Raw genomic sequence first — 57671 nt, 5'->3', positions numbered from 1 at the left:
TGATGTTTCTTCATTTGGTATATCATTAAACCCAACAATCATCGTCATAATGCATGAACCAAAAAAAGCAAAACCTATGCCTATTAAATAACATAAGAATGCTTTTGTACCTGCTTCGGCGTACACCGGTATTGTTAATACTCCTTGGTTAGCAAATGCGTTACCATAGGAGCCTCCCCAACCCATTAAGCCCCCTGCGATTGCGCCACAAATGACGGCGCAGATCATCGGTCTTTTTAATCTTAAATTGGCACCATAAATTGCTGGCTCAGTAATGCCAAACAGGGCTGTGACCGTTGCCGATGCTGCGACTGTTTTAAGATTTTTATTTTTGGTTTTGAAAAATACGCCAAACGCTGCACCAGCTTGGGCAAAATTAGCCGCACCAGCAAATGCCAAAAGATTTTGTCTGCCTGTTTGCGCTACATCATTGATGCCAATTGGCACAATTGCGCGGTGAGCACCAAATATAACTAAAATACACCATACACCACCAATAAAAGCACCTAATAAGATAGGACTGACCCCCATGATGAAGTAATAGACCCAGTTTATAAATTCGCCGATATAGATACCAATTGGGCCAAAAATAAGTAATGTAGCGGGGATCATGATAAGTAATGAAAAAGTAGGTACCATGATAATTTTTAAGACTTCTGGAATAATATTTTCTAGAAATCTTTGTACATAACTTAAAATAAACACCGCTAATATAATTGGAATAACACTCGAAGTATAACTGGCTTTGGTGAGTTCGATGGCAAACAGTGTGACTGCGGTTTTACTGGCCATTAAGTTGACGATTGATGGATAGCATAATGTTGCACCAATAATCATGGAGATAAATTCATGTGCTTTAAATACTTTAGCAGCGGTATAACCGAGTATTATTGGCATGAAGTAAAAAACTGCATCCGATGCGGCATGTAAAATCGTATAGGTGTTATAGGTTTTGATATCAGTTTGATAGTAATAATTACCTATCATAACGGCTATAGCTAAAATTCCCTTTAACATACCTGAAGCGGCAATAGCCGGGATTATTGGTGTAAAAATAGCGGCGAAGGCATTTAAAATTTTTACCCCTAAAGATACTTTGGGTTCAGATAGTTTGTTTTGCGTTAACTCACCGATTAAAGGCAGTAATTGATCATAAATTTTGGTGACTTTGTTGCCTAATACGACTTGGTATTGCCCACTACTTTCAACGACCGAAATCACGCCTTCTGTCTGTAATAATTTTTCGCGATCAGCCTTTTTACTGTCATTTAATTGAAATCGTAAGCGAGTAAAGCAGTGTGTTAAACTAATAACATTCTTTTTACCGCCGACTAATTCAAGTATTTGCCGTGCAATTTTTTGATAGTCCATTATTTTCTCCATTACTTAAAGAATGGTTTTACATTGATAAAAAAGGCTAAATACACTAACAATTATCATTATAATATTGATCATAACGTTGTGATTAGTATGACTTTAGTGAGATTAATTTTTATCACTTCATTTACCTGTTTCAAGCTAGCATAGTTTAAAAAATTAGACAAGTAAGCTTTAATTATTGCTAAATAATTTATTTAGATATATTTTTAGAAGCAATAATTATACCTATTAAAATTGTGGATAAATGAAATCGGCTAAAAAGAAGTCTTTTTTACTTTTGTGTATAGTGTTTTTTTTCTGGTATGCACAATATATCTATATTCCTTATCAAACCCCGTATCTAGCGGCGATAAATTTATCGACCAATGTAATCGGTATTGTGGTTAGTGCTTATGGTTTGTCACAATTATTTTTAAGATTACCAGTTGGATTATTAGCCAATGTAAAAGAAAAGCATAAAATTTTTATTATGCTAGGAGCCTTTTTTGCTGGAATAGCCTCTGTAATTCGTATTATTGAACCGAACGGCACTGGATTTTTGATTGGTAACATAATTTCTGGTTTCGCAAGTGCAATGTGGATATCTTTTATGGTACTTTTTTTAGGTTTTTATCCTAAATCTAAAAAAGGTTATGCAACCAGTTTAATTATAATGGTAAATAATCTAGGTGTATTTTTAGCTTTTCTAACCAGTACATTATTGTATGATTACATTCACATGGTGGGAATCTGTTTGCTTAGTTGCTTAAGTGGCTTAGTGGCGTTTATTTTAGCAATAAAACTTAAATATCCAGAAAAAATCCATCATGATTTTAATTATCATCTTCTATTTAGCGCTTTATGTAACCGAAAATTATTATTTTTTTCGTTTCTTGCTTTAATTCAGCAAGGCATTCAAATGTCTACCACAATGTCTTTTACCAATCAGATACTGAGTGATTTAGGGGGAAGTGCCTCTTTAATTGGGATCTCCTCAATGGTCTATATGTTATCTTCAGTTTTATTTGCTAAATTGGCAGCGAGCAAATGGATCAATTTATTGAGTATAACAGGTTGGGTAATTTTTTCTTTTTTATTATTAGCACTGTATTGTATTTTGGTACCTCAAGTATCTTATATTTATATCATTTTACTCTTACAAATTATTCCTGGTATAGGGACAGGTATTCTATTTTCATTTTTAAATTTTGAAGCGATGGTAGATGTGCCATCGTATGCGCGTTCAGCAGCAATGGGGTTGTTTCAAGCTATTTATGCATTAGGCATGACACTGTTTCCTATTATTGTTGGTGTGATCAGTTTGCAATGGTCGATGACTATGGCTTATTTTAGCTTAGCCGGCATAGCCATCATTGCTGCAATTTTATCAATAATCTATTGGATAAAATTTAAAAGCGACATTGGCTAAAATATTTATAAAAAATAGGCTAATTAGATAGATAAATTTTTTTAGTATTTGAAGGATAGATATTATTTTGAATAGTTAGCTAGGAACCAAGTAACGGCAATTAGATCCGCTGAACCGCCGGGGCTTAAATTACGTTTTATTAGTTCGTCATCTAATCTTAGCATTTTTTCCCTACCATTTTGTTGCATGATGCCACCTTGATTGATTAAATCCCTAGCCTCTTTATGCACAAAATTTAACCCTTCAAGTCCTCCTCGGGAAACTAAGTTGGTATCTTGATTGTAGGCTAATAAATATAACATCGCTTGTAATAAAGCAGATTCCTCACTGTAACCACTATTTAACATTTTTTGATAAACTGGTAATGATATCTGGTTAACCGTCTTATAACCTGATTCTGCTTCACCTCTTGCTCCAGTAAGATTATGTTGCTTAAAAAGTCGTTCTCCTACTGAATTACGGTGATTATTTTGTGATAATTCATTGTTGACCATACCTTGGCAAATATTGGCGACCTCATTACAGATTATAGGCACAGTCACTGATGATTTAAGTTGTGCTAATTTACCAATGGTACTGAGCAATAGACCAAAAGCAAATATTCCACCTTTATGGGTATTCACTTGGTTAGTTGCAGTAAACATCGCTTTTTCACATTCAAGACCTATTGGTCTGATATTGGTTAAAAAATCAGAAGTAGATATGTTGGCATTGCTTTTACCGTATTGATAAAAATCTTCAAACCAACTTGAAATGGCACTAATACTTTTTATGAATGTTTGAAAATTCATATCTTGATGTGCGCCATTATTATTCATATCAACCAATCCTGGTTTAGGCGATAAACAGATCTCTCGGATCAATGCTTTTAAAGCAAGTATCGGTGGTAAACTTAAAACATGAGGATTAAGTAATTCTGATTCTAAGCGACCAATTTGCGAAGAATAATTACTCATTAACTGGTTTACCTGCAAACTTTAGCCTAATAATCATTAGGTGTTGCTTGCGCAAGTACTTCTCGATTACCATTATGGCTAGGCGCACTTATAATACCCTCTACTTCCATTTGTTCTACAATACGTGCTGCACGATTATAACCAATTCTGAATTTACGTTGGACGCTTGATATCGATGCGCGACGAGTTTCAACCACAAATGCGACTACTTGATCGAAAAGTGGATCAAGATCCTCGTCGGCCATATCAAAGCCGCCACCTTCATTATCATTGCTCGAAACTGTTACATTTTCGATATATTTAGGTTTACCACGTGCTTGCCAATCTTGTACTACCGCATGAACTTCTTCATCTCGGACAAAGGCTCCATGAACGCGAATAGGTATTGAGCTATTTGGTGCCAAATAGAGCATGTCACCCATTCCAAGAAGTGATTCTGCTCCCATTTGATCTAAAATAGTCCGTGAATCAATCTTGCTAGAAACTGTGAACGCAATACGCGTTGGTATGTTGGCTTTAATTAAACCGGTTATAACATCAACAGAAGGTCGTTGGGTAGCCAGAACTAAATGGATCCCTGCCGCTCTTGCTTTCTGCGCCAGTCGTGCGATCAGTTCCTCGACTTTTTTACCGACAGCCATAATCAAATCGGCAAATTCATCGACCATAACTACAATATAAGGTAGTTTTTCTAATGTTGGCATTTCAAGATCCATACTATCAGTTGGTTTCCAAAGTGGATCCGGAATTGGTCTTTGCATTTCTTCGGCAAGTTTGATTTTTTCATTGAAGCCAGCAATGTTACGAACGCCCAAAGCTGACATTAATCGATAGCGGCGCTCCATTTCATTAACACACCAATTAAGCGCATTAGCCGCATCTTTCATATCAGTTACCACTTGGGTTAATAGATGAGGTATTCCTTCATAAATCGACAGTTCTAACATTTTCGGGTCGATCATTATAAATCTAACATCTTCAGGCTGTGATTTATATAAAATGCTTAATATCATGGCATTAACACCAACTGATTTACCTGAACCAGTTGTTCCTGCAACTAATAAATGTGGCATTTTAGCTAAATCGGCAACCACAGATTGCCCCGAGATATCTTTACCAAGAACAACAGTAAGTGGAGATTGTGCATTTTTAAATTGCGGGCTGTCTAGCACCTCTCTAAAATAAACGGTTTGGCGATTTTGATTTGGTAATTCAATACCGACATAAGGTTTACCCGGTATAACTTCGACAACACGTACTGAAGGCATGGATAATGAGCGAGCTAAATCTCGATCAAGTGTTGAAATTCTTGCGGCTTTAATTCCTGGTGCAAGTTCTATTTCAAAACGAGTAATCACTGGCCCCGGTAAATAATCGACCACTCGAGCTTTTACTCGGTAATCAGAAAGGCTTTTTTCGATTAGCTCTGCCATGGCGTTTAATGCCGCATGATCGATTTCAATCCGCGTGGTCGGTGGCGGTGTTAATAAATCCAACGAAGGTAAAGGTGTTGTTGGTTTTGGTAAAGGTTTGTCATTGCGTTTTAATAAAGGATGAATAAGACTTTCTTCCTCGTCTTCTTCATCTTCATCTTGGTTTAAAACTGCTTTTATTTCCGTATTGATAACAGTTGGTTGTTCATTTTGTTTAATATCAACTTGTTTTCGATAAATATCCTCTATTAATGGATTTTCTTCTTTAAGAAGTGCGATATCTACCTCTTCAGGTATCTCGACTTCATTAGAAGTATCATTATTATGATAACTATTATAATTATTATATTCAGGCATCACGCTTGGCGATACTTCATCCTCTAAAGGTTGCATTACAATTGGATTATCCAACTGTTGTGAACTATTTTGATTTGGATTTATTTCTGGTTGAGTGTCATCTAGAGTAAATAATGGTTTACTTGGTGCATCGGCAATGGTGTACTTATCTTCTTCAATAGGTTGGGTAATTTCACGATTGTTAGTTTGCCATTCTGATGTTGATGAACTAATGTCGCTTTTGGCACCCTCATTCATATTTTTTAAATAACTATTATACTCTGGCATCACGCTTGGCGATACTTCATCCTCTAAAGGTTGCATTACAATTGGCGCATCCAACTGTTGTGAACTACTTTGATTTGGATTTATTTCTGGCTGAGCATCATCTAGAGTAAATAATGGTTTACTTGGTGCATCGGCAATGGTGTACTTATCTTCTTCAACAGGTTGGGTAATTTCACGATTGTTAGTTTGCCATTCTGATTTTGATGAACTAATGTCGCTCTTGGCACCCTCATCCATATTTTTTAAATAACTATTATACTCTGGCATATCGCTTGGCGATACTTCATCCTCTAGAGGTTGCATAACAATTGAATTACCTAAGTGTTGTGAAGTATCTTGATTTATTTCTGGCTGAGCATCATCTAGAGTAAATAGTGGTTTACTTGGTGCATCGGCAATGGTGTACTTATCTTCTTCAACAGGTTGGGTAATTTCATGATTGTCAACTTGCCCTTCTGATTTTGTTGAACTAATGCCGCTCTTGGCACCTTCATTCATATTTTTTAAGATAGTTTCCATTCGCGCTAAAATGGCATCAGGATCAATATCTTTTTTAGATATGTTATCTGTTGATTGACTGGCTTGGTTAATTGTTGTATTCGCTTCAATGCTTTGCAATAACTGGGCGGCGGTTTTAATGAATTTCTCATCATCTGTTAATGAAATAGCGCTTGTTTCGGTTGTATCTATATCAGATTCAACCGCAGTTGTTACATGGTTTGCGGTTAAATTTGGCAGATCAATATCTTTATTATTACTGTTATCATCATTATCAGGTAGATGGAACTGTGGCTGTTTTTCAATTGGCGATATATGCTTATCTTGATTCGCATGTTCAGGTTTTGAGGCTTTATCAGACCTAAATAACCATTTTAGTGGTGATAGCATTAACATCACAAATGCACCCGTTTTTTCAAACAGGTAAAGCCAAGAGAAACCAGTCAATAATGTTATACAAGCTAAGGCTATTGCAAGTAAAGATAATGAGGTAACCAAGTTACTCATAATAGGTAGAAGGCTGTTAATAACTATCAAACCAAGATAACCGCCAGCTTGAAATTGTTCTGGATCACGAATATTGAGAGTGAAAAAGCCACAACAGCTAAAAACAAAAGCTAAAATACCGATAATTCTAAATGAAAGACTGAAATAGTTAATAGGATCGTTACTATGGCGGTAAAAATACCTCATTAATTGTAAACAGAAAAGGATAAAAATGACCGGTAGACTATAGGCGATTAAGCCAAAAAATTGCAATAAAATATCAGAAATATATGCGCCAAGATAACCGCCAAAATTACTAATAGGATAGTGCCAAGCAGTACGTGACCAACCGGGATCGGCGGGATTGTAAGTAAACAGTGATAAAAATAAACAAACAGATAATCCTATTAATGATAATAGAATTAATTGCATGACAATCTGTCTTCCGGTTATTTTAAATTTTTTCAAACACGTTCCTAGAAGCTATCTTAATTTAATTTTTGGGTATTTTATCATAATTTGAACCTACTCATAGCGTGAATGGTTGATAAAAATTAATTTATTAGACACTATTAAGTTAATGGAATTAAGGTTTGATTAAATCTTTTAGCATTTGATACATAATGTTGTGCATTTTTAATATTAGCTTGAATTTCTTCATCGGTAAGTTTGCGAATAATTTTAGCTGGTGCGCCCATAATCAAACAACCTTCTTGGTAAGGTAAGCTATGTGTAACTAGTGAATTAGCACCGACTAAACAGTTTTTGCCAATCCTCGCATTATTTAAAATAGTACTGCCCATACCAATTAAGGCATTATCCTCAATAGTACAACTATGTAAAACAACATTATGACCAACTGTGACATTTTCGCCAACAATACATGGAATATCGGTTTCTATATGAATGGTGCTGTTATCTTGTACATTGCTATTTTTACCAATATGAATGGTAGCGATATCACCACGTAAAACCGCATTAAACCAGATGGATACACCTTCTTCTAAAATAACATCACCGATAATCTCGGCTGATTTGGCAATAAAACAAGTAGAATTGATTTGTGGTTTTAAGTCACCTAATTGATAAATCATCATTATTTCCTTTTTATATTTTTGACACTCAAAAATAGTCCAGCAGCAAGAAAGTTGCAAATTATCATTGAACCCACCATTAACCATTCGGTTAAGTTGCTCGTTACTGTTGTTGTGGTATGTGTTGAAACGAGGGCGGAAAGCAATACCCCCATAGCCCCAGCAACAGCAAAGCGTAGAGTGCCAGCAAGTGAAGAGGCGGTACCTGCTATATGCGAATAACAATCGAGAATAACAGCCATACAATTACCGCCTATAGTTGAGATGCATCCGATATAACCGGCAATGCATGCTACTAAAAAAATAAAACCTAAGTCAAATAGACTTACTATTGCCATGCCGATGGCTGTGATGAACTGGAGGAGTATACCTAATTGTATCATTTTAATCGAACCAACTCGTTTCACTATCCGGCTATTAAGCGTGTTCATCGAGACCATAACGATAACATTAATTGCAAAATAATAACCGAAATTAGTTGCGGCTACACCGTGTAAGTTCATATAGACAAATGGTCCTAAACTTAAGAAGGAAAATAAACCAGCGCCAGAAAATGCGCCAATCATCATATAAGTAAATACTTGCCTATGTCTAAACAGTGCGATGAAATTACTCAAAATTCGAGTTAGGCTGAATTTATTTCGTTTGGTTTTAGCTAATGTTTCAGGAATATTGATTATCACCATGGCAAAACAGATGATAGCCATCAAGCAGAGAGCATAGAAGTTAGCTTGCCAGTCGAACCAAAATAGAATAAAACCACCTATAATCGGTGCGAGTAACGGGGCTACATTAGATATCAACATCACAAATGACATCATTTTAGAAAACTCATCACGATCGCGATAGATATCTTTCATTAAAGCATTAATGACAATTGTGGTTGCTGATGCTGCTATTCCATGAAAAAACCGTGCAGTGATTAATTGATTGATACTGGCAGCTAAACCACAACAAAATACGGCGATTATAAAGATAATTAAACCGCTAGTTAGAACTTTTCGTCGTCCATAACTATCAGTCAGTGGGCCAAATAATAATTGGCCTAACGAAAATCCTAATAAATAACAGCTGATTGTCAGTTGTACAGTGGAGTCAGCGACATTAAATTGCTTGGCAATAGTTGGCATGCTTGGTAAATACATATCGATTGATAATGGCATTAACATTGATATGAAACCAAGAATAAAAATCAGTGCTTGTTTAGAAACTTTAATGTTAACTTGTGGCTCTTGTGTTTGCACGTCGTCATTCCTATGGAGCTAAATATTTATTTTGCTAAGTCCATGACTGGAGCACTTATGAACACTTAGCAAAACGAATATTAATTATGGATTTTAATGAAAAATACTATTTAAACGAATTAATCTCATCTTGAGTAAGAGGGCGGTATTCACCTTCCGGTATATCAAGAATAATATTGCCAATCTGGTGGCGATGCAACTGTATAACATGATTATTTACTGCGGCGAACATACGTTTTACTTGATGATATCGCCCTTCACTTATTGTGAGTTCGGCATGATAATCATCAAGGATAACCAATTTAGCGGGTTCAGTCAGGGTCTTTTCACTTTTGAGCTGAATACCTTGTCTAAATATCTCAATAAGATTAGCATTAAGTGGTTGCTCAACCGTCACTTGATAAACTTTTTCACAATGATGTTTAGGGGAGGTGATCCGATGTGACCACTTACCATCATCGGTTAATAAAACTAGCCCGGTAGTATCAAGATCTAATCTACCCGCCGAATGCAGTTTTTCCGGCATAGGCTCATCAATAAAATAGAGGATAGTTGGATGCTCAGGATCATCAGTTGAACAAACATAACCTTGTGGTTTATTGAGCATAAAGTAGCGATTTTTAGTAATAGGGACAATTTCGAAGCCATCATATTCTACAATTTGGTCAGGTGAAATATGATAAGCCCCTGATTTTACAATATCCCCATTAACGGTAACTTTTTGGGCTTTGAGTTCTTTATTAACTATGGTTCGGCTTACACCCAGATGGTGAGCCAGAAATTTATCCAGTCGCATATTTAAATACTATTCCTATAGACAATCTGATGGTGTGTAGATATCAAAACGGTGATTTTTAGTTTTAATCTCAGCCGTTGGTTTTTGATTGGCTAAAAATGGCGCATAATCAGGTCGTTTAACCACAACTCGCTTTTTAGCTAATCGCCTTGCGGGCTCAAGCAACTCTTCAGCATCGAGATCACTACCGACTAATTGTTGAAAAATACGCATCTCTTTTTTGACTAATGCGCTTTTTTGTCGATGCGGAAACATCGGATCAAGATAAACAACGTCAGGTCTTTCCTGATAAGAATTGAGTCCAAGTAAACTTGAATTATAAATCAAATGTAAGTGCTTTTGTAATAATTGGCCAATAGTCGCATCTTGATAAGCACGATGTAGTCCATCGGCTAATAAGGCTGCGACCACCGGATGTCGCTCAAACATAGTAACCTGACAGCCAATCGAAGCTAATACAAATGCATCACGGCCTAATCCAGCGGTGGCATCAACCACTGTTGGTAAGTAATTACCTTTAACTCCAACAGCTTTGGCGATAGCTTCACCGCGACCGCCACCAAATTGACGTCGATGAGCCATGGTACCAGACACAAAATTAACCGCAATTGCACCTAATTTCGGTTCATCTGTTTTTTGTAGCTCAAGTTGATGGTTTCGAATAACGAGAGTAAATGGTTGTTCAGCATGATCGGATAACCACTGCTCAGCTAACTCTTTTAGCTGAGCAGTGTTAACATTAATGGATACCATAGTGACGAAGTAATGCCTCAAGTTGTGGTTCACGACCACGGAAATTTTTAAATAATGTCATTGGTTCATCGCTGCCACCTTGAGACAAGATATTATCCAAGAAAGCATTACCAGTATTTTCATTGAAAATACCTTCTTCCTCAAAGCGAGAAAATGCATCAGCAGATAAAACTTCCGCCCACAAATAGCTGTAGTAACCTGCGGCATAACCACCAGCAAAAATATGACTAAATGCATGAGGGAATCGCCCCCAATCAACAGTTGGTACCACTGCAACTTGTTGTCTAACTTGTTTTAAGGTTTCTAAAATATCTGGCGTTTTATCGCTATGTAATTTGAAATCAAATAATCCAAACTCTAGCTGACGCAAAATAAATAAAGCAGCTTGGAAGTTTTTGGCATCAAGCATTTTTTCTAACATTTGTTGTGGTAAAGGTTCACCGGTTTGGTAATGGCCAGAAATAAATTCTAACGCCTCAGGTTGCCAACACCAATTTTCTAAAAATTGACTTGGTAATTCAACTGCATCCCATGGCACGCCATTAATACCAGCCACTGATGATACATCAATTTCAGTTAACATATGATGCAACCCATGACCGAATTCATGGAATAATGTGGTGACTTCATTATGGGTAAATAATGCGGGTTTATCGCCAATTGGACGATTGAAATTACAGGTTAAATAGGCCACAGGTTTTTGGATATGACCGTCAGCAAAACGCATTCGACCAATGCAATCATCCATCCACGCACCACCTCGTTTATGTTCACGAGCATATAGATCAAGATAAAAACTACCTTTTAATTCACCTGTCGCGTCATAAAGATCATAAAATTTGACTTCTGGCGCCCAAACTTCAACATCATGACGCTGTTTGGCAGTAATACCAAAAATACGCTGAACCACTGCAAATAATCCGTTAACCACGCGTTGTTCTGGAAAGTAAGGACGAAGCTCTTCATCATTAATGGTGTAAAGATGTTGCTTTTGCTTTTCACTGTAATAAGCGATATCCCATGGTTTAATATCACTTGCACCAAAGTATTCATAAGCATATCTTTTGAGATCAGCTAGCTCTTTTTCGCCTTGTGGTTTAGCTTTGCTGGCTAAATCGGTGAGAAATTCAGTAACTTGAGTCGTTGTTTCCGCCATTTTGGTTGCTAATGACTTGTCAGCATAAGTGGTAAAACCAAGTAATTGTGCAAGTTCAGCACGCAGCGATAATATTTGCTTGATGATTTCTGTGTTATCCCATTTACCGGCATTAGGACCCTGATCTGATGCACGGGTATTATATGCTTGATAAAGTTCAAAGCGTAAATCTCGATTATCACAGTAGGTCATGATCGGTAAATAACTCGGAATATCAAGTGTTAATAACCAACCTTCTTGATCTTTTGCTTTCGCCTGTTCTTTAGCGGCAGCTAATGCACTTTCTGGCATTCCGGCTAAATCTTCAACATTAGTGATAAGTTTTGACCAACCCATAGTGGCATCCAACACATTATTACTATATTGCGAAGATAACTCTGAAAGTTTGGCAACGATTTCCCCATAACGTTTTTGCTTTTCTTCCGATAATCCAATACCCGATAATTCAAAATCACGCAAAGCGTTGTCGATCACTTTTTTTTGCGCTTTGCTTAAATTTTCGTAGTGTTTGCTATCTTTAAGTTGTTTATAGGCTTGGTATAAAGGTTTATGTTGTCCTACCCAAGTGCTATATTCAGAAAGTAACGGTAAACAAGCTTCATAGGCTTCACGTAATTCAGGGCTATTTTTTACTGAATTAAGATGACTAACCGGTGACCAAGCTCGGCTAAATTTTTCATCCATCTCATCAATGGGTTGAATTAAGTTATCCCAAGTGAATTCACTATGTTGTTCAAGCACTGTTTCAATTGTTTTGCGGCAGTTGTTTAACGTCTCTTTGATAGCGGGTAAAACATGTTCAGGTTTGATTTGTGAAAATCGGGGTAATGGTGAATTGCTTAATAGTGGGTTAGTCATGCTGCGATACCTTATGCAATGATTATGTTTTTAATAAAACAATATGTTGTGGCTTAAAAACTCAATTCAAGCCTCTAGGTTCATTGGGTTTAATTATAAACCCATTAATTTGCGTTCACGTTGCCATTCAGTTGGTGTGTAAGTTTTGATTGATAATGCATGTATTCGATTATCATTAATAAATTCGGCTAAAGGCGCATAAATAGCTTGTTGTTTTTTTACTCGACTTAATTCAGCAAACATTTCGCCAACAGCAATAACTTGAAAATGGCTGCCATCATCGGTCATAACATGAACATCGTCAAGGTTTAGTGAATTTTTTAATTTAGCTATAATTTCTTGCTTATCCATTATTAAACTCAGTATTTATTTACTATTTATAAAAAGTTACGGAACGGGGTTTTTGAACTAGTTAATTGCATAAATGGTTACTGATTGATAACGGTTTGCAAATCATAAAGTTCAATTAGTGTTTGTAATTGGGGGCTAATCCCTGTCAATTTTAGATCATATTGATTACAAAAATAGACAAGTGTCGCGAGTCCAGATGAGTCAACCCGAGTTACGTTAGCCACATCAATATGGGTTACATTACTTAATAGCGTATTTTGGGCCTTCCATAAATCATTTAATGAGTGAACATCAAGCTCACCCATTAAATTAAGTGAATTTTGTTGTTTTTCAGTTTGGATTCGCGACATAATGAACTAACCTTTTTGTTTTTCGTTTGGATCAATTTTGCGGTTGGATAGATCATTTAGTTGTTTGGTTAAGGCATCAATACCACTTTGGCGTAAAATAGTTGCCCATTCGTTTTGTTTAGTGGTAACCATGCTTACCCCTTCAGCTGTTAGATCATAAGCTTTCCATTCACCGGTTACTGTATTTTTACGCCATTGAAAATCGATACGTATAGGTTGTTGATTTTTATCTGGTTGATTTAAAAGAACGCGAATTGAAACAAGTGATTTATTGGTTAAATCTTTTGATTTTTCAACTTGGTAAGTTTGACCGTTGTACATTGAAAGCGCTTGAGCAAAAGCTTGAACTAAATAGTTTTCAAAAGCGGTGAAATAAGCTGCTTGTTGCTCTTTGGTTGCTGATTTATAGGCGTCACCTAAGATTAAGGCGCCAGCATATTTAACTTGTACATAAGGTAATAGATCTGCTCTTACAATATCTTTGAGTTTATTTGGATTTGACTTAATTGATGCAGATTGTTCCTTCATGGTGTTAAAAATTTTGTCGGCAGCAACTTGCATATCATTATATGGATCGTTAGCGAATGCCGACGTACTAATCACTAATGCGAGTACTAAAAAAAGGGTTTGTTTAAATTTGGTTAACATAGTTACTCCTTACTTTCATTGGTATCTTGTTTGTTATCTTTAGCTGACGAGCCACCAGCGCTATATAAAAACTGCCCAATTAAATCTTCAATCACCATGGCAGGTTTTGTATTGTTAATGACATAACCGTCTTCAAGATAAGCCGGTTTGTTATTACTATTATTAGTAGTTGTTGTGGTGTCGGAATCTAAAGAGTCAAGTTCATGTTCTATGCTTTGATCTAACCCAAAGTTGATATCGATAAATTGTTCACCTAATAGGCCAGAGGTTTTGATTGAAAGCGAACTGGAACTCGGAATTCTATCGTATTGCGCATCTAAATCCATCGTGACATAGGGTTTATAAGTATCACCATTTTCTGATTTAAGGCTAATATTGCTAACCCGTCCAATCACAACGCCGCCGATTTTAATCGGTGATCTTACTTTTAATCCACCAATATTATCAAATACCGCATAAACACGGTAGGAATTATGACTAGCGAAGGAAGTTGGATCGGTAACTCGAAAACATAAAAATAGTACTGAGCAGATAACCAGTACCATAAAAAATCCTACTGTAATTTCAACTTGACGACTCATGTTTAATGACCTCAATTACTAAACATTAATGCGGTTAAAATAAAATCTAACCCCAAAATAACTAATGATGAATAGACAACGGTATTCGTTGTTGCCCGACTAATTCCTTCTGATGTTGGCACGCAATCATAACCATTAAATAGTGCAATCCAAGTACTGGCGATAGCAAATGCAAAGCTCTTAATAAAACAGTTACCTAAATCGTGCCACCAATCGACATTGCTTTGAATGGAAGACCAGAAAAATCCAGCATCAATACCTTTCCAATCAACGCCGACCAAGACCCCACCTAAAATGCCAACAGCGACAAAAATCGCCGTCAAAAATGGCATACAAAAAAATCCAGCCCAAAATCTTGGTGCGATAATTCGTCTTAATGGATCGACTGCCATCATTTCCATACTAGATAGTTGCTCGGTAGCCTTCATCAAACCAATTTCAGCCGTTAATGCTGAACCGGCACGACCAGCAAAAAGTAATCCGGCAACAACAGGGCCAAGCTCGCGTAATAACGCAAGTGCAACTAACATACCTAAACTAGCCTCAGCACCAAAGGTGGTTAAAATAAAGTAACCTTGTAGTGCCAGTACCATGCCTATAAAAAGACCCGACACGATGATAATGGATAGTGATTGTACACCGACAAAGTAAAATTGTTTAACAAGTAATGGGAATTGTTTGCTAAATTGAGGCTTACCAATAAGTGCACCAAATAGCATTAGCCCAGAGCGACCTAACATAGCGATGATATTGATGATTGATCGCCCAAGTTTTGCAATTAAGTCTAACATTAGTTTACACCTCTACTTAGGTCTGATTTGTAATCAATTGCCGGATAATGAAATGGTACTGGACCATCGGCTAATCCTTCAAGGAATTGTCTTACACGTAAACCATTATTATTGCGTAATTCTTCAGAGGTGCCACCAGCAATAATATGTTGCTCTGCAACAATATAAGCATAATCGGCGATACTCAATACCTCATTAACATCATGGCTAACAACAATACAGGTTAGTCCAAGTGATTGGTTGATTTCAGATATCAGTTTAACTATTACGCCCATGGATATAGGATCTTGCCCGGCAAAAGGTTCGTCAAACATAATCAAGTCAGGATCAAGAGCTATTGCTCGTGCTAAAGCTGCTCGCCGTGCCATACCGCCAGATAATTCTGAAGGCATCATATTGGCTGCACCGCGAAGTCCTACAGATTGTAATTTCATCAATACTAAATTATGTAAAATTGGTTTCGGTAAATTAAAATGCTCTCGTAATGGGTAAGCAACATTATCAAACACCGATAAGTCAGTGAATAGTGCGCCTGATTGAAATAACATACTCATTCGTTTTCGGACTTCATATAGTCGCGAACGAGTCATGCTAGGTATATCTTCACCATCAAACAGAATTTGGCCAAATTGTGGTTTGAGTTGCCCTCCAATCAACCTTAATAGCGTAGTTTTACCTATCCCTGATGGCCCCATAATTGCGGTAATTTTTCCTTTAGGAACCGTCAAATTCATATTTTTATAAATCGGACGAGTCCCACGATAAAAAGACATATCGTGTATCTCGACTAGATTCTCGGGTATCTCGACCTGGTTATTTTGTAATATGTTGGTCACAATAAGTTCCTACACTACCATTATTAAATGTTGGTTATTTTACTTGATTATTGCAAATATACAAATCCATTAAACAAATTTGCTAATTTAGCGTTGTTAATCATAGAACAGACTAAATCATATTGTTCGTCATTTTATGCTAAAACTTTATTTTAAATTACTATTATTTGATGATAGTTGATTGCTATTTGTTAATTGTGTAATAAATAGTGGCGTATATTAAGTAAACACCACTATAAAAGTACCGCAATATGATTTAAAATTGGCTATTATTCGTGTCTCGCTTTGCGTGCTAAGTAATTTCCTGTACTTTGTACAATTTGAATTGCGATCACTAAAATCACCACACAGATATAGATAACGGTATCATCAAAGCGTTGGTAACCTTGTGAATAGGCAACATCACCAATACCGCCGGCGCCAATAGCTCCAGCCATTGCTGTTGCACCAATCAAACCAATTGTGGCGGTAGTGAAAGTTAAAATCAAAGAGCTAAATGCTTCTGGAAGCATAAAATGCCAAATAATTTGCACTGGGGTGGCACCCATAGATTCAGCGGCTTCAATAATACCACTCTTCACCTCTAATAATGAATTTTCAACTAACCTAGCAATATAGGGAGCAACATAAAACGTTAAAGGCACAATTGCTGCTGTCGTACCGATAGACGTGCGGACTATAAAATAAGTAAATGAATGAAGCGAAAAGAGTAAAATAATAAAAGGTAATGATCGAACAAAATTGATAATTGGATTGATAATCTGATAAACCCGCTTATTCTCAAGTAAACCAGAAGGTCGCGTGGTAACTAAGCAAATTCCTAATGGAATACCGATTAAGGCACCTAATATTAACGAAAAAACAACCATATATAATGTGTCTATCGAAGCTTGTGCATATTGTTCTACTGTTACTCTGCTTAAAAAATTAGCATTCACATAATTGATAAAATCACTTACTACTTCCATTAGTTATTCTCCCAATGTTGGATTTCTGTAACGTTAACCCCATTTTCGCGAAGAAATTGCACCGATTCTTCAATATTACTATCACTTCCTTTTAATTGAACAAACATACTGCCTAGTACGGTTTTTTCGATTTCGGACATATGGGCAAACAAGATATTCACTACCACTTTTTGTTGTATTATCAGGGCATTGATAATCGGCTCTGATGCTGAACGGCCTAAAAATTCGAGCTTGAACAATTTAATATTGTGTTTATCTCCCTCAATCTCTAAAAGATTCTCAACAACACCTTTAGGTATTTGATCATTAATGACTGAACTAACAAATTTTTGGGTCGTTTTATGTTTTGGGTGACCAAAAACATCCACTACATTGCCATGTTCAATTATTTTACCTTTTTCCATCACCGCCACTTTATGGCAGATTTGCTGTATTACATGCATTTCGTGGGTAATTAGGACGACAGTTATTCGATATTTATCATTAATTTTTTTAATCAATTCTAAAATAGATTGCGTGGTTTGCGGATCCAGTGCTGATGTAGCTTCATCACAAAGTAAAATATCGGGATCATTGGCTAAAGCACGGGCAATACCGATACGTTGTTTCTGCCCACCAGACAACTCTTTGGGGTAACTAGAGGCTTTGTCACTTAATCCAACAAATTCAAGCAGTTCAAAAACTTTCTTTTTAATAGCTTGTTTATCTTTTTTGATGAGAACCAAAGGTATCGCTACATTTTCATATACGGTTTTAGACTCTAGTAAATTGAAATGTTGAAATATCATACCGATTTTACGGCGTACTTGGCGTAATTGCGAATTTGATAATTGATTTAATGATTGATTTTGAATAATAACATTACCTTGAGTAGGTTTTTCAAGAAAATTAATTAGACGTACTAGGGTACTTTTTCCTGCACCACTATAACCAATGATGCCGTAAATATCGCCTTTTTGGATAGTTAAATTAATGTCTTGTAATGCTTGGGTGGTAACGCCATTGCGCTCATATTGTTTAGATACATTCTCAAATTTTATCATTATGTAATACCTATCGATGTTGGGCTAATTCAATTAATCCTTGCTCAGCGAGTTTGGCTAAATAATTGACTGCTGGCATTATCATGTCTCGATTAACTAAAAATTTTGGATGATGCAAGGCATAAGGACTTTGCGAGCCAAGATTGATAAATGCCCCGGGTAGGTGATGTAAATAGTGGGCAAAGTCTTCACCGCCAAGTTGTGGTTGAAAATCAATGACCTCATAACCTTCTTGTTCAGCAATTTTTTGACAAAAGTCGACCCATTTAGCCATATTGATGATAGATGGTGGACCATCAAACCATCTTAGCTCTGCATTAGCGCCCATACTAAGGGCGATATTTTCAACAATACTTTTTAATTGTTGTTTAACTTTTAGTCTTATTTCTGGCGTAAGTGTTCTAACCGTGCCCTCCATCTCAACAGTTTCAGGAATAACATTCCATGTGTTTCCGCCTAAAAATTTGGTAATACTGACAACAACTGCATCAAGCCCACTTACTGTGCGACTTGATATTGTCTGTATAGCACTAATGATTTGTGAACCTATAACAATTGGATCAATCCCTGCTTCAGGCCTTGCTGCATGAGCACCAACCCCTTTTATGGTAATTTCAATACGATCAACGTTAGCTGAGAACGGTCCTGCTCGTGAGGCCATTTGGGTAATGGATAAATTCGGATTATTATGCATACCCAAAATAGCGTCGACACCATTAAGTGCACCAATTTCAATAAAATGTAACGCACCACTAAAATTCTCTTCGGCAGGTTGAAAAAGTAAACGGACTGTTCCTTTTAAATGCGATTCTTTAGCTTTTAATAGATAAGCGGCTCCCATTAAAACGCAAGTATGCAGATCATGACCACAAGCATGCATAACCCCTTGTTTTGTTGAACGGTATTGGCAATCAGATTGCTCATCAATGGGTAGGGCGTCAATATCAGCTCTTAGGGCTAAAACTGGTTTGCCTGAGCCAATTTCAGCTATAACCCCGGTTTTTGCACCTAATTCTAAAATACGAATATTGGCTTTTTCTAAGTAAGATCTTAGCTTTTTAGTGGTTTCAAACTCTTGATTTGAAAGCTCTGGATTTCGATGTAAATCGAGAAAAAGCTGTTCGATAAGCGGAGCAACTGCGTTTGTCATGGCAAATCCAATAGATAACAAATTATTGATATTATTACATTATCACAGCTGTTTTCTTTGCTCTAATAACCGTTTTTTATAACTTATTCCCAAAAGTTATAAGATAGAATTACTTGGAATAAATGAATTGTTTTTTTTGTGTTAGAGTATTTGGAAAATTTACATTTCACTGAGGATAGTTCAAATGAAAATGGGTTTTATCAAACAAAAATTAGTTAACAATGTTGTGGTATTAACATTATTTAGTGCTATTTTTTTCATTACAGCGTGCGATAACTCATCATCGAAAGCTGATAATCAAACTAAAAAAGAGATCAGTATGGGAGTATCCCCAGGACCATATAATGATCTGTTTAATGATGCGGTCAAACCAATACTTGAATCAGAAGGGTATAAAGTGAAATTAGTGAATTTTCCACATTTATTAGAATCTGATGTGGCATTAAGTGAAGGTAGTATTGATTTAACCGTAGCTCAACATACCGCATATATGGATGTATTCAATAGTCAACGTAAAGCCAATTTAAAACCAGTCGTGCATGTACCTTCTGTTCCTGCAGCGATATTTTCAAATAAATTTACTTCAATAGAAAATGTCTTTCCTGGTGCTAAAATCGGTATACCACAGGATGCATCAAATGCAGCTCGTTCATATAACTTGTTAGAAAAAGCTGGTTGGATTAAGTTAAAACCAAATACTAATCCAATTATTGTTGGTAAAAATGATATTGCCGAAAATATTGCTGGTGTGAATATTGTTGAAATGGATTCAGCTAATATTCCAAGAGTGTTAAATGAGTTAGACTTCGCGGTTATTCCCGGTAGTATTGTCTATTCTGCAAATATTGACTCAAAAAAAGCCCTATTATCTGAAACAATTATTCCTGATTTAGAAATTATGGTTGTGGTTAATGAAGGTAATGAAAATAGTCAATGGGCAAAAGATATAAAACGTATTTACCAATCACAACAATTTAAAGATTACATGCAAACACACAATCAAAATGGCTATTGGGTTATGCCACAAGAATAGTGAGAGCTTAGCCCGTTTATATGCGGGCTTTTAATATTTAGCCATACTGGTATCGATGGTTTGTGCCCAAGCATCAATGCCACCAGTTAAATTGTAAAGAAAATTATTATCAAAGCCATTTTCTAGTAAATAATTTGCCACGTTACGGCTTCTTACACCACGATGACAATAAATCACAATATCAATTTCGTCAGGAATTTTATCCAAATAAAGTGGAATTAAGTTCATTGGAATATGATTGGCGCCTTCTAGCATACAAATGGCGATTTCGTTCGATTCTCTAACATCTAGCAGATAAAACGGTACGTTACTATCCATCTTTTGTTTTAATTGTAATGGGGTTATCTCTTTTATTACAGTCATGATTAAAACTCATTTTATTTAAAAAGGTTGAAGAATGGGCTTTTTTAAAGCCCAATTTAATGCAATCTAACTAAAAAAACATCTTGCTAAAAAATAACAACATGGGATTTTATTAGGCGGCTAACGCTTTAGTAATTTTTTCATAGAGATCTTTAGATAAATTATCCAGTTTTAATAAACTCTCTAAAGCGGTTGTCATTTTTTTCTGACGATTTGCATCATAACGTTTTAATCGTATGAGTGGATCAATTAGTCTTGATGCCACTTGTGGATTTTTCTGGTTTAATTCCGTCAATATTTCAACTAAGAAATGATAACCACTACCATCTTCAGCATGAAAAGCGACAGGGTTATTGTTAACAAAAGCACCAATTAGACTTCTTATTCGGTTTGGATTATTGAGTGAAAAAGAGCGATGATTAAGCAGTTTTTTCACAGTGGACAATACATTTTGCTCTGGACTTGTTGCATTTAAAGCTAACCATTTATCCATCACTAAACCATCTTGATGCCATCTATTATCAAAATCAGTCAATAGCTCATGACGGCAATCTAGCTGCGCTTTTACCGCTGCGGTAAGTGCAGCTAAACAATCGGTCATATTATTTGCTTGTTGATATTGTTGTTTGACCAAGGAGTCTACTACTAATTTATCGTTTGCATAAGCTAATAACGATATACAGCAATTTTTTAACATGCGTTTGCCAATATCTGCATGTTCAATCTGATATAGTGAAGTTTGATTATGGTGATATACCGCGGTTAGTTCATCATAGAGTTCATTAGCAAAAATGCCTAATAAGAATTGGCGAACTTGATAAATCGCTATTGGATCAACGATATCAAATAGATTTGCCAATTCATTTTCCGAAGGTAAAGTTAGTATTTGTGCGATAAGTGCCGGTTCAGCAGAATCGGATAATAATATTCCTCTAAAAGCATCTAATAGTGAATCAGGAATCGCCATTGGTCGATTTTGTTGATAATGGCTTACATTTAACCGCACATATTTTGCTAATAACATCTGCGCAGCATCGTAGCGACTAAAAGCGTTGCTAGCATGTTGCATTAAGAATATAAGATCCTGATCTTGATAATTGTAATTGAGTTTTACCGGTGCTGAAAAATCTCTTAATAGTGAAACAATTGGTTTTTCTGAAACATGATCAAAAACAAATTCTTGTTTGGATTGGGTTACATTTAGTACATGATGAATAGGTTTATTTTGATATTGCAATGCAATCACATCACCATTTTGCTGATAAAGTTCGATATCCAATGGAATATGTAGTGCCTGTTTTTCACTTTGATCTTGCGTTGCTGGCGTATGTTGCTCAACAGTTAAGGTATATTGTTGATTTTGTGGATTATAACTGTCAGTTACTGTTAATACTGGTGTGCCTGATTGACTGTACCATAATTTAAACTGAGTTAAATCAATACCTGATGCATCTTGCATAGCGGCAACAAAATCATCACAGGTTGCCGCACTACCATCATGACGTTTAAAATAGAGTTTCATACCCGCTTGGAAGTTTTCTTCACCTAATAATGTATGCATCATACGAATTACTTCAGCACCTTTTTCGTAGACAGTAACTGTATAGAAATTATTCATTTCAATCACTTGTTCAGGACGAATAGGGTGAGACATCGGGCTCGCATCTTCAGCAAATTGTACGGTACGCAGTAGTTTGACATCGGCAATGCGTTTAACTGCTCTAAGCCCTTGGTCTGAAGTAAATTCTTGATCCCTAAATACCGTTAATCCTTCTTTTAAACTAAGTTGGAACCAGTCGCGACAAGTAACACGATTACCGGTCCAATTATGAAAATATTCGTGCCCAATTACCGATTCAATGCCGATATAATCATCATCGGTCGCAGTCTCGGGTTTAGCAAGGACATATTTAGAATTGAAAATATTTAGCCCTTTGTTTTCCATTGCGCCCATATTGAAGAAATCAACCGCTACAATCATGAAAATATCGAGGTCATATTCTAAATCAAAACGGCTTTCATCCCAGCGCATAGCGTTTTTTAAGCTGGTCATTGCCCATTGTGAACGATCTAAATTGCCTTTATCGACATAAATTTCTAAATCAATTTTTCGATTACTACGGGTGATAAACTGATCTTTTAATATGTCAAAGTCACCAGCTACTAATGCAAATAAATAGGCAGGCTTAGGAAATGGATCTTGCCATTGCACCCAATGTCTACCATCGGCTAGTTCACCTTGTGCAATGCGATTGCCATTAGACAAAAGAAAAGGATAATGTTGTTTATTAGCGGTAATTCGAGTTGAAAAGCGGGCTAACACATCTGGTCTGTCAAGATAGTAGGTAATGTGGCGAAAACCCTCCGCTTCACATTGGGTACAAAGCGCATCACCTGAAACATATAATCCTTCAAGCGCGGTATTATCAATTGGTTTGATTTGGTTAACAATAGTTAAAGTAAATTCAGAAGGAACATTTTTAATTGTTAAACCCGTTTTGGTGATTTGATAATCAGCCCAAGGTTGTTCATCAACATTTACTGAAACCAATTTAAGTTCTTCACCGTCTAATACTAAATCGTTAGCTTGAGGATTTTTTTTAATAACATGACTACGAGCGATAACTGTGGTTGTTTCTGCCGCTAAATCGAAATCAAGGTCAATGTCAGTAATCATAAAGTCGGGGGTTTTATAGTCGTGACGATATTTTGCAGTTGGTTGGATATCAGATGTACTCATTTTTCTATGCCTTATTAAATGATGCGCTTTTCATGTATTTGAACCAATCTAAATTGGTGTTAATTACTCGTGTTATCATTGATTATTAAGATAAAAGTAAATAAATTATCTTTGTTAATCGTTTTGGAGTGAGTTTGGATTAATTTACCAAAATGCTTTTAGTTAGATATTATAGCCTATTAAAAATAATCTTATTAGATAATTAAGCTATATCTTAATAATTATTCTGCTATAATCTCTAGAATTTTCTTTAAAGAACTGATAATAGATAGATATGTTACCCGCAATAATTACATCAATATTAGATACTGATGCTTATAAGTTGCATATGCAGCAGGCCGTATTTCATCACTACCCTGATGCCACTGTAGTTGCTCAGTTTCGCTGTCGAAGTGATGATCTACTTGGTCAATATGCCGATCAAATCGCTCATCAAGTTAAATTAATGGAGTCTTTAGCTCTTACCGATGACGAGTTCGCCTATTTATCTGGTATTCCTTTTTTTAAATCAGATTATTTAAACTGGTTAAAAAATTGGCGTTTTAATAGCCAGTTATTAACAATAAAAAACGAAGATGGTTTGCTAGTTATTCAAATTGAAGGCAAATGGGTTGATGTTATTTTATGGGAAGTCCCATTGCTTGCTGTAATTAGTGAGATTGTTCATAAAGATCGCTCACCGAATATCGGCGTAGAACAAGCATTGGCAAGACTTAAAGATAAATTAGCCAAGTTTGATGAGCAGACTCATGATATCGATATGTCAGGTTTTAATTTGATGGATTTTGGTACTCGAAGACGCTACTCTTTTGCTGTACAAGAAGCCGTTGTCAGTTATTTACAAAAGCATTTTACCAATTTTAATAGTACCAGTAACTATCTATTGGCATACCGTTTAGGATTGACTCCAGTTGGTACACAAGCGCATGAATGGTTTCAAGCGCATCAACGCTTAAGTCCTAATTTGCATGATTGTCAAAAAACGGCATTGCAAGTATGGTTAGCTGAGTATCCGCATGATTTAGGTGTCGCTTTAACGGATTGTATTACAATGGATGCTTTTTTGCGGGATTTTGATTACTATTTTGCCTCTCATTATCAAGGATTACGTCATGATTCTGGTGATCCGTTACAGTGGGGCGAGAAAGCGATTAGTCATTATCAACAATTAGGCATTGATCCTAAAACCAAATTATTGGTTTTTTCTGACAGTCTAAACTTTGATAAAGCTCTGAAAATTTATCAACACTTTAATCATCGGGTAAAATTATCATTTGGTATAGGTGGTTTCTTAGCTTGTGATATTCCCTCTACCGAGGTAAATACTAAATCGCTTAACATTGTGATAAAACTAACCGAATGCAATAATCAATCGGTAGCTAAGTTATCGGATAGTCCTGGTAAAACCATTTCGCAAGATTTGGCCTTTATTAACGAATTGAAAAGAACGTTTAAAATCAATCATTAATCATATTAACGATTAATGTTAACAATTGAAAAAGTAATAGAGCCTTATAATAAATCTGTATTATCAATCGAAATGATCTTTAAACGGATATTAAAATTCAGCTAATATATTACTTTTAATATTACTTACTATATAAATAATAAATAGAGATGGATAATTAAAATGAATTCAGTTGCTCCTATTGTTGACGTGCTACAAGGTAAAATTGCTGTTGGTAGTACCATTTCAGTTCAAGGTTGGGTTAGAACCCGCCGCGATTCAAAAGCCGGTATCTCATTTTTAGCAGTGTATGATGGCTCTTGTTTTGATCCAATCCAAGCGGTAATTGAAAAAGATTTACCAAATTATGAGCAAGATATTTTACGTTTAACTGCTGGCTGTTCAGTAAAAGTGACAGGTAAAGTGGTTGAATCTCCGGGGCAAGGTCAAAAATATGAATTGCAAGCAACGCAAGTTGACGTTTATGGATTTGTTGATGATCCTGAAACTTACCCAATGGCGGCTAAACGTCACTCAATTGAATATCTGCGTGAAGTTGCTCATTTACGCGCAAGAACCAATATTGTTGGTGCAATTACCCGTGTCCGCCATACCTTAGCACAGGCTATTCACCAATTTTTTGATGAACGTGGATTCTTCTGGCTTTCAACACCAATTATTACTGCCTCTGATACTGAAGGAGCCGGTGAAATGTTTAGGGTCTCAACACTCGATATGTTAAATCTGCCTAAAACTGATAATGGTAAGGTTGACTTCGATAAGGATTTTTTTGGTAAAGAAGCATTTTTGACTGTTTCCGGACAACTTAATGCTGAAACTTATGCTTGTGCTCTTTCAAAAGTTTATACTTTTGGTCCAACCTTTAGAGCTGAGAACTCAAATACTACTCGTCATTTAGCTGAATTTTGGATGATGGAGCCCGAAGTTGCATTTGCTGATCTTAACGATAATGCCAAACTTGCCGAAGATATGTTGAAGTATGTCTTTAAGACAGTACTTGAAAAACGAGCTGATGATATGCAATTTTTCGCGCAGCACATTGATAAAGATGCCATTAATCGTCTGGAAAGTTTCATTAATGCTGATTTTGCCCAAGTTGACTATACTGATGCCATTACTATTTTACAAAATTGTGAAGCTAAATTTGAAAACCCAGTAAGTTGGGGAATAGATCTCGCTTCTGAACATGAGCGATATTTAGCTGAACAACATTTTAAAGCACCAGTTGTGGTTAAAAACTATCCAAAAGATATCAAAGCATTTTATATGCGTATGAATGATGACGGTAAAACTGTTGCCGCTATGGATGTATTAGCGCCAGGTATCGGTGAAATTATTGGTGGTTCACAACGTGAAGAACGTTTAGATATGTTAGATAAACGGATGGATGAGTTAGGTCTTAAAAAAGAAGACTATTGGTGGTATCGTGATTTGCGCCGTTATGGAACCGTGCCTCATTCTGGTTTTGGACTCGGTTTCGAGCGGCTAATTGTCTATGTCACAGGGGTGCAAAATGTGCGTGATGTGATTCCATTTCCAAGAACTCCTCGTAATGCAAATTTCTAAAATCAGCTCAAATTATCAACTGACTAACAGTCAGTTGATATCAAATTTGCTATCAAAAAAAAGCTAATATTAGCGCAAAAAATAATCAAACAAACCAAATTTTAACCTTAGACACCATTTTTTTCGAAAAGTTCACTTGATTTTAAAAAATTTTAATACATAATTTACATTGCTTTGAAAGGTAAGATAAAAATAATAATTGAATATATTATTTTTGGATGAACAATCATTGTAATGAAATTGACACAAACCAAAAGATGTGTCTTTTAGGAAAATAACCATGAGGGTAAGAAATGAAACGTAATCTATTAGCAATCGCTATCCCTGCTCTTTTAGTAGCAGCTGGCGCAAATGCTTCTATCGAAGTGTGGAACAAAGACGGTAATAAAGTTGACTTTTATGGTCGAGTAAAAGCAGCTAACAATATCACTGACCGTGCTCAAGAAAAAGAAGGTGATGATACTTCAGCTCGTTTTGGTATGACAGGTCAAACACAAATCACTGACACTATTACTGGTTATGGTCGTTGGGACTATGATGCAAAAGCTGGTAATGCTACAGGTAAAAACGAAGTTCGTTATGCATTTGCTGGTTTAAACTTTGGTGACTTTGGTTCATTTGACTATGGTCGTAATGATGGTGTGTTAAAAGTTATCACTGCTTATACTGACGTATTACCACAATTTGGTGGCGATGCAGCGGACAACGCATTAAATGTACTTTCAGCTCGAACTAAAGCTGTTGCAACTTACCGTAATAACAACCTATTTGGCATAACAGACGACATTAGTTTTGCATTACAATATGCAGATAATGGCGATAACTCAACCACTAGTGATGGTGTTAGAGAAGGTTCTAGAGAAGCATATGGTGCCGTTGCAGAATGGAGAATTTTTGATACAGGTTTAACTATTGGTGGTGGTTATGCACAAACTGCTGGATCAGCTAAATCTAAAGGTTCTGTTGTTGATAATGGTTTGGATAATGATGATGATGATGATGATGATGATGATTATAGCTATCGCTATGGTGATTCTGATTATCGTCCATATAAAAGTGCTGGAAAAGTTAAAACTTGGGCAGCAGGTATCCAATACGATAACTACAATCTTCATTTAGCTGCTAACTACTTCCATTCTAAACATAAAAGCTCTGTGAAAGGTGTTTATGATGATAAAACCAAAGGTTTTGAGTTAGTTGCTCAATATGGTATTGATTTAGAAGTAGGCCGTTTAACTCCATCTTTAGCTTATGTACAACATAAAGTTAGTGGTAAAAACTACTCACATCATGAGCATGATGATTCCTTACCAAGTGGTAAGAATTTAGTTAAATACGTATCTTTAGGTGCTGAATACGCATTAAATAAAAACTTCAGTGCGATTGTTGAGTACAAATTCAATCTTCTTAAAAAGAAAGATATTGGTGCGTTTGACAACACAGCAAACTTAGATCGTGATAGTAAACATCGGTCTAAACCAGGTACTAAAGATGTGTTAGGTGTTGGTTTAATTTACCAATTCTAATCTCTTGAGATCTAAACTATCTCTGAAAAAGGCACTTAGGTGCCTTTTTTTTCATCTATTGAACGCGATTTCGTCTAAAAAAACATTTTATGCTTAAAAAAAATTAATGTTACCCCATAAAATAATATCAATTCGCAGAATAATGCTTGGTGGCGTTATTAATCCATAATGTTTGCAATAAAAATCTAGTATTCATAATAATAGATATCCCAGTAATAATTTAGTTGCTATTAGCTAGCAGCTATTTATTAAACCGAGAACAAAATATTTTGTATCTTTAATAATAAAATACCTAAGAGGGTAATTAAATGAAACGTAATCTATTAGCAATCGCAATTCCTGCGCTATTAATTGCAGGTACTGCAAGTGCTTCTATCGAAGTATGGAACAAAGATGGTAATAAAGTTGACTTTTATGGTCGAGTTTATGCTTTAAACTATCTTACTGACCGTGATAATCAAACCGGTGAAGGTGACAAAACTACCGCTCGTTTAGGTATGTCAGGACAAACACAAATCTCTGATAGCTTAAGTGGTTATGGTCGTTGGGAATATGAAGCAAAAACCGGATCATATGCTGATAACGAAACTCGTTATGCATATGCTGGTCTGAATTTTGGTGATTTCGGCTCATTTGATTATGGTCGTAATGATGGTGTATTAAAAACGTTAACTTCATATACTGATGTTTTACCTGAATTTGGTGGTGATGCATCAAATAATGATATTTATGCATTAACCGCTAGAACCAAAGCTGTCGCGACTTACCGTAATTCAGATTTCTTTGGTTTAGTTGACGGTTTACGTTTTGCTGTTCAATATGCAGATAATGGGGACAATAGTTCAACTCAATATCTAAATCATCACGAGCGTACTGGTCATGACAGTGCTGAAGCATGGGGTTCGGTAATTGATTGGGATGTATTAGATACAGGTTTATCAATCGGTGCTGGTTATGCACAAACTGGTGGTCATAAAGATGCTAAAGCATGGTCAGCAGGTGTTAAATATGATAACGATAATCTTTATTTAGCAGCACTTTATATTCAAGGTAAACAAAAAGCAGGTTGGGACAATGCCTCAACTACCCGTAAGGCTGATGATTTAAAAACTAAAGGTTTTGAATTAGTTGCACAATACGGTATTGATTTTGATATTGGTCGATTAACACCATCTGTTGCTTATATTCAACACAAAGTTAAAAATGCATCTAGTTTAACTAATGATAGCGGTCTTAAAGGTAATGATTTAGCTAAATATGTTGATATTGGTTTAACTTATGACTTCAATAAAAACTTATCAGCAATTGTTGATTACAAAATCAACCTGCTAGATAAAAATGATATTGGTGCACGTCGTAGTTTATATGAAGATGGTACATTTACTAAATCTCAAATCAAAGCAACTGCTAAAGATACTGTAGCGTTAGGATTAATTTATCAATTCTAATCATTTTATCTGGCGATTTAATGAAAGGCACTTCGGTGCCTTTTTTATTGAATTTTTTTCATTAAATACTGCTTGCTCTTTGTTAAATAGTCTGATAAAAAAGAAAAATAATAACCTTTTAGGACTAATTCAATGCTATATATTACTCGAAAATTACCAGCAAAGAAAAATATTGCTTTAGTCGCGCATGATCACTTAAAAGAAGCATTATTAAATTGGTGCAAAAAAAATCGCGAAGAGCTCTCTCATCATAATTTATGTGGAACAGGTACGACAGGCACATTAATCAAAAAAGAGACCGGATTAGATATAACACCAATGCTAAGTGGGCCTATGGGGGGCGATCAGCAAATCGGTGCGTTAATCGCAGAAGGTAAAATTGATATTCTTATATTTTTCTGGGATCCACTAAATGCCGTTCCGCATGATCCAGATGTAAAAGCCTTATTACGTTTATCAACGGTTTGGAACATTCCGGTTGCGACTAATCAAGCTACGGCTAATGCACTGATACAATCCTCAATCTTCACAAAAGAAGTGGAAATTGAAATTCCTGATTATCAAGGTTATCTAATTAAAAGAATACAATAAATGCCAATTCCATCACAAGTTCGTAAAACGGGTAGATATATATTATTACTTGATAATTTGTTTATTGTGTTGGGATTTTATGTAGTCTTTCCATTAGTGTCTACACATTTTGTTAGTCAAGTTGGCTGGAGTGCCTTATTCGTTGGTTTTGCTTTAGGATTTCGTCAATTCGTTCAACAAGGATTTGGCTTAATTGGCGGGGCAATAGCCGATCGTTTTGGTGCAAAACCAATGATTATAACCGGTATGTTTTTACGATCGGTTGGTTTTATCTCAATGGCATTAGCCACTGAACACTGGTTACTACTTGTTTCATGTTTACTCTCTGCATTAGGAGGATTGTTATTTGATCCTCCCCGAATGGGATTAACCATTAAATTTACCAGACCGCATGAACGAGGTAAATTTATTTCGTTGCTAATGATACAAGATAATGCCGGTGCCGTTATCGGCGCACTGATTGGTGGTATCTTAATAGATTATGATTTCCAATTAGTTTGCTGGTGTGGTGCTTTTATCTTTTTTTTATGTGGAATTTTTAATCTACTGTTCTTACCCGCTTATCATATTGCCATTGGTAAAGCCCCGATTATTAATGGCATGAAAATGGTTTTGCAGGATAAAAAATTTACTCATTATGTATTAACTTTAACTGGTTATTATGTGCTTTGGGTACAAATCATGTTGATGCTACCTTTAACCATTACTGCAGTCTCAGGTAGCCCAAGCTATGTAAAATGGATGTACGCTATTCAAGCGACTATTTCATTGATTCTGCTATATCCACTGGCGCGATTTAGTGAAAAGTATTTTAGGTTGGATCAACGTCTTAAATTTGGCTTATTGTTGATGTCATTTGCTTTTATTATTATTGGTTTTACATCACAATTATCTATTCTATTATCTCTCATCGCACTTTTTTACTTTGGCGCTATTATTGCTGAGCCAGCTAGAGAGACCTTAGCCACTGTTTTAACCAACCCGAAAGCCAAAGGTAGTTATATGGGATTTAGTCGATTAGGGCTTGCTTTAGGCGGATTTATTGGCTATACGGGTGCTGGTTGGCTTTACGATATGGCTATTCAAATTGGTTTACCTCATTTACCATGGATTGTTTTAACTTTAGTAGGCTTATTGACTTTAGGTTATTTAGAATATTTATTTAAAAATGAACCGCCTATAACTAAAGTTAAGATGAGAAAGATTGGCTGATTTCACCATTTTTAAATAAAATAGCTTCTCCAACAGCTAATTTAGTCCATATTTCGTTTGATGTTAACGGCATGGTTGAAATAATGGTTACAATATCATTTGGGGTGGTATGTTTTTGAAAGTCTATTTCTACATCTTCATCAATTAATTTAGCTTTACCAAATGGCGCTTTTCGGGTGATCCAATGTAAATTAGTTGAACAATAGGCAAATACATATTCACCATCAGAAAGCAACATATTAAAAATACCTAGTTCGGTTAATTTAATTGCACACTCTCGAATATAATCAAATAGTTCAATATCATTGGTTGGTTTTTGTGAATATTTTTTATGTAATTGATTGATTAAATAACAAAAAGCATATTCACTATCGGTTAATCCTACAGGTTGAAAAATACCAGTATCTAATTTTTGGTAGTCTGTCAGTTGCCCATTGTGAGCAAATGTCCAATTTTTTCCCCATAATTCGCGAGTAAAAGGATGGGTATTTTCTAAGGCAACTCCGCCTCGATTAGCCTGACGAATATGAGCAACTACTGCTGTAGATTTTATTGGGTATTGTTGAACCAATTTGGCAATAGGGGAAAAACTACAAGGTTGAGGATCTTTAAACGTTCGACATCCTTTACCTTCATAAAATGTTATTCCCCAGCCATCTTTATGTGGACCTTTATCACCACCACGTTTAATTAAACTGGTAAAACTAAAACAGATATCAGTCGGCACATTGGCGCTCATACCCAATAATTCGCACATATTAAGCCATCTCTTTTTCAATGAGTAAAATTAGAATATGAATTACTTTAATATGGATTTCTTGAACACGATCAGCATAACCAAAATGAGGTACACGAATATCTACATCGGCCAATCCGTTCATCTTTCCACCATCTTTACCTGTAAGCGTGATGATTTTCATCCCTTTTTGCTTGGCTGCCTCAATTGCTTTAATGACATTGGTTGAGTTTCCTGAAGTTGAAATGCCTAATAACACATCACCTTTTTGACCAACACCTTCAACGTAACGAGAAAAAATAGCGTCAAAGCCATAATCATTGCCAACGCAAGAGATATGGCTCACATCAGATATTGCAATGGCTGGGTAGGATGGTCGGTTATCACGAAAACGACCAGTTAACTCTTCAGCAAAATGCATGGCATCACAATGAGAACCACCATTACCGCATGAAAGTACTTTGCCACCCTGTTTAAATGAGTCAGCAATTAAAGTGGCCGCTTGTTGGATTTTTTTAAGGTTTTCATCATTTGCAACAAAATTAGTCAATACATCAATTGCCTGATTTAATTCGTCGCGAATAGTGTTAATGTACATCAATATTACCTCTTTTGTAGAAAGCTCTCCTCTTACCATTGTAATTAGTTAATAATTGCTTGCAAGCAATAAAAATAAAATTTCTTATAACGGTTAAAAGTGTTAAAACAATGACTAAAAAAATCAATATTTTTTATCAAGAGGAATAGCAATTTATTAATTGATAAATTACATTTTTTAGACATAAAATTTTCAAACATTAACTTTCGAATAATCATGGTTACTTTGGTTGGTTATCAACATGTTAATTCGCCATTTTTGCTAATAGGATAACCTTTTAATTTGTGCTATCATTAACAGATAATTTATTCACAAAAAGTGAAAATAAAATTGCATTCAGAACCAATTGATTAAGGAATAAATATGCAAACAGTTAAAGGTAAAGTTGCTGCACCAAAAGCCAAAGTAGCCATTATCGTCGCGCGTTTTAACCAATTTATTAATGAAAGTTTAGTTAATGGGGCTGTAGACGCACTAACGCGTATTGGTCAAGTTGAAGATAAAAACATTACGGTTATTTGGGTACCTGGCGCTTATGAAATTCCCTTAACAGCTAAAGTTGCTGCACAATCAAAAAAATATGATGCCATTGTCGCATTAGGTACGGTTATTCGTGGAAGCACCGCACATTTTGATTTTGTTGCTGGCGAGTCAAGTTCAGGTTTATTGAATACTAGTTTAGAGTATTCGATACCAGTTGGCTTTGGTATTTTAACGACAGAGAGTATTGAACAGGCAATTGAACGTGCTGGAACCAAAGCGGGTAATAAAGGTGCAGAAGCTGCATTAACCGCACTTGAAATGTTAAATGTTATCCAAACAATTAAGGAGTAAATTAGTGGCGTTAGTTAATCCTCGTCGTCGAGCAAGAGAGTGTGCTGTTCAAGCTATTTATTCTTGGCAAGTCTCTAGAAATGATCTTGCTGATGTTGAGAGCAGCTTTATGGCTGAACAAGATATGAAGGGTGTTGATAGCAAATACTTTAGAGAGTTACTTCATGGTGTTGCGAAAAACACTATAGAGTTAGATGAAAAAATGGCACCTTACCTAACTGAAAGAAAAGTTGCTGAGTTAGGACAAGTTGAATTAGCGGTACTGCGAATTGCAATTTATGAATTAATGAAGAGACATGATGTCCCTTACAAAGTCGTTATTAATGAGGCTATTGACTTGGCGAAAACTTTTGGAGCAGAAGATAGTCATAAATTTATAAATGGTGTATTAGATAAAATTGCACCAACCATTCGTACACGATAACGGTCTTTAATTGGGAATAATATGAACGATATTAGCGAAAAAAGTAAGCCCACAGTCTTTTATGCCAAAAATAGTCAATCCAATGTGAAGACACGCTCGGCAAAAGATAAAGGCAGTGATCATCAATATAAGCGTAAAAATGATGGTTTTCAGTCAAGTTCCAAAGCAAAACATGATCGAATTGAAACATTTCGACCAAAAATAGCCGATAAAACTAAAAAATCATCCAAACCGCAATTTGATCTGTCTGATGAACATGAGTCCCCGTGGCAAAAGAAAGTTCGCGATAATGATCAAACACCAACATTTGGTTACGATGAGTATCGACAAAAAAAAGAAGAGACCTTAGTTTATACGGAAAACAGCTGTAAAGCGGTATTTAAACATCGACGCACGGCTATTGTTAAGTTGTTTATAACGCAAGATATGACTTACCAATTTAAGGATTTAATCAGTTGGTTAGTCAAACAACGACTGGGTTATGATGTAGTCTCAACAGAGCAAATCACTAGATTAACCCAAACTCCACACCATGGTGGCGTCTGTTTAATTGTCAAAAAACGGATACCGCTCAATTTACCTGATTATTTGAGTAAATACGATGATAAAGTTAATGATTGCATCATTGCCATTGACGATGTTAATAATCCTCATAATTTAGGTGGATTAATTCGCAGCGCTGCTTTTTTTGGCATTAATGGAGTTATTCTGCGTCAAACCAATTTACTTGATAGTGGTTCGGCAATGCGCGTCGCTGAAGGTGGTATTGAAGCAATTGAACCAATTAAGAGTGATGATTTTATTGCATCTATAGATATATTAAAACAGCATGGTTATCAAGTTGTTGCTCTATTACCATGCCAGTTAAAATCTATTACATCAACTGAATTATACCAACTCAAATTTAAAAAGAAGGTAGCATTAGTTATTTTCCAACAAATTAACACAAAATTAATTAATTGTGCTGATAACGTTGTATATTTGAAAGGTAATGATAATATGTCAGCGTTAAATATTTCAGTTGCGACTGGGATTGTTTTATCAACTATTAAATATCAATCTTAATTGATATGGTTTTAATTATTGGCGAATTTTTGAGGAAGTTAACATTTTTATCTTCTGATAATATTAAATAGCATCAATTGGTTAGAAAATGGTTTTTTTTTCTGTACATTGGTATCCAGTTTTTAAATGTATTGGTAATTATTATGTCATCTAAACATCGAGTTGGTTTAATTTTTGGTAAGTTCTATCCGTTACACAGTGGTCATGTTTATCTTATTGAAAAAGCGTTAACGCAAGTTGATGAATTACATGTAATGCTAGGTTGTGAAGCAAGTCGTGATAAACAACTGTTTGAGAAAAGTCATTTACCTAGACAGCCACAAGTCAGTGATCGTTTTTCATGGTTAAAAGAGACCTTTAAAGATAGACATAATATTCATATCCATATTTCTGATGAAGCCGGAATTAACTATTATCCTAATGGTTGGCAAGAGTGGAGCGATAGCATTAAACGGATTTTATCCGAACATAAAATTGAACCATCGGTGGTATTTACTAGTGAACCTCAAGATGTAAAAGAACATGAACGTTATTTTGGTTGCCCAGTGGTTATTGTCGATGCCGATCGTGAATTCTTCAATATTAGTGCGACCAAAATTCGTGAAAATCCTTATCAAAACTGGTCTTTTATTGCCCAAGCGGCTAAACCTTTTTTTGTCAAAAAAGTGGCGATTATTGGGCATGATAAATTTAATGAATTACCGGTACAATTAGCCAATATTTATAACACTCAATATGTCTCTAATGGTTATTTAAATTATATTCAACGAGAAATTTCAACACCAGAAAATAAACGTTACTTAAGTGAAAATGATTATCTAAGAATCGCAATGTTACAAGTAGAGAGAATGACTAAAGCAGTTGAAAATGCCAATAAACTCCTCTTTACCTCTATTGATTTTGAAACATTAGCCCAATACTATGAACAGATTTTTGGTAAAACTAACGAAGTCTTAAATGGACTAAAAAATAGTTATCAGTTTGATTTAATTATCCATGAAAGCCAATTACCTGCAAATTCTACCCCATTACAATATTTCGAAATTGTTTCTAAAATGGTTGACTCATTATTGATTTAGTCCATCACATTTAGGTTAGCTTATGTTAAAATAAGCTAACTCTTTGTGAAAGGTGCATTTTTATGTCTCAATCTTCTCAGCCGCAACATGATGAAAATCAAGATAAAATCGATTTTGGTTATACACAAGTTTTAAAACAGGATAAAGCAAAACGCGTCGCCGAAGTTTTTCATTCTGTTGCTGATAAATACGATATTATGAATGATCTAATGTCATTTGGTATTCACCGCATCTGGAAAAAAATCACTATTGAGTATAGTAGTGTTAGGAAAGGACAAAAAGTTCTTGATCTTGCTGGTGGAACAGGAGATTTAACGGCTAAATTTTCACAGATTGTTGGTGATGATGGCTTAGTAGTATTAGCCGATATCAATGAATCGATGCTTAAAGTAGGTAGAGACAAACTACGAGACAAAGGTTTATTTAAAAATATTGAATATGTACAAGCAAACGCAGAAGAATTGCCATTTGCTGATAACTATTTTGATTGTATTACTATCTCATTTGGTTTACGAAATGTGACTGATAAGCAAAAAGCGTTACAATCCATGTGGCGAGTATTAAAACCAGGTGGGCGCTTATTGATTCTAGAATTTTCTAAACCACAATATCAAATTTTAAATAAAGCCTATGATCTTTACTCATTTACCATGTTGCCGTTAATGGGCAAGATTGTGGCAAATGATTCCGAAAGCTATCGATATTTAGCCGAATCTATTCGTATGCACCCAGATCAAAAAACATTGAAAAAAATGATGGAAGATGCCGGATTTGCTGACGTTAAATATCACAATATGACAGGCGGTATTGTGGCTTTACATACTGGTTTTAAATTTTAATGTGATAAAAAATAATGACATTTTTTCGACTTTATAAAATATTAACCGTATTTCGGGCTTATCGATTAGATGAACTATTACCAAAGCACCGTTCCTCAAAATGGTTACGTGTATTATTGTTTAGCTTGTTTTGGGTTAGACCTAAAGCAAAGCAACAAGAAATCGGTGAAAGATTACGTCAGGCCTTACAAGAACTAGGACCGGTTTGGATAAAGTTTGGACAAATGGTCTCAACAAGACGGGATGTATTGCCAAAACATCTGGCTGATGCACTAGCTAAATTACAAGATCAAGTTACTCCTTTTGATGGCAAAATTGCTAAACAAATTATCGAAACGGCTTTAGAATGCCCAATTGACTATTATTTTTCAGATTTTAATGAGCAACCCTTAGCTTCCGCTTCTATTGCACAAGTGCATACTGCTACGTTAAAAAGTAGCCAAGCTCAAGTGGTAATCAAAGTTTTGCGGCCAAATATATTACCTATCATCAAATCAGACATTCGTTTGATGTATTGGGTTGCAAACCAATTTACCAAACGGATAAAATTTGGTGAAAAATTACGTGCTGTAGAGATTGTTAGTGATTATGAAAGTACTCTTTTAAAAGAGTTAGATCTACTTAAAGAAGCTTATAACACCGCGCGGTTGCGGGATAATTTTATTAATAGCGAAATTCTCTATATTCCTTATGTTTACCAAGATCTCTGCCGTAAAAATATCCTAGTTGAGGAACGAATTTATGGTACACCGATCGCTAATATCGACGAACTAAAAAGAAGTAACGTCAACATGAAATTACTAGCCGAACGAGGTGTTCAAGCTTTCTTTACACAAGTCTTTCGGGATAATTTTTTCCATGCGGATATGCACCCAGGTAATATCTTTGTGGATATAAGCGAACCTCAGAATCCGCGTTATATTGGTATCGATTGTGCTATTGTTGGTATTTTAACTGAAGATGATCAACGCTATCTAGCTGAAAACTTTCTCGCTTTTTTTAATCAAGATTATCGAAAAATTGCGCAAATTTATATCACATCAGGTTGGGTTCCTGAAACCACTGACGCCGTCGCGTTAGAAATGGCTATGCGTAATGTGTGCGAACCAGCATTCGCCAAACCATTAGGTGAGATCTCTTTTTCGCAAATTTTATTAGCGCTATTTCAAGTAGCTCGCCAATTTGAGATGGATATTCAACCTCAGTTAACCTTACTTGAAAAAACGTTATTTTATATAGAAGGACTAGGCCGTCAACTTTATCCAGCTCTCGACTTATGGCAAACCGCTAAACCATTTTTAGAAAAATGGTATGAAGAAAAATACAGTGCTAAAAAGTTATTACAACAAGTTTGGCAATCTTTACCTGAATGGAAAAATCTTGTCGTTGAACTACCGGTAAAATTAAATGATCAGGCTCGGATGACTAAACAGATGCATATTCAACTAAAGCAAATTAATCAAGAACTTCAACGTAGCAAAAGATGCCAACGAAGATTAATGTTTATGGTTGTTGTGCTTAGTCTTTTAGGCATTATTGCGCTTGTTGTGCATTAAGCGAGTTATTTTTGGGAATCTCAGTGTTTAAGTGTATAATTTGACTATTTTAAGCTTTTGGAGGTAGTTATCATATGCCAAGTTTGCCCAAGCTACTCATATTTGTAGCGGTTATCGCCCTATTATTTGGAACAAAAAAATTACGATCATTGGGCTCTGATCTTGGAGCCTCAATTAAAGGTTTTAAAAAAGCCATGAATGACGATGATGATCAAAAAGAAGGTGATGTCCAAAAAGTCGCCAATCTTGAATCATCTGAAGATAACCACACTAACAAAGAGTAACCTGTGTTTGATATTAGCTTTGGTCAGCTACTATTAGTTTTAATTATCGGGCTGGTGGTATTGGGGCCAGAACGTCTGCCTATTGCAATTAAAACTGTCGCTGGCTGGATAAAAGTACTTCGTCGTATGTCAGCAACAGTTCAGTTAGAATTGAATAAAGAACTTAAACTACAAGAGTTACAAGATAGCTTAAAAAAAGCAGAGCAAAGTGGTTTAAATACGCTTACACCCGAAATCCAAGAATCCATTGATGAATTAAAACGGGTAACTGAATCACTACAAAAAGAGATTGATTCAGTTAGCCAAACAGATACAACAATTCATTCAGATAAAGATAAATTATGACAGACGACGCAACGCAACCACTTATTGGTCATCTTGTAGAACTAAGAACACGACTTTTACGATGTATTATCTGTATATTATTCGTATTAGCGGGTCTACTCTTTTTTTCAAATGATATTTATCATATTGTTGCTAATCCGCTGATTAGCCAATTACCTAAAGGTAGCAGTATGATTGCAACTGACATTGCGGCACCTTTTTTTACCCCGATCAAATTGACCGCAGTTGTTTCAATATTTATTTCGATTCCTTATATTTTGTATCAAGTATGGGGATTTATTGCCCCGGCATTATATCAACATGAAAAACGGCTGATTATGCCGTTAATCATTTCCAGCACGGTACTTTTTTATATTGGTATTGCATTTGCCTATTTTGCAGTATTTCCTCTCGCTTTTTACTTTTTTATTCATACGGCACCAGTTGATGTTGCGATAAACACCGATATAACTAAATATCTTGATTTTGTTATGACGTTATTTATTGTTTTTGGTTTTGCATTTGAAGTCCCTGTTGCCATTATCTTACTGTGTTGGACTGGTGTAACTACCCCTAAAAATTTACGTAAAAAAAGGCCTTATATTATTGTCGGTGTTTTCGCCGTAGCAATGTTTGTTACACCTCCTGACGTATTTTCGCAAATTTTATTAGCTGTACCTATCTGTTTATTATTTGAAATTGGGACATTTTTTGCCCGTTTCTATCAACCAAGAAAAAAAGTCATCGCAGATGATGACGATGAGAGTGTTGATGATCAACAATAAATTGATATGTGATTTACTCAATACAAGTATAGGATAACTAAATGAAAACTTCTCTTCCTGAGTTTGATCTAGCAAATGTTCTAGTTGTTGGTGATATTATGTTAGATCGTTATTGGTATGGTGGCACCAACCGTATATCTCCAGAGGCGCCGGTACCAATTGTTAAAATTAATTCTCTTGAAGAACGTCCTGGCGGTGCAGCCAATGTAGCAATGAACATAACTTCTCTTGGTGGTAAAGCGCGGTTAATTGGTCTCACTGGAATCGATGAACCGGCTAAAGTGCTTGATGAGCAACTTACCAAACGTCATGTTCATTGTGATTTTGTATCGGTTTCAACACACCCAACTATTACTAAGTTAAGAGTCTTATCTAGAAATCAACAATTGATTAGAATTGATTTTGAGGAAGGTTTTGCTAATGTCGATCATACGCCTCTTCTAGAACGTATTAATATTGCGCTTTCGACTTCTAAAGTATTGGTATTATCAGATTATGCCAAAGGTGCATTAACAGCAGTACAAACAATGATTAAACAAGCTAAAAAAGCAAATGTGCCAATATTAGTTGATCCGAAAGGGACTGATTTTGAGCGTTATCGTGGTGTAACATTATTGACCCCAAATATGTCTGAATTCGAAGCTGTTGTTGGTGTTTGTAAAACAGAACAAGAGATCATTGAAAAAGGTTACCAGCTTATCAAACAATATGATCTTAAAGCCTTGCTTGTCACCCGTAGTGAAAAAGGGATGACATTAATTCAATTAGATAAACCCGTTTATCATCTACCAACGCAAGCTAAAGAGGTATTTGATGTTACCGGTGCGGGAGATACTGTAATAGCAACCTTAGCGGCTTCATTAGCTGCAGGACAATCGCTTGAAGAGAGCTGTTTTTTAGCTAATGCTGCTGCGGGTGTGGTTGTAGGTAAATTAGGCACATCAACGGTTTCCCAAGTAGAATTAAGTAATGCCATCCGTGCTCGTGCCGAGGATGGTTTTGGGGTGATGACTGAAGATGAGTTAAAAGAGGAGATTCGAAAAGCACGCTTGCGAGGCGAAAAAATTGTCATGACTAATGGCTGTTTTGACATCTTACATGCCGGACATGTTTCTTATCTTGCTAATGCTCGTAAGCTTGGAGATCGTTTAATTGTGGCGGTAAATAGTGATGCCTCTGTAAAACAATTGAAAGGACAATCCCGACCAATTAACCCATTAATGCAAAGAATGATAGTATTGGGGGCGTTAGATTCAGTGGATTGGGTGGTTCCTTTTGAAGAAGAGACACCACAACGATTAATTGCCAGTATATTACCTGATGTATTAGTAAAAGGTGGCGATTATAAACCTGAAGATATCGCCGGTGGAAAAGAAGTTATTGAGGCCGGTGGAGTAGTTAAAGTCCTCAATTTTGAAGATGGTTGTTCCACCACTAATATCATTGATAAAATTAAACAACAATAAATAATATCTGGTAGTAATTGGCTACTTATTTAAGTAGCCAATAATTTAACTAGATGATTACTGTTATTTAATTTTTTCCATTATTTTTATCTTTGTTTTATCTCAATTAAGATTTATTTTAGTATCAATAAAGATCATATATTTAATGACTAATAAGGAATAAAATAATGAAACTAAAAATTACAGTGTTGTTAATGATATTGATGAGTGTCGCTTGTCATCGAGTACCTATTCAAAAATATCTATATGAAGCAAATCTCCATGACCCAGAACTGATATTCACCACTGAAACTGATTATCCTACCTATTTTTCTTTAAACATTTATGATGGTAAAACTAGCAACTGCGCTAATTTTCAAAGTCTTGGCTATGTATTCCGACATAAAATTGTACCATTTAATATTTATCCTAAATATGTTCCCTCAATTGAAACTAAATCTCCAGCTAATAAACTTGTTACAGTTATTGGTAAATCACGAGATGATAAAATTTCTTGTACCACAAAATATCACCAATTTACCGCTGAATTGGGTAAAACATATAATATTTTATATAAACTTGAAGACAGAAAATGTTATCTTGAGATTACTGAAAAAATGAGTTCTAAACCTGTCAATTTTCAGGCATTGAATAAATGTGGGGAATAATCATATCAGTAGCAATATTATTATGTTAATGAATAAAATTATTCTCCGAAACTAATCAATAGTTAATAACTATCGTTAAATTTCATAATTAATACTTTTTTTATTGTCGGCTTTATGCAAAGCTATTAACCATCAATTGCTAATTTGTTTTAAGGATTTTTTATATGACTAAACACTATGACTATATTGCTATCGGTGGTGGTAGTGGTGGTATTGCCTCAATTAACCGAGCTGCATCGTATGGTAAAAAGTGTGCCATTATTGAGGCTAAATTATTGGGTGGAACTTGTGTAAATGTTGGATGTGTTCCTAAAAAGATTATGTGGTATGGTGCACAAATTGCCGAAGCGATTAATCACTATGGCCCTGATTATGGATTTGATACGACAATTAATCATTTTGATTGGGATAAACTCATTGCAAGCCGAACGGCTTATATTGATCGTGTTCATCAATCTTATGATCGAGTACTACACAATAATAATGTCGATGTGATCCATGGATATGCCAAATTTATTGATAGCAAAACGCTTGATGTCAATGGAGAGCACTTTACTGCCGATCATATTCTTATTGCGGTTGGTGGTAAGCCAACTATTCCCAATATTCCCGGTGCGCAATATGGAATAACTTCCGATGGATTCTTTGAATTAAAAGCCTTACCTAAACGAGTGGCGGTTGTCGGTGCCGGATATATAGCTTGTGAAATTGCCAGTGTTTTACATTCACTCGGTGCCCAGACTCATCAATTTGTTCGACAAGGTACTCCATTACGAGCTTTCGATCCGTTAATCGTAGAAACACTTATGGAAGTGATAACCAATGATGGCCAGCATCTGCATACCTTTGCCATTCCATCTTCTGTTAGTAAAAATAGTGACCAATCATTGACGTTAACATTAGAAAATGGCGAAAGTTATACGGTTGATTGTTTAATTTGGGCCATCGGTCGAGAGCCAGCAACCAAAGAGATGAACTTATCTGCGGCAGGTATTGAGGTTGATAGCAATGGATTTATAGTTGTTGATGAATATCAAAACACCAATGTACCGGGAATTTATTCGGTTGGTGATGATACCGGTGCGGCGGCATTAACCCCAGTTGCCGTGGCTGCCGGCCGGCGTTTATCCGAACGGCTTTTCAATAATAAACCTAATGAACATTTAGATTACAGCAATATTCCAACTGTAGTATTTACTCACCCACCGATTGGTACTGTTGGTTTAAGTGAACCACAGGCTATATTGCAATATGGGCCAGAAAACGTAAAAGTCTATAAGTCTACATTTACGGCTATGTATACTGCCGTAACTTCTCATCGTCAACCATGCAAAATGAAATTAGTTTGTATTGGCGAACAAGAAAAAATAGTCGGTATTCATGGTATTGGTTATGGTATGGATGAGATTTTACAAGGTTTTGCTGTAGCACTAAAAATGGGCGCAACTAAAAAAGACTTTGACAACACTATTGCCATACACCCAACAGCGGCGGAAGAGTTTGTTACAATGCGTTAATACATTCATATTAATACACCTATATTAATACATCTATATTAATACATTCTAGGTTCATTATATCCTCAATAAAAAACAGGGCAATCGCCCTGTTTTTTATTGCTCTTCTTTATGAATTAACTGATTTGTTATTTGCGTTATTCTGCCAACCTTTTTGCGCTAATGTTGAAAAACCAACTAACACGGCAAGTATCGCTACAGCTGAAATATAAATACCTGCACCAAGATAACTATATTCACCTAATATATGATCAGGGCTCAATAAATAGATAGTTAATGTAGGAGTAATTGCGCTAAATAACGCATAAGCTAAATTATAAGATAACGATAAACCAGAATAACGAATAGCCGGTGGAAATGTTCTGGTACCGATAATTGGCGTCATGGCGATCGATCCAATAAATAAGCCAAATAGTGCCCAAATCCAATAAAGTTTTGTTAATGACATATCTGGTGCTAATGAACTATAAAAATAGATACTTACTACAGCTAATCCGCCCCAAGTCAGGATTACTGTTTTAGCTGTACCTAATTTATCATCTAACCAACCAGAAATAACACAACCAATAGATAATGTTAAAGCGGCAATACAGCCACCAATACGCCAATCAAGATTAGCAAAATGATACATACCGCCGACAATACGACCCGGGGTAATTAAAATACCAACCATAATAGCGGTTGATAATGACCAAGTTAATAAAGCGACAATCAAACAAGCTGTTTTATGTTTTTTTATAACAGTCACAACGGGAATACTTTTTTCTAATGCTTTACGGGCGGCTAATTCCTTGAAGATCGGGGTTTCTGATAAAAATTTTCGTAGATAGACAGAAATAACCCCAAAAATACCACCAATAATAAAAGGAATACGCCATGCATAATCTAAAATATTTTGGCTAGTAAAATAGAGATCAACCATAATCGTGACGAAAAAGCCAAGTAAGATACCACCGGTAATGCCTGAAGTTAATGTACCGACGCCCAAGCCGTAACGCTGTTTTGGCGTGTGCTCGGCGATAAATACCCATGCTCCCGGCATTTCACCACCAATAGCGGCACCTTGTAACATACGCATCAGCAACAGTAATAGTGGCGCAACAATACCAATTGTTTCATAAGTAGGTAAAATACCGATAATAAAAGTAGGTAAGGCCATCATCGCCACACTTAAGGTAAACATCTGTTTACGACCAACTTTATCTCCAAAGTGCGCCATGATAATTCCGCCAACAGGGCGAACCAAATAACCCGCAGCGAATATACCCCAAGCAAATAAATCTAAAGTTAATGGCGACAAGGTAGGTGGTAAAAACAGTGGTTTGACGATGGTATCAATATATAGTGCGTAGATCACAAAGTCATAAAACTCAAGCGTTCCACCTAAAGATGACAATATTAATGTTTTAAAATCCTTACTATTCAATGGCCGTGCGACCGGCTGCCATTCAGCGTTAATTTCAGATTGACTCATGAAAAAACCTTATTCTTATTGTTAAGTAAATATAGTCAGTAAAGAAAATATCCATTTTTTGACTAAATGCTAAAATTGAAAGATCATTCTGCCATAAAATATACTCTTTTTTTTAATCATAAAAAAAATTAATCAACAGTAACTATATGCCTGTTTGATTTATAGTGTGTATAAAAATTGATATTAAATAATAATTCTATCTAGTTATCGTTTATAATGATTTGAAAATTTTAGGATGAAATAATTATGACAAAACGATGCAGTTGGGTCTCAAATGACCCGTTATATATTGATTATCATGATAACGAATGGGGTTATCCTCAATATGATAGCCTTAAACTATTTGAAAAAATTTGTCTTGAAGGACAACAAGCCGGATTATCTTGGGTCACTGTATTAAAAAAGCGAGACGAATATCGGCGATGTTTTTTCAATTTTCAACCGGAAAAAATTATCCAATTAACCGCAACTGATATAGAATTATTACTTGAAAATACAGGCTTAATTCGCAATCGTTTAAAGCTTAATAGCATCGTGAAAAATGCGCATGCCTACTTAGCTATGCAAAATAATAATGAGAGTTTCTCGCAATTTATTTGGTCATTCGTTGATGGTAAGCCAATCATCAATCATTTTAAAGATAAAAGTGAAGTCCCTGTTAGCACAGAAATATCCGATAAAATGTCAAAAGCACTAAAAAAGAGAGGATTTACATTTGTTGGCACAACAATTTGTTATGCATTTATGCAATCGATGGGGTTAGTTAACGACCATTTCGAAGATTGTTTTAAAAAATAAGGGGAAAATTAATGACAATTATCAATTTAATAAAATATTGTCTAATAGCACTATTAGTTTATTTTATCATTTGTAACGTTGTTATTTTTATCTTTGCTAAACAAAAACCAGCCGCCAATGCTGATACCTTAGTTGTTTTAGGATCGCAGGTGGTTGGTACACCTGCCCAAGCTCCACTTACTTTACAAATTAGATTAAACACCGCCATTAATTATTTGCAAAATAATCCCAATACCAAAGTGATAGTTTGTGGAGGTCAAGGTCCAGATGAATCAGCAACAGAAGCAAGTGTGATGGCTAAATATCTTATCGACAACGGCATCAATGCTGCTCGAGTTTATCAAGAGGACCAATCCAAACGTACTGCGGAGCAATTTATTTTTGCCAATCGAGTTTTACCTTTAGGTAGAACAGTAGTAGTAACTAATGATTTCCATATTTTACGTTCAATAATGCTGGCTAAACGTTCAGGAATTAATGATGTATCTGGCTTATCTGCTCCATTAAGCTTTAATAATGGTGATAGGTATGTTGCATTAATTCGCGAGCCACTTGCATTGGCAAATTCTTGGCTCTTTGACCACCCTAGTAATAATACCAAACCGGCGAATTAACGACGAAATAATGGATAAAATACGCTAAAATTAGCGAATAACGGCCAAAGCGGTAGTCACTACTGTTTTTGTCGAGCGTCCATGATATTATTAACTATCAAACTTTAAATTAGCTATAAACAAATATGAAATCAGATACAATTGTTGCGCAAGCAACGCCGCCCGGTCGTGGCGGTGTGGGCATATTGCGCATATCAGGTCCTAAAGCCCAAGAGGTAGCGCAGGCAGTATTAGGTAAATTACCTAAAGCAAGGTATGCCGAATATCTTCCATTTTTAGCAAACGATGGCTCGACACTTGATGAAGGTATTGCGCTATTTTTTCCTAATCCGCACTCGTTTACTGGTGAAGATGTGCTTGAATTGCAAGGTCACGGCGGCCCAGTTATTTTAGATTTACTTTTAAAGCGAATTTTAGAAATTTCTGGTGTGCGTATCGCAAGGCCGGGTGAGTTTTCGGAAAGGGCATTTTTAAATGATAAACTTGATTTAGCCCAAGCCGAAGCGATTGCTGACTTGATTGATGCCAGTTCAGAACAGGCGGCTAAATCTGCTATCTCGTCTTTACAAGGTGTATTTTCTAAAAAGGTTAATGCACTGGTTGAATCCTTGATTCATTTGCGTATTTTTACCGAAGCGGCTATCGATTTTCCGGAAGAGGAGATTGATTTTCTTTCTGACGGTAAAATAGAAGCAGAACTTAATCAAGTTATTCAACGATTAAACGAAGTCCGCCAAGAAGCTAAACAAGGCTCTCTATTACGCGAAGGGATGAAAGTGGTTATTGCTGGTCGTCCAAATGCTGGAAAATCCAGTTTGCTCAATGCATTGGCAGGTCGTGATGCTGCTATTGTTACCAATATTGCCGGCACTACTCGTGATGTACTGCGTGAACATATCCATATTGATGGTATGCCTTTACATATCATTGATACCGCTGGACTGCGTGAAGCAAGTGATGAAGTAGAGCGGATAGGTATTGAGCGTGCATGGCAAGAAATAGAACAAGCCGATCGGGTTTTATTTATGGTCGATAGCACAACAACGAATGAAACCGATCCCGAAAAACTTTGGCCAGAATTTATTGAGCGATTGCCAAAAAATATGCCGGTTACTGTGATTCGCAACAAAGCAGACTTAACCGGTGAGGCACTTGGTTATAGCGAAGAAGAGGGATATGCACTTATTCAATTATCCGCTCGAACAGGTGAAGGTGTGACGTTATTGCGTGAGCATCTAAAACAAGCTATGGGGTTTTCGAGTAGTACAGAAGGTGGTTTTTTAGCTCGACGTCGTCATTTGCAAGCACTTGAAAAAGCAGCTGAGCATTTAAATAATGGTCAATATCAACTTATTACATTCCATGCAGGTGAACTCTTAGCCGAAGAGTTAAGATTAGCTCAAGAAGCGCTAAGTGAAATTACTGGTGAATTTACTTCTGATGATCTATTAGGAAGAATATTCAGTTCATTCTGTATCGGCAAATAAGTTGAATTTGCCTATAAATTCATACTTTTAATGAATATTTCTCATAATTACCCCATATAGCTTTTTAAGCTTTATGGGTTTAATCCATCTATCTTAAAAAAAATAAGGATAGAAGCTAATTATAACATTCCATGCAGGTGAACTCTTAGCCGAAGAGTTAAGATTAGCTCAAGAAGCGCTGAGTGAAATTACTGGTGAATTTACTTCTGATGATCTATTAGGAAGAATATTCAGTTCATTCTGTATCGGCAAATAAGTTGAATTTGCCTATAAATTCATACTTTTAATGAATATTTCTCATAATTACCCCCATATTGCTTTTTAAGCTTTATGGGTTTAATTCATCTATCTTTAAAAAAATAGGGATAGAAGCTAATTATAACATTCCATGCAGGTGAACTCTTAGCCGAAGAGTTAAGATTAGCTCAAGAAGCGCTAAGTGAAATTACTGGTGAATTTACTTCTGATAATCTATTAGGAAGAATATTCAGTTCATTCTGTATTGGCAAATAAGTTGAATGTGCCTACAAATTCACACCATTAACCAATATTTCCCCTAACAAACCCCATATTGCTTTCTAAGCATTATGGGTTTAATTCATCTACCCATTTAAAAAATAGGGGTAGAAGTTAAAAGTTCTATCCCAAAGATAAGTTTTAATATGATAAAAAGTTAGGCTGATTTATGCTTGCCGGCACTACTTGGAACTAAAATTAAAATTGAAATAAAGCATAACAAACAAAAACCAACATTAATCCAGAGTCCTATTGCTGCTGCTGTCGCTATGCTTTGGCCATTAGCAATAATTGCAGCATAAGTTGATGCCGAAATCGCCACACCGAATGCACCACCTAATGAGCTCGCCATTTTATATATTCCTGATGCAACACCAACTTTATCTTCTGGAGCACTAGCTATTGCGGTATCAATTGATGGTGTGGCATAAAAGCCTAAGCCAAGACCCAATAAAATATAGCCGGCAAACACCGAAATAATATAAAACATATCCGGTAACAAAGTCAGCGTCATCAAGGCAATCCCCGAACCTGTAATTAAAGGCCCGAGTAGCATTGGTTTTTTCGCGCCGACTTTTTGTAAGATCTTTTCACCTACTCGAATCATACATAAAACCGAAACTAAATAACCAATGGTCAATAATCCATTTTCGAAAGAGGTAAAGCCTCGTCCTTGTTGGGTATAAGTACTGGCAACAATTAATGTACCGGCAACAGAATTGAGTAGAAAGTTAGATAAGGTAGCGCCACGATAAGGGACATTCTTAAACAGTGAAAAATCTATAAATGCGCCATTCGCTTTGCGATTTTCAATAACAAAAAATAAAATCAGAAAAACCAAACATATCATAGCGAGTGATAATGTCGTTACACTAGTCCAACCAAAAGTAGATCCTTTGGTGATGACAAGGTTTAACGTAACTAAAGTGATAACAAAAACGAATAGTCCAACATAATCAAATTTAGGCAAACTTGATGGATCGTCAATTTTAGTTTCTGGTGTCCCTTTTAATAACAACATACCTAACAAAGCACAAACAATAGAGATAATAAAAATCCATTGCCAACCTAAATAGGTTGCTATCGCACCGCCGGCCAGCACGCAAGTACCTGAACCGCCCCAAGATCCTATCGACCAAAAGCTTAATGCGCGCTGACGATCTTTACCTTGATAATAGGTTTTCACTAACGCCAAAGTCGATGGCATAATACAGGCAGCAGATAAACCTTGGATAATACGACCAGTAATAAACAGCACTTCACCTTGTGCGCAGATCAAACAAAGGCAACCAATAATACTTAATATAAAACCCAAATAAGTAAAGCGAACTCGTCCAAAACGATCAGCGAGTCCACCGGCAACCACAATAAAACAGCCAGAAAAGAGGGCGGTTAAACTTACTGCTAAATTAAACGATGCAGGGGTAATACCGATAGAGTGCTGAACCGCTGGCCCGACATTAACGATTGACTGAGCAAAAAGCCAAAAAGTAATAACCCCTAATACAATGCCGAATGTTAACCGGTTATGACTTTTAAACTGTTCTATGGCTGAATTTTGAGTATTTAACATATTTAAATTTGACATAGCTACACGTAATCCTTATTTGCTTAAATAGGTTTCCGTTAATGCAACCCAATATGCTGCCGCAGTAACAATACAGTTATCATTAAAATCATATCCAGGATTATGCACACTACAAAAACCGGGTTCATCGCCATTACCGATAATCATATAGCAGCCATTGGGGTTACTCTCTAACATAAAAGCAAAATCTTCACTGCCCATAAAAGGATGGCAATTATCATGCACGCGATCTTTACCAACTAATTTTTGGGCAACATCAAAGGCAAATTTTGTTGCATCTGCTCCATTATTTAATACTGGACTACCATTGACATGCTCAATTTCTACTGAGGCACCAAAACTTTCCGCTTGTGAAGTGGCAACTTCGCTAATACGCTTAAGTAGTAACGCCCGGGTATCATTATCCAGTGCTCTAACGGTTAGTTTCATAAGTGCATCGCTGTTCACCACATTTGGCGCTTCACCAGACTGAATACAACCAATCGTGATAACGGCTTGCTCAAAGGGTGAAACATTGCGAGAAACAATACTCTGCAACGCGGTGCCGATATAACAGGCAACAAGAGTGGCATCAATTCCTCGTTCAGGCATGGCACCGTGAGCTCCTTTGCCTTTAATCTTGATATGAATGGTATCGGATGAGGCCATAAGTGCACCGGTTTTGAAATAAAAATGACCTTCTTTAAAACCTGGCATATTGTGAATACCGAAAATAACATCACAAGGAAATTGTTTAAACAGACCATCATCCACCATCACTTTGCCACCATACAATAACTCTTCTGCTGGTTGGAAAATAACATGTAACGTGCCATCAAAATTACGGGTTTCGGCAAGATATTTAGCTGCGCACAGTAAAATAGTCGTATGTCCATCATGACCACAACCATGGAATTTGCCATGGGTTTGACTGCTCCATGGTTTTCCTGAGGCTTCAACAATAGGTAGCGCATCCATGTCGGCTCTAATACCAATTTTTTTATCACTAGTACCATTTTTTAAAACACCAACCACCCCGGTTTTTGCTAAACCACGATGTACTTCATAGCCCCACTGAGCCAACTTACTTGCCACTAAATCGCTGGTTTTATGCTCTTCAAAACCTAATTCAGGATGTTGATGAATTTGATGGCGAATATCAATAAACTCTTGCTCTGTTTTGCTAATCGTTTCCATAATATGCTGCATTTTAGGCTCCTAATTAACCCGAATATCGTTGTTATCAATAAAAAGAAGGGAGACAACACATCTGTGCTTAGATCAAATTGAAATCCTCAAACAACTCAATCACTAAAACCGCATAGATGAACAAATATACAATAACTCCTAATTTTGTCGATGTCGATTATTTCTATCATGTGATATTGGAAAATTGCGAAGTCGTAGTTGCCTGATAATATGGATTATCATCAAAAAGTGAGAAAAAATGCGGTTAACTAACCACATTATTAGCGATTCTAAAAAATAGATTTAACGAACCGAGATGCTTTTGTTTAATTAATCTAAGCACGGGTAATAGACTAATTAACTTATGTTACAAAATGACTGGCAATTATTTTTTCAGTTATGCAGATTTAATTTAAATTTCCTCTAAAAATTGGTTTGGCACATTCTCGGTTAACCATACACCATTATCCGCCAAATAAAACTTAAAACCTTGTTGAAACATTGCTAACGCGTTAATTTTCAATACAACTGGTTTTCCATGACGTTTACCAACAGCTACAGCTGTTTTTGTATCAATTGAAAGATGAACATAATGACGTTCGCCAGCAATCAAACCTTGTTGTTGAATAGAATCAAGAAAACGGGTTGCGGTACCATGATATAAATATTCAGGTGGGATTTTCTCTACATGAGCAATGTTAACTTGACTAGTCGAATGTCCTTGAGCAGCACGAATTTTTAAACCATCTTCGGAGAGGGTAAAGCGTTTTTTATCATTGGTTCTAACGACTTCGGTAATTAATTCTTGAGAAATTTGCATACCATGTTTCTTCGCTTGGCGAATTAAAACATCTATTCCAACCCAACCATCGCTATCTAATGTGATACCAATAGACTCTGGCTTATGCCTTAAAACATAGCTTAAAAATTTACTGATCTTCACTAAATCTTTACTTGTGCACTTGATATTTATTTTTTTACTCATATGCTAAATATTTGAACTATTAAATAATAAGTTCGATTCTAGCTTTTATTAACTGTAATACAAGATATATTTTTCTATATCATAAAAAATATTAGGAATTATCAATATGATATAAGCGTAAAATACCGAACTTTAATCAAATGGTGTACGTTCTACAATTTTTTTACCAAAAATATCGGCTGCCCTATTTTAAAAGTTGCCTGTTGCAACTATTAATAACCTTTTATCGATTTATGCTAACTAGTTTTTTGCGTTAATCTCTCAAAAGCAGTAAAAAATTTTATTTGATAAATGGTTAAATTCTCTTATTCATTAGAGGGCTAAAGATAATAGTCAATTTTTAAACCAACTATTATTTTAAACCAACTATTATTAGAAAAAGAGAGATTTGCCCCTCTTTCTGATCATATAGTTAAAGTTACAGCTATAGGAGGCGGGTATAGCTAGATTTATTATTCATATTAATATTGATCACGATAATATTTTGCCATCATCTATAGTGACCTGGAAAATTCAAAAAAATTGAACAGGATGTTTTTATCTTCTAATGCAAGGAAGAATTGGTATTTGATTCAAAAAGTTACAATGTAATATCAAGTATTCTTAAGAATAATCACTCTAACTATCTTCACCAATCATTTGCTGGTTTCATCTGATGATTTTGCGCCATCATATCATGACAAAATCAACTAAGTTGTGTAAACAAAAAAACAGGTTATTACACTAACGTTTCTATTCCATTATCTGATATAAAATTTTCTAAAAAAGTTGAGGAACGGGCTTTTTAGAAGAAAAAATTCAACTTTAATTGTCAATATTATTGAAATCATAAAGATAAAAAATTAATTAAATAAAAGGTGAATAACCATTTTGTTTCGAATTATTTAGTTAGAACTTGACGTTAGTTACTTTTTTCTTCCTAGTTTTTATGAAACCTTTATAATATTTTGATTAGTTATTTTTCCAATTTAGGGAGAGCATAGATGATTGATGTGGAAAGTTTTAAACGAGATTTTCATTTTGATCCGGTTAGTCCTTCACCGCGCTATATGCAGTTATATTCCTTTATCAAACATCAAATTAAAGCAGGTGTATTTAAAGTTAACGATCAATTAATTGCCGAAAATGAACTATGTGAGATTCTCAATATTAGTCGAACTACTGTACGCTTAGCGATGGATCAGTTGATTAATGAAGGTTTGATTGTTCGTTATCGTGGTAAGGGGTCATTTGTTGCCGAAGAAAAAATCCGGCGAAAAATAAACTATCTATATAATTTCACCAATAATATGCAAGAAGTTGGCGCTAAACCTTCATCAATAGTATTAGAGTCTGTAGTGATGACTGCGGATGACTTTATTGCTCAAAAATTGGCACTACCAGCAACAAATCGAAAAGTATTTAAATTAAAACGTTTACGCTGTGCAGACGAAACCCCTCTATTACTTGAAACAACCTATATTCCTTATTATCTTTGTGAAGGTATTGAGCAGAATAATTTTGATAAAGCTTCTCTTTATCTGGTATTAACCCATGAATATAACTTAAATTTATTTCATGCAGAAGAGACTATCGAAGCAATATTGATTGAAAAAGATCATGCCGAATATTTGCAATGTAAAAAGAAAATGGCCGGTTATGGTATTGAGCGAATCTCTCATTTAGATAATGGCTATATATTTGAATATACCAAATCTATTACACGTGCTGATAAATGTGTTTTCAAGCTTGACCTGTATAAAAACAATCAAAATAATGTCAAGCAAATGGAGTTTTCCCGCTTACTTAATCCTTAGATCTTATACGAAGGGAAACGAAGGAAATGAAGCAAGTGTTCATTTCCTAACCTATTAACTCTGCAAAATTGAAGATCAGTAATTATCTTTTTATCGCTATTTTATGAAGTTGATTTAGTCACGCCAAGTACTTCAGGTGTAGATCGATAACCGATACCCATACGATCAATTCCCAGATCAATTAATTCAAAAAAGTGAGCTTGAGTTCGAATACAACCAGATCCTTTCACTTTACAACGACCTTTAGCGGCTTCCATCATCACTTTAATAACTTCTGGTGTTGCGCCTTTACTTTCTCCACCAGTAAAGAAACCTGTAGACGTTTTAACAAAATCAGCACCGGCTTTACAAGCTACATCTGTTGCTTTTGCTACTTGCTCTAATGTTAGGGCATCAGTCTCAAAAATTACTTTTAACTGAGTTCCATATTGGTGACAAACATCTGCCACTGCTTTGATATCTTTTTCAACTTCATCCCACATACCGCTTTTTATCCAACCATAATTCGCGACGATATCGAGATCTTCAATATCTCCCTGACAGCATATGATTTCGGCTTGTTTAACTTTAGATTCTGTTGTTGAAGCCCCAAAAGGAAAGTCACAAACCACACAAATTCCGGTATTAGTGCCGGCACAAAGTTTTCTAGCAATATCTAATGAGGCTGGATTGATGCAAACGGTTTTACAGTTATAGTCAATACCCTCTTGAATGTACTTAATAATTTCTTGTTGTGTAAATTCAGGTTTCAATACTGATTGGTCAATATAAGCGGCAAGTTCTTTGACCGTCATTTGATTGGCTTTTTTGCTTGGTTTCATAACGACTCCTAATGATAATATAGATAACAAAACACACATATGTATTAAATGTATGATACATTTAATTATAGAAGTAGTTATCACAAAGTCAATGAGATGGTTATAAATTTTATTTTATGCAGCTTACTTTTCTTAATCAGAATAAAAGACTGGATAACTTTGGCTAATGCAATGAAATTATATTTGAAAAAATGACTTAACTGAGTATAAGCCCATGTTGGGTGAGGTAATATTTGATGATTTTAACGATTTAATAGAGTCTATATAAATCGACTTTAGATAAAAATATTCTGATACATTTAATAAAAACGGAAATATACCATCATCGCTAAACTAATTTTAGTGGAATACATTCTGCAATTATTTTTACTAAAAATATCGGCTGACTCACTTTAAAAGTTACCTGTTGCAACTATGAGTAATCTTTTATCGATTTATGTTAAATAGTTTTTGCTAACTAGTTTTTTGCGTTAATCTCTCAAAAGGATTAACAATCTTTATTTGATAAATAACTAGCGTCAATTATTCATTGCAAATATTCAATTGATATTCAAAAGCTAGAAAATATTGCATTCTTAAAACAACTATTAGTTAGTTGATTTTTCTGCGGATTGATTGGCGTAATATAATTGCGATATTCACTAGATAATAGTGATAATGTAGATATGCTATAGTCGAAATTAACGAAATAAAATAATCAAATAAATTTTTTTTAATAATATTGCTCGTCATCCTGGTAAAAATCATATTATTATCTTTAAAACCTAAATTTTACCTACAATCTTAACAAGAGAATAATAAATATATGACTTTTATAAGTTATTCTTCTGAAAAATGTGGTGGTATTTATCTGTAAAAAGCTGGTTAGGTTTGAATGCTATAATCCTTGATGATGGCAAAGGGTTATTAAATTTAAAGGTTTTAAATAAATTATTGCGTTTAAAGTCGATCGAAGGGTATTTTCTAAAATTGTAAACTACTTTAATCGTAAAATAAAAACACCTTTTGATTAAAGCGTTAAATCTTTAAGGCTACTATTTTATGGAGATAACTAAATCTAAATTATTTTAGGAGTTAAAGGTAAAAAATGTATAACAGAGATAATGTTAACTGCTTTAAAATCAAATGTGTGGATTCACAACATGAAGTAATCGATGCGGTAATTAATGTCTGGAGTGAAAAAAAACACAACCCAACCATCATAGATCTTTCTAGCAACCAACCTTATAGCTATCAGGGGTTATATAATATTGTTTCAATGGAATATATCGATGCTAACGATAAAATTTTTAAAACAGAAGATATTAGAACTTTTGACGCTTTTTATAAACTATATAGCTTAACAACAATCAATGATATCAAAATGTTAATTAAAGGGTGTTGTGCCCAATATTATATGGTTAAGTTTTTAACTAACACTTTATTAACCATGAAACTTAATTTAGGTCAGAGGGTTGATTATAGTACACCAACTGTCAGTCTCTTTGCGCCAGAAGAGGATATAAAACAAATAGTCACTATTAACGAGCAAAAAAATTATTATTGTACTTGGTTAGAAAGTATTAAAAAAATACCCTATTAGAACTAAAAACCCATTTGGTTAATAGGTATGCAAATTTAAAATGATAGTTTAGTCAGAAATATGTTGAAAAAATTAGCCAAACAAACTCTAATAAATAATCTACCGAAATATTAAATTCGCAATATAGTGGATTATATAAACACAGATTTGCTGATAAAGTATTTAAGAATAATGGTTGTTTATTTCATCAATAAAATGTATTAATAAAACAATATAAGTAATAGCAAAAAGAGATTAACCGAACAGAAAAAAACCGCATAAATATAGATGATAATGATATGAAAGTTAATAAATTAACCTTAATTGGCTTATTATTTTTAATCAATATAAAAGTAGCATACCATGCAAGTAGATAAAATAGCCGTTTGTAAGCCAATCGAAACCTTAGTTAATACGTTGTTAAAAAAAGGTTTTGCAATTGCTGAAACTAAAATAAGTGATTATCATTTCCATGAATTGTCTTTCATATTGAAAGGTAAATATACCAGCGAAATAGATCACATCAGTCATCTTAAAATCAAGAAACTTGATGATGCTACTTTTACATGTCTTTGCCATTGGTCTACAGTCAATTTAATATATGAATAATGGAAGTTTGCAATACCTTAGACTTTTCCTCTTTCCTTATCTATAGCACTATGGCTAAAACTAAACTATTCATAATTTAACCAAACTCAATTAACAAAACTTAAGATGAATTAGCACCAATTTTTCTGCTGATTACTGTCGACGAGGGTGGATAGATCGGGTTTTGCCTGTAAAATCACATTAAATAAAATATTAAAAAAAATGGTAAAATGATGAATATCAATTTTTGCATCGACATTGAATTGATTTAATGTTAGCATGGTTGGGTATAAATTTGTGTGTGATGATGTTTCATTGTTAATATTATGGATTTATTAATGAAAAGCTATTTATTTGCATGGAGTTTCATTGTTCTACCCGCGACGGTTGCCTTAGCCGAACCGCCGCCTACGCAGCAATTTAGTGGACAACCGTTTATCCATCAACCAGCGCATGAAAAAGCACTTCCAGATACATTAATCCCTTCATCGCTTGACATCCATTTATTAACACCCGCGACCAGTGAAGCTATTTTTCCAATTGAGCGTTTATACCTTAACGTTAATCAAGCGCTATTATTGGAAAAAGATAATTCACCTCGTTTTAAACCTGTCAATAAGCGCATTCATCTGGCTGGCAGAATTTAACCGGTGGCGTAATAGGCATACGAGGAAATAATTATGGTTTTTACTATGACCTCTTTGCCGGCAAACCGATTCACAAACCCAAAGGGTTCCAAACCAATCCATTAACATTAGGCTTTAATGTTAA

General features: G+C 35.4%; 51 protein-coding genes and 5 pseudogenes (1 of these 56 running past the window's edge). 29 read left to right on the top strand and 27 right to left on the bottom strand.

The window, feature by feature from the left end; all coding sequences use genetic code 11:
* A protein-coding gene (locus DKK70_RS12750) for a beta-glucoside-specific PTS transporter subunit IIABC (RefSeq protein WP_110434358.1) crosses the window boundary here: on the bottom strand, positions 1-1371 show its 5' portion. Its footprint begins 489 nt before the window's first position; only the first 1371 of its 1860 coding nucleotides appear in the window; the start codon lies at positions 1369-1371; its stop codon lies beyond the left edge, outside the window.
* 295 nt (positions 1372-1666) lie between these two features.
* Between DKK70_RS12750 and DKK70_RS12745 the strand changes: the two genes are divergently transcribed.
* Positions 1667-2788, top strand: a complete 1122-nt coding sequence (locus DKK70_RS12745) for an MFS transporter (RefSeq protein WP_219999786.1) — start codon at positions 1667-1669, stop codon at positions 2786-2788.
* Between the two features lie 62 nt (positions 2789-2850).
* On the opposite strand, the gene citG is transcribed toward DKK70_RS12745, so the two are convergent.
* From citG to DKK70_RS12665, 17 genes and pseudogenes are all read right to left on the bottom strand, one after another.
* On the bottom strand, positions 2851-3744 hold the full coding sequence (citG, locus tag DKK70_RS12740; RefSeq protein ID WP_110434356.1) for a triphosphoribosyl-dephospho-CoA synthase CitG: 894 nt from the start codon (positions 3742-3744) through the stop codon (positions 2851-2853).
* A 26-nt stretch (positions 3745-3770) separates the two neighbouring features.
* Positions 3771-5312: pseudogene (locus DKK70_RS17705) on the bottom strand (DNA translocase FtsK); the annotation flags it as partial.
* Positions 5313-6716: 1404 nt separating this feature from the next.
* A pseudogene (locus DKK70_RS17700) lies at positions 6717-7217 on the bottom strand (DNA translocase FtsK 4TM domain-containing protein); the annotation flags it as partial.
* A 140-nt stretch (positions 7218-7357) separates the two neighbouring features.
* The gene (locus DKK70_RS12730; RefSeq protein WP_110434355.1) at positions 7358-7882 is read right to left on the bottom strand and encodes a gamma carbonic anhydrase family protein; all 525 of its coding nucleotides are present in this window, start codon (positions 7880-7882) and stop codon (positions 7358-7360) included.
* Positions 7882-9123: a Bcr/CflA family multidrug efflux MFS transporter gene (locus tag DKK70_RS12725; protein ID WP_219999784.1), complete on the bottom strand. Its 1242-nt coding sequence runs from the start codon at positions 9121-9123 to the stop codon at positions 7882-7884. Before DKK70_RS12725 ends, DKK70_RS12730 begins: the two co-directional genes overlap by 1 nt.
* Positions 9124-9229: 106 nt before the next feature.
* Entirely contained in the window at positions 9230-9919 is a 690-nt protein-coding gene (gene rsuA / locus DKK70_RS12720) for a 16S rRNA pseudouridine(516) synthase RsuA (RefSeq protein WP_110434354.1), read from the bottom strand.
* Positions 9920-9934: 15 nt separating this feature from the next.
* Positions 9935-10672: a class I SAM-dependent methyltransferase gene (locus DKK70_RS12715; protein WP_110434353.1), complete on the bottom strand. Its 738-nt coding sequence runs from the start codon at positions 10670-10672 to the stop codon at positions 9935-9937.
* On the bottom strand, positions 10659-12686 hold the full coding sequence (prlC, locus tag DKK70_RS12710; protein WP_110434352.1) for an oligopeptidase A: 2028 nt from the start codon (positions 12684-12686) through the stop codon (positions 10659-10661). Before prlC ends, DKK70_RS12715 begins: the two co-directional genes overlap by 14 nt.
* Positions 12687-12779: 93 nt before the next feature.
* Positions 12780-13037 (bottom strand): BolA family protein, encoded by a 258-nt coding sequence (locus tag DKK70_RS12705; RefSeq protein ID WP_110434351.1) that lies wholly within the window; start codon positions 13035-13037, stop codon positions 12780-12782.
* Positions 13038-13114: 77 nt separating this feature from the next.
* Positions 13115-13387, bottom strand: coding sequence for an STAS domain-containing protein (locus tag DKK70_RS12700; protein WP_110434350.1), 273 nt, complete (start codon positions 13385-13387; stop codon positions 13115-13117).
* 6 nt (positions 13388-13393) lie between these two features.
* The gene (gene mlaC, locus DKK70_RS12695) at positions 13394-14035 is read right to left on the bottom strand and encodes a phospholipid-binding protein MlaC (protein WP_110434349.1); all 642 of its coding nucleotides are present in this window, start codon (positions 14033-14035) and stop codon (positions 13394-13396) included.
* Positions 14036-14037: 2 nt separating this feature from the next.
* Entirely contained in the window at positions 14038-14616 is a 579-nt protein-coding gene (gene mlaD / locus DKK70_RS12690) for an outer membrane lipid asymmetry maintenance protein MlaD (protein ID WP_110434348.1), read from the bottom strand.
* Between the two features lie 11 nt (positions 14617-14627).
* Entirely contained in the window at positions 14628-15407 is a 780-nt protein-coding gene (gene mlaE / locus DKK70_RS12685; protein WP_110434347.1) for a lipid asymmetry maintenance ABC transporter permease subunit MlaE, read from the bottom strand.
* The gene (gene mlaF / locus DKK70_RS12680; protein WP_375334996.1) at positions 15407-16210 is read right to left on the bottom strand and encodes a phospholipid ABC transporter ATP-binding protein MlaF; all 804 of its coding nucleotides are present in this window, start codon (positions 16208-16210) and stop codon (positions 15407-15409) included. Before mlaF ends, mlaE begins: the two co-directional genes overlap by 1 nt.
* A 302-nt stretch (positions 16211-16512) precedes the next feature.
* A complete protein-coding gene (locus DKK70_RS12675; protein ID WP_375334995.1) occupies positions 16513-17112 on the bottom strand; it encodes a methionine ABC transporter permease in 600 nt (199 codons plus the stop codon).
* Between the two features lie 98 nt (positions 17113-17210).
* A complete protein-coding gene (locus DKK70_RS12670) occupies positions 17211-18254 on the bottom strand; it encodes a methionine ABC transporter ATP-binding protein (protein WP_110434345.1) in 1044 nt (347 codons plus the stop codon).
* A 10-nt stretch (positions 18255-18264) separates the two neighbouring features.
* Positions 18265-19404, bottom strand: a complete 1140-nt coding sequence (locus tag DKK70_RS12665) for an amidohydrolase (protein ID WP_110434344.1) — start codon at positions 19402-19404, stop codon at positions 18265-18267.
* A gap of 184 nt (positions 19405-19588) precedes the next feature.
* Here DKK70_RS12665 and DKK70_RS12660 point away from each other — a divergent pair, with 184 nt between their 5' ends.
* On the top strand, positions 19589-20437 hold the full coding sequence (locus DKK70_RS12660; protein ID WP_219999783.1) for a MetQ/NlpA family ABC transporter substrate-binding protein: 849 nt from the start codon (positions 19589-19591) through the stop codon (positions 20435-20437).
* A gap of 30 nt (positions 20438-20467) precedes the next feature.
* Here DKK70_RS12660 and DKK70_RS12655 read toward each other — a convergent pair whose 3' ends face one another.
* Together DKK70_RS12655 and pepN are read right to left on the bottom strand one after the other, a co-directional pair.
* Complete coding sequence (locus DKK70_RS12655) at positions 20468-20800, bottom strand: rhodanese-like domain-containing protein (protein ID WP_110434343.1); 333 nt, start codon at positions 20798-20800, stop codon at positions 20468-20470.
* Positions 20801-20912: 112 nt separating this feature from the next.
* On the bottom strand, positions 20913-23540 hold the full coding sequence (gene pepN, locus DKK70_RS12650; RefSeq protein WP_110434342.1) for an aminopeptidase N: 2628 nt from the start codon (positions 23538-23540) through the stop codon (positions 20913-20915).
* A gap of 274 nt (positions 23541-23814) precedes the next feature.
* Here pepN and pncB point away from each other — a divergent pair, with 274 nt between their 5' ends.
* The 6 genes from pncB (at position 23815) to mdtH (ending at position 31351) form a co-directional block, all read left to right on the top strand.
* The gene (gene pncB, locus DKK70_RS12645; RefSeq protein ID WP_110434341.1) at positions 23815-25008 is read left to right on the top strand and encodes a nicotinate phosphoribosyltransferase; all 1194 of its coding nucleotides are present in this window, start codon (positions 23815-23817) and stop codon (positions 25006-25008) included.
* Positions 25009-25170: 162 nt separating this feature from the next.
* On the top strand, positions 25171-26574 hold the full coding sequence (gene asnS / locus DKK70_RS12640) for an asparagine--tRNA ligase (RefSeq protein ID WP_110434340.1): 1404 nt from the start codon (positions 25171-25173) through the stop codon (positions 26572-26574).
* Between the two features lie 293 nt (positions 26575-26867).
* Entirely contained in the window at positions 26868-28100 is a 1233-nt protein-coding gene (locus tag DKK70_RS12635; protein ID WP_110434339.1) for a porin, read from the top strand.
* A 308-nt stretch (positions 28101-28408) separates the two neighbouring features.
* Positions 28409-29548 carry a porin gene (locus tag DKK70_RS12630; RefSeq protein WP_110434338.1) on the top strand — a complete coding sequence of 380 codons (1140 nt, stop codon included), beginning with the start codon at positions 28409-28411 and terminating at the stop codon, positions 29546-29548.
* Between the two features lie 132 nt (positions 29549-29680).
* Entirely contained in the window at positions 29681-30139 is a 459-nt protein-coding gene (locus DKK70_RS12625) for a methylglyoxal synthase (protein ID WP_034883504.1), read from the top strand.
* Positions 30140-31351, top strand: coding sequence for a multidrug efflux MFS transporter MdtH (gene mdtH / locus DKK70_RS12620; protein WP_110434337.1), 1212 nt, complete (start codon positions 30140-30142; stop codon positions 31349-31351). It begins immediately after the preceding gene.
* Here the strand turns inward: mdtH and DKK70_RS12615 are convergent.
* Positions 31329-32090 carry a class II glutamine amidotransferase gene (locus DKK70_RS12615; RefSeq protein WP_375334994.1) on the bottom strand — a complete coding sequence of 254 codons (762 nt, stop codon included), beginning with the start codon at positions 32088-32090 and terminating at the stop codon, positions 31329-31331. The genes mdtH and DKK70_RS12615 overlap by 23 nt on opposite strands.
* 19 nt (positions 32091-32109) lie before the next feature.
* Positions 32110-32685: a D-sedoheptulose 7-phosphate isomerase gene (gene lpcA, locus DKK70_RS12610; protein WP_110434335.1), complete on the bottom strand. Its 576-nt coding sequence runs from the start codon at positions 32683-32685 to the stop codon at positions 32110-32112.
* Between the two features lie 363 nt (positions 32686-33048).
* On the opposite strand from lpcA, the gene ribH reads away from it, so the two are divergent.
* The 12 genes and pseudogenes from ribH (at position 33049) to gorA (ending at position 43505) form a co-directional block, all read left to right on the top strand.
* Complete coding sequence (ribH, locus tag DKK70_RS12605; protein WP_110434334.1) at positions 33049-33519, top strand: 6,7-dimethyl-8-ribityllumazine synthase; 471 nt, start codon at positions 33049-33051, stop codon at positions 33517-33519.
* A 4-nt stretch (positions 33520-33523) separates the two neighbouring features.
* On the top strand, positions 33524-33943 hold the full coding sequence (gene nusB, locus DKK70_RS12600; RefSeq protein ID WP_219999782.1) for a transcription antitermination factor NusB: 420 nt from the start codon (positions 33524-33526) through the stop codon (positions 33941-33943).
* Between the two features lie 21 nt (positions 33944-33964).
* Entirely contained in the window at positions 33965-35008 is a 1044-nt protein-coding gene (locus DKK70_RS12595) for a TrmH family RNA methyltransferase (RefSeq protein WP_110434332.1), read from the top strand.
* A 143-nt stretch (positions 35009-35151) separates the two neighbouring features.
* Entirely contained in the window at positions 35152-36087 is a 936-nt protein-coding gene (nadR, locus tag DKK70_RS12590; RefSeq protein ID WP_110434331.1) for a multifunctional transcriptional regulator/nicotinamide-nucleotide adenylyltransferase/ribosylnicotinamide kinase NadR, read from the top strand.
* A 62-nt stretch (positions 36088-36149) separates the two neighbouring features.
* A complete protein-coding gene (gene ubiE, locus DKK70_RS12585; protein WP_110434330.1) occupies positions 36150-36926 on the top strand; it encodes a bifunctional demethylmenaquinone methyltransferase/2-methoxy-6-polyprenyl-1,4-benzoquinol methylase UbiE in 777 nt (258 codons plus the stop codon).
* A 14-nt stretch (positions 36927-36940) separates the two neighbouring features.
* On the top strand, positions 36941-38482 hold the full coding sequence (ubiB, locus tag DKK70_RS12580) for a ubiquinone biosynthesis regulatory protein kinase UbiB (RefSeq protein ID WP_110434329.1): 1542 nt from the start codon (positions 36941-36943) through the stop codon (positions 38480-38482).
* A 74-nt stretch (positions 38483-38556) separates the two neighbouring features.
* Positions 38557-38766: a twin-arginine translocase TatA/TatE family subunit gene (tatA, locus tag DKK70_RS12575; RefSeq protein WP_110434328.1), complete on the top strand. Its 210-nt coding sequence runs from the start codon at positions 38557-38559 to the stop codon at positions 38764-38766.
* Positions 38767-38769: 3 nt separating this feature from the next.
* Positions 38770-39093 (top strand): annotated as a pseudogene (tatB, locus tag DKK70_RS12570) (Sec-independent protein translocase protein TatB); the annotation flags it as partial.
* A 14-nt stretch (positions 39094-39107) separates the two neighbouring features.
* On the top strand, positions 39108-39875 hold the full coding sequence (gene tatC, locus DKK70_RS12565; protein WP_110434326.1) for a twin-arginine translocase subunit TatC: 768 nt from the start codon (positions 39108-39110) through the stop codon (positions 39873-39875).
* Between the two features lie 41 nt (positions 39876-39916).
* Positions 39917-41341 (top strand): bifunctional D-glycero-beta-D-manno-heptose-7-phosphate kinase/D-glycero-beta-D-manno-heptose 1-phosphate adenylyltransferase HldE, encoded by a 1425-nt coding sequence (gene hldE / locus DKK70_RS12560; RefSeq protein WP_110434325.1) that lies wholly within the window; start codon positions 39917-39919, stop codon positions 41339-41341.
* A gap of 167 nt (positions 41342-41508) precedes the next feature.
* The gene (locus tag DKK70_RS12555) at positions 41509-41988 is read left to right on the top strand and encodes a hypothetical protein (protein ID WP_110434324.1); all 480 of its coding nucleotides are present in this window, start codon (positions 41509-41511) and stop codon (positions 41986-41988) included.
* Positions 41989-42152: 164 nt separating this feature from the next.
* Entirely contained in the window at positions 42153-43505 is a 1353-nt protein-coding gene (gene gorA / locus DKK70_RS12550; protein WP_110434323.1) for a glutathione-disulfide reductase, read from the top strand.
* A gap of 109 nt (positions 43506-43614) precedes the next feature.
* Here gorA and DKK70_RS12545 read toward each other — a convergent pair whose 3' ends face one another.
* Positions 43615-44979: an MFS transporter gene (locus DKK70_RS12545; protein WP_110434322.1), complete on the bottom strand. Its 1365-nt coding sequence runs from the start codon at positions 44977-44979 to the stop codon at positions 43615-43617.
* A 246-nt stretch (positions 44980-45225) separates the two neighbouring features.
* On the opposite strand from DKK70_RS12545, the gene DKK70_RS12540 reads away from it, so the two are divergent.
* The 5 genes and pseudogenes from DKK70_RS12540 to DKK70_RS17690 all read left to right on the top strand — a co-directional run.
* Positions 45226-45777, top strand: a complete 552-nt coding sequence (locus DKK70_RS12540) for a DNA-3-methyladenine glycosylase I (RefSeq protein ID WP_110434321.1) — start codon at positions 45226-45228, stop codon at positions 45775-45777.
* An 11-nt stretch (positions 45778-45788) separates the two neighbouring features.
* Entirely contained in the window at positions 45789-46391 is a 603-nt protein-coding gene (locus tag DKK70_RS12535) for a YdcF family protein (protein ID WP_110434320.1), read from the top strand.
* A 125-nt stretch (positions 46392-46516) separates the two neighbouring features.
* Positions 46517-47878 carry a tRNA uridine-5-carboxymethylaminomethyl(34) synthesis GTPase MnmE gene (gene mnmE / locus DKK70_RS12530; RefSeq protein WP_110434319.1) on the top strand — a complete coding sequence of 454 codons (1362 nt, stop codon included), beginning with the start codon at positions 46517-46519 and terminating at the stop codon, positions 47876-47878.
* 130 nt (positions 47879-48008) lie between these two features.
* Positions 48009-48134: pseudogene (locus DKK70_RS17695) on the top strand (hypothetical protein); the annotation flags it as partial.
* Between the two features lie 131 nt (positions 48135-48265).
* Positions 48266-48391, top strand: a pseudogene (locus DKK70_RS17690) (hypothetical protein); the annotation flags it as partial.
* Between the two features lie 160 nt (positions 48392-48551).
* On the opposite strand, the gene DKK70_RS12515 reads toward DKK70_RS17690, so the two are convergent.
* From DKK70_RS12515 to DKK70_RS12505, 3 genes are all read right to left on the bottom strand, one after another.
* On the bottom strand, positions 48552-49982 hold the full coding sequence (locus DKK70_RS12515) for an MFS transporter (RefSeq protein WP_110434318.1): 1431 nt from the start codon (positions 49980-49982) through the stop codon (positions 48552-48554).
* Positions 49983-49997: 15 nt separating this feature from the next.
* Positions 49998-51170: a M20 aminoacylase family protein gene (locus DKK70_RS12510; protein WP_110434317.1), complete on the bottom strand. Its 1173-nt coding sequence runs from the start codon at positions 51168-51170 to the stop codon at positions 49998-50000.
* A 391-nt stretch (positions 51171-51561) separates the two neighbouring features.
* Entirely contained in the window at positions 51562-52134 is a 573-nt protein-coding gene (locus tag DKK70_RS12505; protein ID WP_110434316.1) for an RNA 2'-phosphotransferase, read from the bottom strand.
* Between the two features lie 983 nt (positions 52135-53117).
* On the opposite strand from DKK70_RS12505, the gene DKK70_RS12500 reads away from it, so the two are divergent.
* Positions 53118-53930, top strand: coding sequence for a GntR family transcriptional regulator (locus DKK70_RS12500; protein WP_219999781.1), 813 nt, complete (start codon positions 53118-53120; stop codon positions 53928-53930).
* A gap of 101 nt (positions 53931-54031) precedes the next feature.
* Here DKK70_RS12500 and deoC read toward each other — a convergent pair whose 3' ends face one another.
* Entirely contained in the window at positions 54032-54751 is a 720-nt protein-coding gene (gene deoC / locus DKK70_RS12495) for a deoxyribose-phosphate aldolase (protein ID WP_110434315.1), read from the bottom strand.
* A 1129-nt stretch (positions 54752-55880) separates the two neighbouring features.
* On the opposite strand from deoC, the gene DKK70_RS12490 reads away from it, so the two are divergent.
* The 3 genes from DKK70_RS12490 to DKK70_RS12480 all read left to right on the top strand — a co-directional run bounded on the left by DKK70_RS12490 (position 55881) and on the right by DKK70_RS12480 (position 57547).
* Entirely contained in the window at positions 55881-56333 is a 453-nt protein-coding gene (locus DKK70_RS12490; RefSeq protein ID WP_219999780.1) for a hypothetical protein, read from the top strand.
* Between the two features lie 342 nt (positions 56334-56675).
* Positions 56676-56921, top strand: coding sequence for an AraC family transcriptional regulator (locus DKK70_RS12485; RefSeq protein WP_110434313.1), 246 nt, complete (start codon positions 56676-56678; stop codon positions 56919-56921).
* A 317-nt stretch (positions 56922-57238) separates the two neighbouring features.
* On the top strand, positions 57239-57547 hold the full coding sequence (locus DKK70_RS12480) for a hypothetical protein (RefSeq protein ID WP_110434312.1): 309 nt from the start codon (positions 57239-57241) through the stop codon (positions 57545-57547).
* Positions 57548-57671: the final 124 nt, after the last annotated feature.

The organism is Gilliamella apicola (genome assembly GCF_003202655.1).
Classification (GTDB): domain Bacteria; phylum Pseudomonadota; class Gammaproteobacteria; order Enterobacterales; family Orbaceae; genus Gilliamella; species Gilliamella apicola_R.
This window is presented reverse-complemented; position numbering and strand designations above follow the sequence as displayed.

What these genes read in the sequence shown, in the direction of transcription:
- citG (WP_110434356.1), bottom strand. Translation starts at nt 3,744, where the DNA reads ATGAGTAATTATTCTTCGCAAATTGGTCGCTTAGAATCAGAATTACTT.
- DKK70_RS12730 (WP_110434355.1), bottom strand. Translation starts at nt 7,882, where the DNA reads ATGATGATTTATCAATTAGGTGACTTAAAACCACAAATCAATTCTACT.
- rsuA (WP_110434354.1), bottom strand. Translation starts at nt 9,919, where the DNA reads ATGCGACTGGATAAATTTCTGGCTCACCATCTGGGTGTAAGCCGAACC.
- DKK70_RS12715 (WP_110434353.1), bottom strand. Translation starts at nt 10,672, where the DNA reads ATGGTATCCATTAATGTTAACACTGCTCAGCTAAAAGAGTTAGCTGAG.
- prlC (WP_110434352.1), bottom strand. Translation starts at nt 12,686, where the DNA reads ATGACTAACCCACTATTAAGCAATTCACCATTACCCCGATTTTCACAA.
- DKK70_RS12705 (WP_110434351.1), bottom strand. Translation starts at nt 13,037, where the DNA reads ATGGATAAGCAAGAAATTATAGCTAAATTAAAAAATTCACTAAACCTT.
- DKK70_RS12700 (WP_110434350.1), bottom strand. Translation starts at nt 13,387, where the DNA reads ATGTCGCGAATCCAAACTGAAAAACAACAAAATTCACTTAATTTAATG.
- mlaC (WP_110434349.1), bottom strand. Translation starts at nt 14,035, where the DNA reads ATGTTAACCAAATTTAAACAAACCCTTTTTTTAGTACTCGCATTAGTG.
- mlaD (WP_110434348.1), bottom strand. Translation starts at nt 14,616, where the DNA reads ATGAGTCGTCAAGTTGAAATTACAGTAGGATTTTTTATGGTACTGGTT.
- mlaE (WP_110434347.1), bottom strand. Translation starts at nt 15,407, where the DNA reads ATGTTAGACTTAATTGCAAAACTTGGGCGATCAATCATCAATATCATC.
- DKK70_RS12675 (WP_375334995.1), bottom strand. Translation starts at nt 17,112, where the DNA reads ATGGTTGTTTTTTCGTTAATATTAGGTGCCTTAATCGGTATTCCATTA.
- DKK70_RS12670 (WP_110434345.1), bottom strand. Translation starts at nt 18,254, where the DNA reads ATGATAAAATTTGAGAATGTATCTAAACAATATGAGCGCAATGGCGTT.
- DKK70_RS12665 (WP_110434344.1), bottom strand. Translation starts at nt 19,404, where the DNA reads ATGACAAACGCAGTTGCTCCGCTTATCGAACAGCTTTTTCTCGATTTA.
- DKK70_RS12660 (WP_219999783.1), top strand. Translation starts at nt 19,589, where the DNA reads ATGAAAATGGGTTTTATCAAACAAAAATTAGTTAACAATGTTGTGGTA.
- DKK70_RS12655 (WP_110434343.1), bottom strand. Translation starts at nt 20,800, where the DNA reads ATGACTGTAATAAAAGAGATAACCCCATTACAATTAAAACAAAAGATG.
- pepN (WP_110434342.1), bottom strand. Translation starts at nt 23,540, where the DNA reads ATGAGTACATCTGATATCCAACCAACTGCAAAATATCGTCACGACTAT.
- pncB (WP_110434341.1), top strand. Translation starts at nt 23,815, where the DNA reads ATGTTACCCGCAATAATTACATCAATATTAGATACTGATGCTTATAAG.
- asnS (WP_110434340.1), top strand. Translation starts at nt 25,171, where the DNA reads ATGAATTCAGTTGCTCCTATTGTTGACGTGCTACAAGGTAAAATTGCT.
- DKK70_RS12635 (WP_110434339.1), top strand. Translation starts at nt 26,868, where the DNA reads ATGAAACGTAATCTATTAGCAATCGCTATCCCTGCTCTTTTAGTAGCA.
- DKK70_RS12630 (WP_110434338.1), top strand. Translation starts at nt 28,409, where the DNA reads ATGAAACGTAATCTATTAGCAATCGCAATTCCTGCGCTATTAATTGCA.
- DKK70_RS12625 (WP_034883504.1), top strand. Translation starts at nt 29,681, where the DNA reads ATGCTATATATTACTCGAAAATTACCAGCAAAGAAAAATATTGCTTTA.
- mdtH (WP_110434337.1), top strand. Translation starts at nt 30,140, where the DNA reads ATGCCAATTCCATCACAAGTTCGTAAAACGGGTAGATATATATTATTA.
- DKK70_RS12615 (WP_375334994.1), bottom strand. Translation starts at nt 32,090, where the DNA reads ATGAGCGCCAATGTGCCGACTGATATCTGTTTTAGTTTTACCAGTTTA.
- lpcA (WP_110434335.1), bottom strand. Translation starts at nt 32,685, where the DNA reads ATGTACATTAACACTATTCGCGACGAATTAAATCAGGCAATTGATGTA.
- ribH (WP_110434334.1), top strand. Translation starts at nt 33,049, where the DNA reads ATGCAAACAGTTAAAGGTAAAGTTGCTGCACCAAAAGCCAAAGTAGCC.
- DKK70_RS12595 (WP_110434332.1), top strand. Translation starts at nt 33,965, where the DNA reads ATGAACGATATTAGCGAAAAAAGTAAGCCCACAGTCTTTTATGCCAAA.
- nadR (WP_110434331.1), top strand. Translation starts at nt 35,152, where the DNA reads ATGTCATCTAAACATCGAGTTGGTTTAATTTTTGGTAAGTTCTATCCG.
- ubiE (WP_110434330.1), top strand. Translation starts at nt 36,150, where the DNA reads ATGTCTCAATCTTCTCAGCCGCAACATGATGAAAATCAAGATAAAATC.
- ubiB (WP_110434329.1), top strand. Translation starts at nt 36,941, where the DNA reads ATGACATTTTTTCGACTTTATAAAATATTAACCGTATTTCGGGCTTAT.
- tatA (WP_110434328.1), top strand. Translation starts at nt 38,557, where the DNA reads ATGCCAAGTTTGCCCAAGCTACTCATATTTGTAGCGGTTATCGCCCTA.
- tatC (WP_110434326.1), top strand. Translation starts at nt 39,108, where the DNA reads ATGACAGACGACGCAACGCAACCACTTATTGGTCATCTTGTAGAACTA.
- hldE (WP_110434325.1), top strand. Translation starts at nt 39,917, where the DNA reads ATGAAAACTTCTCTTCCTGAGTTTGATCTAGCAAATGTTCTAGTTGTT.
- DKK70_RS12555 (WP_110434324.1), top strand. Translation starts at nt 41,509, where the DNA reads ATGAAACTAAAAATTACAGTGTTGTTAATGATATTGATGAGTGTCGCT.
- gorA (WP_110434323.1), top strand. Translation starts at nt 42,153, where the DNA reads ATGACTAAACACTATGACTATATTGCTATCGGTGGTGGTAGTGGTGGT.
- DKK70_RS12545 (WP_110434322.1), bottom strand. Translation starts at nt 44,979, where the DNA reads ATGAGTCAATCTGAAATTAACGCTGAATGGCAGCCGGTCGCACGGCCA.
- DKK70_RS12540 (WP_110434321.1), top strand. Translation starts at nt 45,226, where the DNA reads ATGACAAAACGATGCAGTTGGGTCTCAAATGACCCGTTATATATTGAT.
- DKK70_RS12535 (WP_110434320.1), top strand. Translation starts at nt 45,789, where the DNA reads ATGACAATTATCAATTTAATAAAATATTGTCTAATAGCACTATTAGTT.
- mnmE (WP_110434319.1), top strand. Translation starts at nt 46,517, where the DNA reads ATGAAATCAGATACAATTGTTGCGCAAGCAACGCCGCCCGGTCGTGGC.
- DKK70_RS12515 (WP_110434318.1), bottom strand. Translation starts at nt 49,982, where the DNA reads ATGTCAAATTTAAATATGTTAAATACTCAAAATTCAGCCATAGAACAG.
- DKK70_RS12510 (WP_110434317.1), bottom strand. Translation starts at nt 51,170, where the DNA reads ATGCAGCATATTATGGAAACGATTAGCAAAACAGAGCAAGAGTTTATT.
- DKK70_RS12505 (WP_110434316.1), bottom strand. Translation starts at nt 52,134, where the DNA reads ATGAGTAAAAAAATAAATATCAAGTGCACAAGTAAAGATTTAGTGAAG.
- DKK70_RS12500 (WP_219999781.1), top strand. Translation starts at nt 53,118, where the DNA reads ATGATTGATGTGGAAAGTTTTAAACGAGATTTTCATTTTGATCCGGTT.
- deoC (WP_110434315.1), bottom strand. Translation starts at nt 54,751, where the DNA reads ATGAAACCAAGCAAAAAAGCCAATCAAATGACGGTCAAAGAACTTGCC.
- DKK70_RS12485 (WP_110434313.1), top strand. Translation starts at nt 56,676, where the DNA reads ATGCAAGTAGATAAAATAGCCGTTTGTAAGCCAATCGAAACCTTAGTT.
- DKK70_RS12480 (WP_110434312.1), top strand. Translation starts at nt 57,239, where the DNA reads ATGAAAAGCTATTTATTTGCATGGAGTTTCATTGTTCTACCCGCGACG.